Below are 57,671 nucleotides of genomic sequence, written 5' to 3' on the forward strand. Positions count from 1 at the left end.
TCAGGCCGACGATACGCCCGCTTGGAATGCTGAAACTGGCATTGTCGAGGGCGACCGTGGTCTTGTAGGCCTTGCGCAGGCCTCGGGCGGTGATGACCGACTCACTTGCAGTGCTATTCATCAGACTTTCCCCTGGGGCAGCAATTCGTCGAGGCTCAGGCCCAGGCGCTGGATGCGCTCCAGAACCGCGGGCCATTCTTCGTTGAGGAAACGGTCGCGCTCGCTGCTGCGCAGCTGCGTGGCCGCCTGCTCGGTCATGAACATGCCCAGGCCGCGGCGCTTCTCGACCAGGCCTTCGTCGGCCAGTTCCTGGTAAGCGCGCGAAACGGTGATGGGATTGAGTTGATAGTCGGCGGCCACCTGGCGCACCGAAGGCAGGGCATCGCCCGGCTTGAGGATTCCGTCGAGCATCATGGCGATCACGCGCTCCTTCAACTGACGGTAGATGGGAGCGCCGTCGCTCCACTGGATGTCGCTCATATTCAGCTCCGTGGGGTCAGCGGCTGGGCGAACGAGAAATACGGCATGGACAGCGCGCTGTGCAGCCGACGCGGGGGAGGGGGGGATGAGGGGGCGTTCCCTGCCGGGGAGAGCGTTGCGTCCTGCGTACTTTCAGCAGCGGCAGAAGCAGGGGCGGTGGGCGTGGCCCACCAGGCCAGCACGAGCAGGGTCGAAACAGCGACGGCCGCGGGCGCGGTGAGGTTGCGACGGATCCGGACGTTCATGGCTTCCCCCTGTCTCAGGTGACTGGTGTTGTATGCAACTATAACACCGGCACGCCTACGTGCAACCCCTTGCCGCCCCCAACTGATGGCAGGGGTGGTCAGATTGCTGAAATATCCCTTTATTTGATTGATTTAAAAGGGAAATAAAACTGCCGCAGGGGTCTTTCCGGGGCCGCCTTCCATTCAGTGATGTCCATGCTATGTCATCGCTGCGCCATCGATGGCGCCCGGGCAGCGCATCCGCCACGCAGCGCAAAGCCCGTGTGGGCCTGTGCCATCAGGGGGGGCCGGAGCCCGGTGCTATAGTTCGGCCGATTCCCGGCCAGCGCTGGCCGGGCCTTGTGAATGGCTACCGCGGACCGCCTCTGATGCCCCTGCCGACCGTTTCCCCGTGCCGCCTGCGCGGCCTGTCCCTGCTGGCCCTGATGGTGGCCGGTGCCGCCGGTTCCGCCAGTGCGCTGGCGGCCGACCTGCTCGATCTGGAATACCGGCCGTTGGCCAGCAAGCAGCAGGTGAATCTGCAGCAGCGCTATCACGGGCAGGTGCTGCTGGTGGTCAACACCGCCAGCAAGTGTGGCTACACGCCGCAGTACGAAGGGCTGGAGGCGCTGCAGAAGCGCTATGCCGGCCGCGGTTTCGCGGTGCTGGGCTTCCCTTCCAATGACTTCAAGGGCCAGGAACCGGGTGACGAGAAGCAGATCCAGGACTTCTGCACCCTGACCTATGGCGTCAAGTTCCCGATGTTCGAGAAGGTGCATGTGGTCGGTACCCAGGCCACGCCGCTTTACCAGCGCTTGACCGCAGCGACCGGCGTTGCGCCGGCCTGGAACTTCCACAAATACCTCGTGGGCCGCGATGGCAAGGTCATTGCCCAGTTCGCCAGCAAGGTGACGCCGGACGATCCGCAGCTGACCGCGGCCATCGACAAGGCGCTGGCGGCAGCCGCCACGCAGTGATATCCGGCACGCATGCCTCGACATCGACGGCATGCGTGCGACAATGCTTCTTTTCGCGCCGACGTCGGCGCCCAGACACTTCCAGGAATGCAGCGAATGAAGATGGGAATGCGCGGCGCCGCGGCGTCGGTTCTGATTCTGGCGATGGGCACTTCGGGTGTCGCTCTGTCGCAACAACCGGCTGCCCCCGCAGCCGCCAAGGAGACCGCAACCTTGAATTCCCCCAAGCAGAAACTCGGCTATGCCATCGGCCTGGACGTGGCCAAGTCGTTCACCCCGATCGCCGAAGAGATCGATGTGGCCGCCCTGCGCACCGCCGTTGAGCGCTCGTTCGAGGGCCTGCAGCCGCAGATCACCCAGGAACAGGCCAAGGCCACCGATGCCGCCCTGCGCCAGGTCGTGATGGCCCGCAGTGGCCAGCAGGTGCCGGGCGTGGCACCGGGTTCGCAGCCGCCGAAGGTCGACCGCGTCAAGGTGTCGCAGATGATCGGCTCCTACTCGGTGGGCCCGTCGCTGGCGCAGCTGAAGGACGATATCGATGTCGCCTCGCTGTTTGACGCGATCAGCACCGGCCTGACCAAGGGCCAGCCGAAGATGACGGAAGCTGACGCGACCGCCACCATCCAGGCCTTCATGGGTGCCAAGCAGGCTGAAATGCAGGCCAAGGCCGCCCAGGCTGCGCAGACCAACCGCACGGAGGGCAACGCATTCCTGGCCAAGAACAAGACCCAGCCGGGCGTGGTGACCACCTCGTCGGGCCTGCAGTACCAGGTGATCCGCCCGGGTAGCGGCGAGCGTCCTCTGCCGAGCAGCAAGGTGCGCGTGAACTACGAAGGCAAGCTGCTCAACGGCACCGTGTTCGACAGTTCCTACGGCCGCCAGCCCGCCGAGTTCGGCCTGGACCAGGTGATCAAGGGCTGGACCGAAGGCGTCGCGCTGATGCCGGTCGGTTCGAAGTACCGCTTCTGGATCCCGGGCGAACTGGCCTACGGCGAGAACGGCACCCCGGGCGGCCCGATCGGCCCGAACGCGACTCTGACGTTCGACGTCGAGCTGCTGGGCGTTCTCCCGTAAGTCATTCAGGAGCGAATACGGATATGCGCGTTGCGATTTTTGGTACCGGTTACGTTGGACTGGTGACCGGTACCTGCCTGGCCGACGCAGGCCACCAGGTGGTCTGCGTGGACATCGATCAGGCCAAGGTCGATGGCCTCAACCAGGGCATCATCCCGATCTATGAGCCGGGCCTTGAGCCGATGGTGAAGGCCAACCATGCCGCCTCGCGGCTGGCGTTCACCACCGATGCGGCGGCCGCCATCGAGCATGGCCAGGTGGTGTTCATCGCCGTTGGCACGCCCCCGGACGAGGATGGCAGCGCCGATCTGCAGTACGTGCTGGCCGTGGCCCGCACCATCGGCCGGCACATGAGCGTGCCGACCGTGGTGGTCAACAAGTCGACGGTGCCGGTCGGCACCGCTGACAAGGTGCGTGCAGCCATCGCTGAAGAGCTGGCCGCGCGGGGCGCGGACATCGCCTTCGACGTGGTGTCCAACCCGGAATTCCTGAAGGAAGGCGACGCAGTCGCCGACTGCATGCGCCCGGACCGCATCATCATCGGTGCGACCAGCGAGGAGTCGGTGGCGGTGATGCGTCGCCTGTACGCGCCGTTCAACCGCAACCACGACCGTGTGGTGGAAATGGACGTGCGCTCGGCCGAGCTGACCAAGTACGCCGCCAACGCGATGCTGGCGACCAAGATTTCGTTCATGAATGAAATCGCCAACATCGCCGAACGCGTGGGTGCCGACGTCGAGCAGGTCCGCCAGGGCATCGGCTCGGACCCGCGCATCGGCTGGCACTTCATCTATCCGGGCGCCGGCTACGGTGGCTCGTGCTTCCCGAAGGACGTGCAGGCACTGGCCCGTACCGCCCAGCAGTATGGCCTGGAGCCGAAGCTGCTCAATGCGGTTGAAGCGGTCAACGATGCACAGAAGGGCCACCTGTTCGCCCTCATCCAGCGCCATTACGACAAGGGCGAGGACGAAGGCGTGCGCGGCAAGACGTTCGCCGTATGGGGCCTGGCCTTCAAGCCGAACACCGACGACATGCGTGAGGCCTCCAGCCGTCGCCTGCTGGCCCAGCTCTGGGAAGGCGGTGCCACGGTGCGTGCCTACGACCCGGAAGCGATGCATGAATCGCAGCGCATCTTCGGTGAGCGCGACGACCTCACGTTCTGCAGCACGGCAGGCGAAGCACTGCAGGGCGCCGATGCACTGGTGGTGGTCACCGAGTGGAAGCAGTTCCGCAGCCCCGACTTCCAGAAGCTGCGCGAGCAGTTGAAGGACGCAGTGGTGTTCGACGGCCGCAACCTGTATGAGCCGGGCGAAGTGGAAGCTGCAGGTCTTGCGTACTACGGCATTGGCCGGGGGCGCTCGTTGCATGTCTGATATGCCCACTGAACGCGAGCAGGCGCTGGAAGCGCGCCTGGTCGAGCTGGAAATGCGCGTGTCCTTCCAGGAACAGGCGCTGGCCGAATTGAGCGATGCGCTGGCTGATGCCCGCATGCAGGGCATGCGCAACGCCGATGTGCTGCGCGTGCTGCTGGAAGACCTGGGCAAGGTCCGCAACGCACTGAATTCTTCTGATCCGGCGAGCGAACCGCCGCCGCCGCACTACTGATCCGAATCCTATGAGCGATACCCTCCGCGACCAGCTGATGGGCCTGGGCTTCAAGCCCGCGCCCAAGCCCGAGCGCAAGAATGATGGCCCCCGTCGTGATGGCCGCCCGCAGGGCAAGGGTGGCAACGGCAATGGAAAGCCGCAGGGCGCAGGCAAGGGCGAACACAAGCCCGGCGAGCGTCGCGGGCACGGTCATGGTGGCGCGGGCAATCCCGGCGGGCATGCGCGCGGTGGCCAGGGACAGCAGGGCCCGCGCAAGCCGCGCAGCGCCGAAGAGATGGACCTGGCCAAGGCCTATGCCATCCGCGCGCAGCGGGAGAAGGAAGAGCGCATCGAGACCGAGCGCCTGAAGCAGGAAGAAGCACGCGTTCGCCGTGAGGCGAAGGCCAAGCTGGAAGAACTGCTGAAGGACAAGAGCCTCAACGCCGAGGCGGCGGACATCGCCCGCCACTTCCCGTACGGCGGCAAGATCAAGCGCATCTACGTGACCGCCGAACAGCTGACCGCGCTCAATGCCGGTGAGCTGGGCGTGGTGCAGCTCAATGGCCGCTATCTGCTGGTAACCGCCGACGTGCTGGCGCAGTCCGAAGCGGTGTTCGCCGCCTCGGTGGCGCTGAAGGTCGATCCGGATGCGCCGACCGAGGAAGATCCGTACGCGGACCCGCAGTACCAGGTGCCGGACGACCTGGTCTGGTAAAGGCGCAACCACTGCGGACGGCACTGTCTCTGCGGTCGGGAGAAAGGGATGACCGCTGATCCAAGCCGTGGCTACGTGCCGCACATTGACGGCCTGCGCGCGATTGCCGTACTGGCCGTCATCGTGTTCCACCTTGACCCGGCCTGGTTGCCAGGCGGGTTCACCGGCGTAGACGTGTTCTTCGTCATTTCCGGGTTTGTGGTCAGCGCGTCGGTGCACCGGCTGCCGCCGTTGTCGCTGTGGCAGTCGATGCTGCGCTTCTATTCGCGCCGCATCCGTCGCATCGCACCTGCGCTGATCAGCTGCCTGCTGTTGACCGCCGTCGCCAGCGTACTGTTCATTCCCGAGTCCTGGCTCAGCGAGGCCAGTGACAAGACCGGGCTGATGGCATTCTTCGGCTTCAGCAACTGGGTACTGGCGCTGATCGGCAACGATTATTTCGCGCCCAAGGCCGAATTCAATCCCTACACCCATACCTGGTCGCTGGGCGTGGAGGAGCAGTTCTACCTGCTGTTCCCGCTGCTGTTCCTGGCCTGGGCGCGCGGCGCGCGCGGGCGTTGGATGAGCCTGGGATTGTTTACCGTGGTCAGCGCGGCGTCGCTGCTGCATGCGGCGGTGCTGGGCCTGCGCGAGGCACCCCCATCGTGGGCGTTCTACGCCACCACTACGCGGCTGTGGCAACTGGGTGTTGGCGTACTGTTGTTCCAGTTGCTGCACGTGCGCGCATCACTCGATCAAGTGACGGGGGCGGCATTGAAGCGCGCTGCGCCCGTGTTCTCGCTGCTCGCGGTGGTGGCGTTGGCTTTGCTGTGTTGGGCGTTGTGGAGCGCACGGGCCGGCCGTTCGCCGTGGCCTGATGGCCTGCTGCCGACCTTTGCATCGGCAGGCCTGCTATGGGCGCTGCATCATCATCCGCAGGCCTGGGTGGCACGCCTGTTGGCCAGCAGGCCGATGCGCACCATTGGCCTGCTGTCGTACTCACTGTATCTGTGGCACTGGCCGGTGTTCGTGCTGATGCGCTGGACCGTGGGCCTGCAGACGCCCCTGCAGATGACCGCTGCGATGGCGCTGGTGCTGCTGCTGTCGTGGGTGTCGTGGCGCTGGGTAGAACAACCGTTCCGGGGGCCATGGGCGCAGCGTCTGCGCCCGGGTCGCTGGGTGCTGGCAGGTGCGGCTGTGCTGCTGGTCGCGGCCGGCACCCAGACGGTGCTGTACCTGCAGGCACCGTGGATATCACTGAGCACGGTCAGCCGGCATCCGGCCGACTGGTATCCCAACGGCAAGAGCGTGGCAGGCGACTATCCCGATTGTGCACTGGTGACGGGCAAGCAGCGCTTCGCGGGCGGCAGCATGCGCACCTATGCCCGTGGGGCCTGCAACCGGCCGCTGCCGGCCGGTACGTCGAAGCGGGTGTTCGTTGCCGGCGATTCGCATGCGATGGCCTACATCGAACTACTGCAGCGACTGGCGCTTGAGACCGGTTCGGAGGTCGTCCTCTATGGCCGTGGTGGATGCCCGCAGGTGAGCCTGCAGAAGTGGCGGGGTGCGGGCGCGGGCTGTGGCGATTTCGATGCGGCGGTGCTCGCCGACATCACGCGGCGTGCGCAGCCGGGTGATGCCGTGGTGCTGGTGTCGCTGCGCATACCGCGCTTGTCCGATCAGTTCGTGTTGTTCGATGCGCAGGCGCAGCTGGCGGGCGAGCTGACCCCGGAAGCCACGGCGGGGCGTGAGGCCGAGGTGGTGGAGGCGATCGCCCAATGGCGGCCGTTGGCAGAGCGTGGTGTACGCATCGTGCTGGAGGCGCCCAAACCGGTGCTGCCGGCGCCGCCGTATCGATGCTCGGATCGCTTCAATTCACGCAACGAGGTCTGCCGCAATGGTCTGGACAGCATGCGCGAGGCGATGGAAACGTTGCGGGCACCGATGCTGGGCAGCCTGCAGCAGGTGGTCGATGGCCTGCCAGGCGGTGTGCTGTGGGATCCGATGCCGGTGCTGTGCGATGACGTGCTGTGCCGGGCGCAGCGCGATGGCCGGCCGCTGTTCTTCGATGGCGACCACCTCAGCGCGCATGGCAACCGTGTGCTTCTGCCATCGCTGCAGCAGGTACTGCTGCAGCAGTAGGACTGGCGCCGTCGTCAGGCCTCGGAGCGGTTCCGGCGTGTGCGGATCAGTGGCATGCTCAGTGCGAAGAAGCACAGCAATGCGCCGACCAGGGCAAACCCGCTCCCCGCCAGGAATGCGGTGCGGCCATCGTCGATCTTCCACAGCTGGCCGGCAATGAGCGCGCCCAGCACGCCGCCGGCACCGGACGAGAAACCGTACAGCAGGCCCTGGCCATGGCCGTTGAGGCGGCCCGGGAAATAGGTCGCCAGCATCTGCATGGCTGCGGCGAAGAAAGCAGCAAAGCCGAGCGCATGCGCGGTCTGGGCCAGCAGCATCACCGGCAGGTTCTCCGGGAACAGCGCGGTAACCGCCCAGCGCAGGCAGGAACTGACCAGCGCGATCAGCAGCATCCAGCTGGCGTCGTAGCGACGGAAGAAACGGCCGATGGTGAAGAACACGCCGACCTCGAACACCACGCCGATGGTCCACAGCAGGCCGAGCGTGGATGTGCGGTAGCCGTGATGGTCCATGTAGACCGAGAAGAACGTGTAGTACGGTCCGAACGAAAGCTGCTCCATGAAGGCAGCGAGGAAGAACGCGAGTACCGGAGGGCGGCGCACGATCTGCCAGAAGCCGCTGGCGTCGCCTTCGGTCCGGCCGATGCCGCGCGCGTAGTGATTGCTGAAGGCGGAAGCGACCAGCAGGACGAACAGCGGCAGCATCATCCACGGCAGCAGCCCGGCGCGGCTGGAGGTGCCGTCACCTTCGATCAGCCAGCCGAACAGGGTCACGATGGCGATGAAGCCCAGTGAGCCCCAGACCCGGATCAGGCCGTAGCGATGGCTGTCGCTGCCGAGATGGGTGAGAGTGATCGACTCGAACTGTGGCATTACCGCGTTGTAGAAGAAGCAGAACACCACCATTGCCGGATACATCCACGGCTGCGGCAGAGGAAGCAGGAACGCGGCGAAGCTGATCAGGGTCAGCAGGCAGCCGATACGCAGCAGGCGGATCGGCCTTGGCGAGGCCGCTGCCAGCGAGGTCCAGGTGCTGGGCGCAACCACGCGCGTTGCATACCACAGCCCCATCATCACGCTGATCGCGGTCACGCTCATGCCGCGCGCAGTGAGGAACAGGCTCCAGTACGGAGTGAACGCACCGAGCGCTGCGTAATAGAACAGGTAGAAGCTGGAGAGGCGGGCAACGGGGACAGTCATCGCGGAATGATGAAGCAAAAAGGGGGCGGAGGGGATCAAGTCGTTTGGGGCACAAACGACTTAATCTCCTCCGCCCCCCTTCTGTGTCATTCGGGATCGTAGTCGAGGTTGGAGGCCAGCCAGCGCTCGGCCTGGGCGCGGTCCACGCCCTTGCGGCGTGCGTAGTCGCCGACCTGTTCGCGGCTGAGCCGGCCGACCACGAAATACTGGCTCTGCGGGTGGCTGAAGTAGTAACCCGATACCGCTGCGGTGGGCAGCATCGCGAAGCTCTCGGTCAACGCCATGCCGGCGTTCGCTTCGGCTTGCAGCAGGTCGAACAGGCAGCGCTTTTCGCTGTGCTCCGGGCAGGCGGGATAGCCCGGCGCGGGGCGGATACCGCGATACTGTTCGTCGATCAGTGCCTCGTTGTCCAGCGTCTCGGCGTGGTCGTAGCCCCAGAATTCCGTGCGTACGCGCTGGTGCAGCCGCTCGGCCAACGCTTCGGCGAAGCGGTCGGCGAGGGCCTTGAGCAGGATCGCGTTGTAATCGTCATGGTCGGCCTCGAAGCGCGCCACGTGGGCGTCGATGCCGATGCCGGCGGTCACCGCGAAGGCGCCGATCCAGTCCTGCTGGCCACTGTCGGCCGGCGCGATGAAATCGGCCAGGCAGAAATCGGGGCGCTCGGCCGGCTTGTCCACCTGCTGGCGCAGGAAGTGCAGCGTGGTCTCGCCCTGCGGGTGCTGCACGCGCACGTCGTCGCCGACGCTGTTGGCCGGCCACAGGCCGAACACGGCCTTGGCGGTCAGCCACTTTTCGCCGACGATGCGCTCGAGCATCGCGCGGGCATCCTTGTACAGATCGCTGGCCTGAGTGCCGACGATCTCGTCGGTGAGGATGGCCGGGAACTTGCCGGCCAGCTCCCAGGCCTGGAAGAACGGCGTCCAGTCGATGTAGTCGACCAGTTCGGCCAGCGGGTAGTCGTCGAATACGTGCAGGCCGGGCTGGTTCGGTGCCGGCGGCGTGTAGCTGTCCCATCCTCCCTGGAATTTCTGCCCGCGTGCATGTTCCAGCGTGACCAGGCGCTTGGCATCGCCGCGATTGCGGTGGCGCGCGCGGATCTCGGCATAGTCGGCCTCGTTGGCGGCAACGAAGGCTTCACGCAGGTCACGCGAGATCAGCGACTGGGCCACGCCGACCGCGCGCGAGGCATCTTTCACCCACACCGTGGGCGCCTTGTAATGCGGGTCGATCTTCAGCGCGGTATGCGCACGCGAGGTAGTGGCGCCACCGATCAGCAGCGGCAGCTCGAAGCCCTGGCGCTGCATCTCGCGGGCGACGTGGCTCATCTCCTCCAGCGACGGAGTGATCAGCCCGGACAGACCGATCAGGTCGGCGTTGTGTTCACGGGCGGCATCGAGGATCTTCTGTGCCGGCACCATCACGCCAAGGTCGACTACTTCAAAGTTGTTGCAGGCCAGGACCACGCCGACGATGTTCTTGCCGATGTCATGCACATCGCCCTTCACCGTGGCCATGATGATCTTGCCGTTGCTCTTGGCGGTGTCGCCGCTGCGCGCCTTTTCCGCTTCGATGTACGGCAGCAGGTAGGCCACCGCCTTCTTCATCACGCGCGCGGACTTCACCACCTGCGGCAGGAACATCTTGCCGGCGCCGAACAGGTCGCCGACCACGTTCATGCCGTCCATCAGCGGGCCTTCGATCACATCCAGCGGGCGGCTGGAGGCCTGGCGGGCCAGTTCGGTGTCCTCTTCCACATAGGCGTCCAGGCCATGCACCAGCGCGTGCGTCAGGCGCTGCGCCACCGGCTTCTCGCGCCAGGCCAGGTCCTCGGTCTTTGCCGCGCCCTTCTTGCCCTTGTAGCGCTCGGCGATTTCCAGCAGGCGCTCAGTGGCGTCGCTGCGGCGGTTGAGGATCACGTCCTCCACGCGCTCGCGCAGTTCCGGCTCCAGCTCGTCGTAGATCGGCATGGCGCCGGCGTTGACGATGCCCATGTCCATGCCGGCGGCGATGGCGTGGTACAGGAACACCGAGTGGATGGCCTGGCGTACCGTTTCGTTGCCACGGAACGAGAACGACACGTTGGAGACACCGCCGGACACATGGCAGTGCGGCAGCGTCTGCTTGATGATGCGGGTGGCTTCGATGAAGTCCACTGCATAGTTGTCGTGCTCTTCGATGCCGGTGGCGACGGCGAAGATGTTCGGGTCGAAGATGATGTCCTGCGGCGGGAAACCGATCTCGTCGACGAGGATGCGGTAGGCGCGGGTGCATATCTCGACCTTGCGCGCGCAGGTATCGGCCTGCCCGCTTTCATCGAAGGCCATCACCACCGCGGCGGCGCCATAGCGCAGGACCTTGCGTGCGTGTTCGCGGAACAGTGCCTCGCCTTCCTTCAGCGAGATCGAGTTGACCACGCTCTTGCCCTGCAGGCATTTCAGGCCGGCCTCGATCACGCTCCACTTGGAGGAGTCGACCATCACCGGGATACGCGCGATGTCCGGCTCGGACATGATCAGGTTGAGGTAGCGGGTCATCGCCGCTTCCGAATCGATCAGGCCCTCGTCCATGTTGACGTCGAGGATCTGCGCGCCGCTGGCCACTTGCTGGCGGGCCACGTCCACCGCTTCTTCGTAGCGGCCTTCCTTGACCAGCTTGCGGAACTGCGCGCTGCCGGTGACGTTGGTGCGTTCGCCGACGTTGATGAACAGCAGATCCGGGGTAATGACCAGCGGTTCCAGGCCGGACAGGCGGGTGTAGGGCGAGGTGCTCATGCGGCCTGCTGCTCCTGGTAACCGGGCAGGGCGCGCGGCGGCAGCCCTGCCACGGCCTCGGCAATTGCACGGATATGGTCCGGGGTGGAACCGCAGCAGCCGCCGACCAGGTTCAGCAGGCCATCTTCGGCGAAGCCTCGCAGGGTACTGGCCATGTCCTCCGGCGTTTCGTCGTACTCGCCGAAGGCATTGGGCAGGCCGGCATTGGGGTGTGCGCTGACATAACAGCCGGCGACCTGTGCAAGGGTTTCCACGTGCGGGCGCATGGCATCGGCACCCAGCGCGCAGTTCAGTCCGATCGACAGCGGTCGTGCATGCGCCAGCGAGGCATGGAAGGCTTCCGCTGTCTGCCCGGACAGGGTGCGTCCGGACGCGTCGGTGATGGTGCCGGAGATCATCACCGGCAAGCGAGCGCCACGCGCATCAAAAGCCTCTTCCAGCGCATACAGCGCCGCCTTGGCGTTGAGCGTGTCGAAGATGGTCTCGACCATGAGGGTGTCGGCACCGCCGTCGATCAGGCCCTCGATCGCTTCGCGGTAGGTGTCGCGCAGCTCGTCGAAGCTGGTGTTGCGGAAGCCCGGATCATTGACGTCGGGACTGATCGAGGCGGTGCGGCTGGTGGGGCCGATCACCCCGATCACGAAGCGGGGCTTGCCCGGCGTGGTCGCAGCCACTGCATCACAGCAGGTTCGCGCAACTGCGGCACCGGCCTTGTTCAATTCGTACACCAGGTGTTCGAGGTGGTAGTCGGCCTGGCTGACCGACGTGGCGTTGAAGGTGTTGGTCTCGACCAGATCCGCGCCCGCTTCCAGGTAGGCGGTGTGGATGTCGGCGACGATCTGCGGCCGGGTCAGCAGCAGCAGATCGTTGTTGCCCTTCAGGTCATGGCCTTCCGGTGTTGCGTGATCGCAGCCGGGGCCATGCAGATGGTCGTAGCCATCGGCGAAGCGCTCGCCACGGTAATCGTCTTCCTGCAGGCCATGGCGCTGGATCATCGTACCCATCGCGCCGTCGATGATCAGGATCCGCTCGCGCAGGGCGTCGAGCAGGGCGTTGGCACGATCAGGATGCAACCAGGGCAGGGCAGGCATGGCGGTCTCGGCTCAGGGCTTGTTGGCGATCAGTGAAATCACTTCAAAGTGCGGCGGACGCTTTTCGCGGGTAACCGTCTCCAGGCTGGACACCTGCAGGCCGGCCTTGTCGACGAACCTGCGCAGTTCCTTGTCACTGAAACCGAGGTTGACGTGGCCGTAAGCCTCCACTGCTGCCTTGTGCTCGTGGCGGGCGAGGCTGCACAGCAGCAGGCGGCCACCGGGGCGCAGCACGCGTGCGGCTTCGGTCACCGCCTGCGCCGGTTTGCTGGCGTAGGTCAGCGCATGCATCAGCACCACCAGGTCGAAGCTGCCGTCCTTGAACGGCAGGGCATGCATGTCGCCCTCGCGCACTTCCACATTGGGCAGGCGGCGCAGGCGCTCGCTGGCGGCGGCGACCACGCGTGCGCTGGTGTCGATACAGATGTAGCGCTTGGCATGCGGGGCGACGAGTTCGGCCAGCACGCCATCACCGGAGGCAATGTCCAGCACGTCGCCGGTTTCCAGCAGTGGCAGCGCGGTGCGCGCAAGGGCCTCCCAGGTCCGGCCTGGAGAATAGTGGCGCTCCATGTCGCCGGCCACGCTGTCGGCCCAGTTCTGGTCGGAGGCGCGGTGGGCCAGCACGGCGGCGACGCGTTCGGCGTCCTGGCGAAGCAGCGGGTCGTCGCTTCCATTGCTCAAGGCATGCCACAATGCACGCTGCGCCGGGTCCAGCTGGGCCTCGTCGAAGCGGTAATAGGCCGACACGCCGGCACGGCGGTCGCGAACCAGGCCGGCTTCCTTCAGGCGCGCCAGATGGGTGGACACCCGCGGCTGTGCCAGCCGGGTGATCGCCGACAGTTCGGCCACGGTCAGTTCCTCCTGCTCCAGCAGCGCCAGCAGGCGCACGCGGGTCGCATCGGCGAACACCTTCAGGCGGGTCGACCAGTCTTCAAGATCCATAAATATCTACCTATCGCGATATAGAGATATATTCGCTGAGAAGGCCTGCTGCGGTCAAGTCGCTGGCGTACGGAAGCAGCCGGGCCCCGGTACAATCGGGGCACCTGGGCACGCCGTGCGCGGCCCATAACATCATGTACCCGGGAGGGTGTTGTGGATTTCAGCTTTACTGAAGAGCAGTTGATGTTGCAGGACGTTGCGCGGCGCATCGCGCAGGAAAAGATCGCCCCGAGCGCGGAGCACCATGACCGCACCGGCGAGTTCCCGCTGGACAACATCCGCCTGCTGGGCGAGAACGGCCTGATGGGCATCGAAGTGCCGACCGAATACGGTGGCGCGGGCATGGACCCGGTTGCGTACGTGCTGGCAATGGTGGAGGTCGCTGCCGCCGACGCTGCCCACTCGACCATCATGTCGGTCAACAACTCGCTGTTCTGCAATGGCATCCTCACTCACGGTACCGAAGCGCAGAAGCAGACCTACGTGCGTGCGATCGCCGAGGGCGAGGCCATCGGCGCGTTTGCGCTGACCGAGCCGCAGTCCGGTTCGGACGCCACGGCCATGCGCTGCCGCGCCGTGAAGCAGGCCGACGGCACCTTCATCATCAACGGCAAGAAGAGCTGGATCACCTCCGGCCCGGTGGCCAAGTACATCGTGCTGTTCGCGATGAGCGAGCCGGACAAGGGCGCGCGTGGTATCACCGCCTTCATCATCGATACCGACAAGGCGGGTTTCGGCCGCGGCAAGACCGAGCCGAAGCTGGGCATCCGTGCTTCGGCCACCTGCGAGATCGAGTTCAACGATTACGTGGCGCAGGCCGAAGACGTGCTGGGCCAGGAAGGCGAGGGCTTCAAGATCGCCATGAGCGTGCTTGATGCTGGCCGCATCGGCATCGCCTCGCAGGCCATCGGCATCGCCCGTGCCGCCTATGAAGCGACCCTGGAATACGTGAAGGAGCGCAAGGCGTTCGGCGCGGCCATCGGTACCTTCCAGATGACCCAGGCCAAGATCGCCGACATGAAGTGCAAGCTGGACGCAGCGCTGCTGCTGACCCTGCGCGCCGCATGGGTGAAGGGCCAGGGCAAGCGTTTCAGCACCGAAGCCGCGGTGGCCAAGCTGACCGCTTCGGAAGCCGCGATGTGGATCACCCACCAGGCGGTGCAGATCCATGGCGGCATGGGTTATTCGAAGGAAATGCCGCTGGAGCGCTACTTCCGTGATGCCAAGATCACCGAGATCTACGAAGGCACCTCGGAAATCCAGCGCTTGGTGATCGCCCGCAACGAGACCGGACTGCGCTGAGTGGCAAGGGCCGCGCCGCTGCAACGGCGGCGCGGCCGGTAGATCCACGCCATGTGTGGATCTACACGGTCTTCCTGGCTGGGCGATACCCGATCTGTTCCAATACAGGTCGTTTATTACGCGGTCTGCAAAGATGATCTATCGAGGTTGGGGATTCATGACGCTGGTGACGCCGATCGCAGCCATCCTGCTGCTGGCGTACTTCTTCCCGCATGAAGGCTCCAAGGGCAACACTCCACTGCCCCAGGTGCTGCTGGGTGCAGGCATCGGCGCAGCGGTGAACGTACTGCTGGGCCTGTGGTTCAATCGTGTGCCCAGGCAGAAGGGCGAGGCCGCACCCCATCACTTCTTCTTCCTGCCGATGCAATGGCCTGCGCTGGCTCTCGTGGTGGTGTGCGTGGTGATTGCGCTGCTGCGCTGAGACGTGGCCCGAACGGCGCCAACCAAGGTTGGCGGCTACCGGGCATGCCGCAGCTCTGGTGATTGCCAGCCGTCGGGCATGTCGTTGCCCTGGTAGATGCCAACCTTGGTTGGGATGCATTCAAAAGCAGAGAAAAGGCCCCGGATCGCTCCGGGGCCTTTCTCGTTTCAGCTCACCACCGGATCAACGATCCGGGCGGTGTGCAGCATCCGCATCACGCTGGCGTTCCATGAACTCCTTGGACGGTTCATCCAGCTTGTCGCCCAGCATGCGGCGCACGACCACGAAGAACACCGGGATCATCAACAGGCCGAGCAGGGTGGCGAACAGCATGCCGCCGATCACGCCGGTACCGATGGCGTGGCGGGAGTTGGCGCCGGCGCCGGTGGAGATCGCCATCGGGATCACGCCCATGATGAACGCGAACGAGGTCATCAGGATCGGTCGGAAACGCAGGCGTGCCGCCTCGATGGTGGCATCACGCAGGGTCTTGCCAGCTGCGCGCTGCTCCACCGCGAACTCGACGATCAGGATCGCGTTCTTCGCCGCCAGGCCGATCACGGTGATCAGGCCGATCTTGAAGAACAGGTCGTTCGGCAGGCCACGCAGCATGGACAGGCCGAGGGCGCCGAGCACGCCCAGCGGCACTACCAGCAGCACCGCCACCGGGATCGACCAGCTTTCATACAACGCGGCCAGGCACAGGAACACCACTACGATCGACAGCACCAGCAGCAGCGTCGCCGCGTTGCCGGCCAGGATTTCCTGGTAGGACATGCCGGACCAGTCGTAGCCGAAACCGGCCGGCAGGTCGTCGTTGACGATCGCCTCCATGGTCTGCATCGCTTCACCCGAGCTGGTGCCCGGTGCCTGCGAACCGACGATGTTGATCGCCGAGTAGCCGTTGTAGCGGCTCAGCGACGGCGGTGCCGACACCCATTCGGACTTGACCACCGTGTTGAGCGGGATCATCGCGTTGGTACCGTCGGCATTGGTGGTGAGGCTGGACGGGCTGTAGAAGCTCTTCAGCGACTCCTGGCCGGTGCGGTACGGGCCATCGGCCTGCATGGTCACGCGCTTGATGCGGCCTTCATAGAAGAAGTCATTGACGTACACCGGGGCCAGCATCAGCTGGATGGTGCTGTACACGTCCGACACCGACATGCCCATCGACTGCGCTTGCACGCGATCCACGTGCAGCTGCAGCTGCGGCGCGTTTTCCAGGCCGTTCGGGCGCACACCGACCAGGTGGTCCGGTTTCTGCGCGGCCTGGCCGAGCAGGATGTTGCGGGCCTGGGTCAGCTGCTCGTAACCGGCACCGCTACGGTCCTGCAGCCACATGTCGAAGCCACCGAACTGGCCAAGGCCCTGCACGGTGGGCAGGTTGACCACGAAGATCTGCGCTTCCTTGATGCCATAGAACGCGCCGTTCATGTTCTGGATGAACTCCGGCGCGGTGAACTTGCGTTCCTCCCACGGCTTCAGGCGGATGAAGCCCATGCCCACGTTCTCGCCGGAACCGACGAAGCTGAAACCGGCCACCTGCAGCATGCCTTCATAGCCATCCTGCTTTTCCAGGATGCCACGCATCTGCGCGAACACTTCGTTGGTCTGGCCCTTGGTCGAGCCCGGCGGCAGCTGCACGATCGCCAGCGCATAGCCCTGGTCTTCTTCCGGCAGGAAGCTGCCCGGCATGCGGGTGAACAGGAAACCGCACAGAGCGGTCAGCACCACGAACAGGATCATCCAGCGCGGCGCATGGCGCACCGCCGAGGTGATGTGGCCCACGTAGGTGTGGCTGATCTTGTCGTAGTACTTGTTGAAGGTGCGGTAGATGATGTTCGGGTTGTCGTTGTGCGTCGGCTTGAGGAAAGTCGCGCACAGCGCTGGGGTGAAGCCCAGGGCCAGGAACGCCGAGAACGCCATCGAGATGGCGATGGTCAGGGCGAACTGCTTGTAGATCTCACCGGCGGCGCCGCCCTGCAGGGCGGACGGGATGAACACCGCAGCCAGCACGACGGTGATCGCCACCACCGCGCCGGTGATCTGGGTCATCGCCTTCTGCGTGGCCGGCTTCGGCGCCAGGCCTTCCTCGGTCATGATGCGTTCGACGTTCTCGATCACCACGATCGCGTCATCGACCACGATGCCGATCGCCAGCACCATCGCGAACAGGGTCAGCTGGTTGATCGTGAAGCCGATCATCCACATGCCCAGGAAGGTACCGAGCAGGGCCACCGGGATGACCAGGGTCGGGATCAGGGTGGCGCGGAAGTTCTGCAGGAAGATCAGCATCACCAGGAACACCAGGAACACCGCCTCGAACAGCGTCTTGACCACTTCCTGGATCGAGATCTTGACGAAGGTGGTGCTGTCGTACGGCGAGAACCAGGTGACGCCGGCCGGGAAGCTGGGCTGCAGTTTGTCCATCTTGGCGCGCACCGCATCGGCCACGTTCAGGGCATTGGCGCCCGGCAGCAGCTGGATGGCGAAGGCGCCGGTCGGCTTGCCGTTGTACTGGGTGTCGAAGCCGTAGTTGTTGGCACCGAAGGCAACGCGGGCGATGTCCTTCAGCAGCACGCGCGAACCGTCAGCATTGGCGCGCAGGATGATGTTCTCGAACTCCTGCGGCGAACTGAAGCGGCCTTCGGCCGAGACCGTGGCGGTGAAGTGCTGGCCTTCCGGCGACGGGTCCGAACCCAGCGCACCGGCGGCGAACTGCACGTTCTGCGCGCGCACCGCCGCCAGCACCTGGCTGGCCGACAGACCATAACCCTGCATCTTTTCCGGGTTCAGCCAGATGTTCATGGCGTACTCGGAACCGAACTGCTGCGTGCTGCCGACGCCGGGGATACGCGAGACCTGGTCGAGCACACGCGAACCGACGATGTCGTTCAGGGCGTCACGGTTGATGGCGGGGGTATCGGACTGCAGCGCCACCACCATCAGGAAGCCGGCGTTGGCCTTGGCCACCACCACGCCCTGCTGGGTGACTTCCGAGGGCAGGCGTGGCGTGGCCAGCGAGACCTTGTTCTGCACCTGCACCTGGGCGATGTCCGGATCGGTACCGGTCTCGAAGGTCAGGGTGATCTGTGCACGGCCGTTGGAGGCGGACGAGGAGCTGAAGTACAGCAGGTGATCGATACCGGTCAGCTGCTGCTCGATCACCTGGGTGACCGACTTCTCCGTGGTGTCGGCACTGGCACCCGGGTAGGTGGCCGAGACGGTGACCTGCGGCGGGGCGATGTTGGGATAGGACTCCACGCCCAGGTTGAGGATCGCGATCACGCCGCTGAGCGAGATCAGGATCGCAACCACCCAGGCGAAGACTGGATGTTCGATGAAAAATTTAGGCATGACGGAAGGTTCCCGTTACTGCTTGTTCGAATCGGTGGCTGCCGGCTTGGCCGCATCGGCCTGCTCGGGCTTGGCCGCGTCGGCCGGTGCCTTGCCTGCGGCCGGTGCCGCGCCCGCCGGAGCGGCGCCGCCTGCGGCAGGCTTGCCGTTGGCGTCCTGCCCCGGGGTCCACGGCTTGGCGACTGCCGGTGCGCCTTCCTTGACCTTCTGCACGCCGGCCACGATCACCTTGTCACCGGCGGCCAGGCCGTCGCTGACCAGCCAGTTGCCGTTCTGCGCACCGTCGGTCTTCACGTTCTTGCGGATGACCTTGCCGTCGGCACCGACCACCATCACGTAGCCGCCGGTGGTGTCACGCAGCAGTGCCTGCTGCGGCACCAGGTAGGCGTTGTTGCGCTCGCCCAGGTTGGCCTGGAAGCTGACGAAGGCACCCGGCAGCAGGATCTGCTGCGGGTTCGGCAGCAGCGCACGCAGCGACACCGCGCCGGTGGCCGGGTCGACCGTGGTCGAAGAGAAGTCCAGCGTGCCCGGCTCGCTGTAAGTGGTGCCGTCGGCCAGCTTGACGTTGACCGTGGCCTTGCCGTCACCCGACAGCGCCAGCGCGCCCTTGGCCTGCTGCGCACGCAGCTGGGTCAGCTCATCCACGCTCAGCGAGAAGTTCACGTACAGCGGGTCGAGCTGGTCGACGGTGGTCAGCAGGGTCACATCGCCCTGGCCGACCAGTGCGCCCTCGGTGACCTGCTGCTTGTTGGCCACGCCACTGATCGGTGCGGTCACTTCGGTATAGCCCAGGCTGATGCGCGAGGAGGTCACCGCCGCTTCGGCCTGCTTGACCGCGGCCAGCGCGGTGCGTTCGGCCGATTCGGCGTTGTCCAGGTCGGACTTGGAGACGAACTGCTGCGGCGCCAGCGAACGGGCGCGGTCGGCGGCCACCTTGGCATTGGCGTAGGTGGCGCGGGCCGAAGCCAGCTGGGCCTCGGAGGCATTGAGCGAGGCACGCAGCGGCGCCGGGTCGATCAGGAACAGGGGTTGCCCCTGCTTGACCTGGGAGCCTTCCTGGTAGACGCGCTTGAGCAGTACGCCCGGCACGCGCGCACGCACGTCGGCGCTGCGGAACGGCGACAGGCGGCCGACCAGCTCACGCTGCAGCGGCAGGGTCTGCGGCTTGGCGTCGATCACGCCCACCTCCGGCGGCGGGGGCGTCTGCTGTTCCGGCTTCTTGCAGGCAGCCAGCGCGACAGCAACGGCGCACGTCAAGGCAAGGGTGCGGAGTGGGGCGGTCATCAGGAGGAACTCCGGGGTTGGTTTGAAGACGGGGCCGGCGACGGCTGAGGCGCGAAGGCGCGCAGGAAGCTGTCGACGGAGAACTCTGCCCAGCGCCGACGCAGCTGCGCGTCATCACGATGGGGGGTATGGAAGCGCTGTTTGTCGAAATCCTGACCGGCGATCATGCTCAGCAGCAGTTCGGCCATGAAGTGCGGGTCGTCATGCCGGAGCTGGCCTCGCATGCAAACGGTTTCAATCCATTCAGAAAGATGAAGCGTCAGCGCGCCGGCACCATGCCGGTACAGCGTACGCGCCTCTTCGGGAAACTGGGATGCATCGGCGGCGATCAGCCGACAGGCCTGGCCCACGTGCGGTTGGTTGAAGTGCTCCAGAAAGTCGGTGGCGAACTGGAGCAGGCTGGCACGCAGGTCGTCAGTGCGGAGTGCACGAACCATGGCGCCGGTGGCGTGGCCGACGTGGCGCTGCATCACCCGGCGCAGCAGTTCCTGCTTGCTGCCGTAACGCGAGTACAGGGTCTGCTTGGAGCAGCCGGCGTGCTGGGCCACCGCATCCATGCTCATCTGCATGCCCTGCTGGGCCAGCAGCTCGCGCACGGCATCGAACACGCGCTCATCGCGTGCGTCGAGGGCAACGGGGAGGTAGGCCGGATTCACGCGGTGGACTATACCGTCCAGTTCAGGATTGTGGAATCGAATCGGTGTCGCCGCGTGTGTCTTCCGGTAACACGCTTTGCCGATCCTGTCGGCAGTGCTGAAGCGGGCGCCAGCACCATACCGGTGCGAACTGAATAGGCGTCTAAACCGCAGCAAACCCGAATCTGGTTATTCCGTCCTGCAGCAAGGCCTTTTCGTGCGGTAGGGCTACAATTTCATTTTCCCAACTGAGCAAGCGCATCGCTCTGCCATGAAACCGCAAAAAACCGCAGCCAAGACCGTGAAAAACAAGACCAAACCAGCAGAAGCGGAGGTCGCAGTGACCGCTGGTTTCTCCCTGGAGCCGGTGTACACGGCCTTGCGCAAGCGCTACCCCGCGGCCGCACAGGCCGAAGCAGTGGCATTTGCCACTGACTTCTACAAGCGCATGGAGTCGGACGAGTTCCCGCACCACAGCGCTGAAGAGTGGGCCGCTCTCGCGGCTGAGACGCTGGAATTCGCCCGTGCCCGCAAGGCCGGCAAGGCCAACGTCCGCGTGTTCAATCCGACCGCGAAGGCCAACGGTTGGGAGTCGCCGCACACCGTGCTGCAGATCGTCAACGACGACATGCCGTTCCTGGTCGACACCGTCACCATGTCGCTGGCCGAACAGGGCGTGGGTGTCCACGTGCTGGGCCACCCGGTGCTGCGTTTCACCCGCGACAAGGCCGGCAAGCTGGTCAAGGTCGGCGAAGGCGATGCCGAGTCGGTGATGCTGCTGGAGATCGACCGCCAGCCGGCCGACGCCATGGCGGCCATCGAGCAGGCCATCAACAAGGCGCTGGACGAAGTGCGTGCGATCGTGCGCGACTGGCAGCCGATGAAGGACAAGGCGCTGGCACTGGCCGACGACCTGGGCAGCCGCCAGCTGCCGGTTGACGATGCGTCGCGCAAGGAAGCACAGGAATTCCTGCGCTGGGCCGCCGACAACCACTTCACCTTCTTCGGCTACCGCGAGTACCGCGTCGAGAAGCAGGGCAAGGAAGAGGTGCTGGCGCCGCTGAACGACACCGGCCTGGGCCTGATGCGCGGCAAGGACAAGTCCGCCGCCCGTCCGGTCAAGACGCTGGCCGCGCAGGGCCTGAACACCACGTCCGGGCTGAAGGACGCGCTGATCCTGACCAAGACCAATGCCCGTTCGCGCGTGCACCGCGCCGGTTACATGGACTACATCGGCGTGCTGGAATTCGACGCCAAGGGCAAGATCATCGGCGAGCAGCGCTTCCTTGGCCTGTTCACCTCCAGCGCGTACAACCGTCGCCCGTGGGAAATCCCGCTGGTGCGCCAGCGCCACGAGCACGTGATGAAGCAGTCCGGCCTGGCTCCGGCCAGCCACAGCGGCAAGGCCCTGCGCCACATCCTGGAAACCCTGCCGCGCGAAGAACTGTTCCAGTCCAGCGAGGACGAACTGTTCCGCACCGCGATGGGCGTGCTGGGCCTGCAGGAGCGCGTGCGCAGCCGCCTGTTCCTGCGCCGCGACAAGTACAGCCGTTTCATCTCCGCGCTGGTCTACCTGCCGCGCGAGCGCTTCAACACCGACGTGCGCCTGCGCATCGAAGCGATGCTGAAGGACGCGCTGCACGGCGAGTACGTGGACAGCTCGGTGGTGCTGGGCGAATCGCCGCTGGCCCAGGTGCACCTGATCGTGCGCCCGAAGCCTGGCGAAATGCTCGACGTCGATACCGCCGAACTGGAGCAGAAGCTGGCCCAGGTGCTGCGCAACTGGCAGGACGACCTGCGTGAAGCGCTGGTGTCCCGCCATGGCGAGACCGAAGGCCTGCGCATCGCCGCCCGCATCGGCAAGGCGCTGCCGGCCGGCTACATCGAAGACAACAGCACCGCGGTTGCCGCCAACGATGTCAGCCAGCTCGACGCCCTGACCGGCCCGGACGACCTGCGCCTGAGCCTGCAGGCCGTGCCGCGCGAAAGCGGCGATGGCCTGCGCCTGAAGCTGTATCGCCAGCTGGACGACATTCCGCTGTCGGATGCGCTGCCGATGATGGAAAACATGGGCCTGCGCGTGATCGCCGAGCGTCCGTACCGCCTGTCGGTCGACAACGCGCCGGTGTACGTGCAGGACTTCGAGGTGGAATCGACCGCCGGCGCGATCGATGCCGCCAGCGTCGATGAAGCCTTCGGCGAGACCTTCGCCCGCGTCTGGCACGGCGATGCCGAGAACGATGGCTTCAACCGCCTGGTGCTGGCTGCCGGCCTGCATTGGCGCCAGGTCGCCATGCTGCGTGGCTACTGCAAGTACCTGCTGCAGACCGGCGTGCCGTTCTCGCAGGCCTACGTGGAAGGCACCTTCGCGCGCTACCCGCTGCTGGCCCGCCTGCTGGTCGAGCTGTTCGAAGCGCGCTTCGATCCGGCCACCGGCCACGAGAGCAAGGACGACATCGCTGCCGGCCAGGCCCAGCTGAAGGCCCACTTCGATGTGCTGGCTGCTGGCGACGACGCCACCCTGAAGGTGCTCAAGACCGTGGTCGACGCCCGCAAGGGTGACCGCGACGCACAGATGCAGGCTGCGCGCGATGCGCTGCTGAAGCTGATGGACCGCGTGTCCAGCCTGGACGAGGACCGCATCCTGCGCTCGTTCATGGGTGTGATCGACGCGACCCTGCGTACCAGCTACTACCAGACCGATGCCAACGGCCAGCACGGCCACGTCATCAGCTTCAAGTTCGATTCGGCGCTGGTGCCGGACCTGCCGAAGCCGCGCCCGTACCGCGAAATCTTCGTCTACGGCCCGCGCGTGGAAGGTACCCACCTGCGCTTCGGCGCCGTGGCCCGTGGTGGCCTGCGCTGGTCGGATCGTCGCGAAGACTTCCGTACCGAAGTGCTGGGCCTGGTCAAGGCGCAGATGGTCAAGAACACCGTCATCGTGCCGGTCGGCGCGAAGGGTGGCTTCTTCGCCAAGATGCCGCCGGTGAATGGCGATCGCGATGCGATCTTCGCCAACGGCGTGGCCTGCTACAAGCTGTTCATCCAGGGCCTGCTGGACATCACCGACAACATCGTCAACAACAAGATCGTGCCGCCGGTGGATGTCGTGCGCCACGACATGGACGATCCGTACCTGGTGGTGGCCGCCGACAAGGGCACCGCGACCTTCTCCGACATCGCCAACGGCCTGGCCATCGCGCACGGCTTCTGGATGGGCGATGCGTTCGCCTCCGGTGGTTCGGTCGGTTACGACCACAAGGGCATGGGCATCACCGCACGTGGTGCGTGGGAGTCGGTCAAGCGCCACTTCCGTGCGCTGGGCCGTGACAGCCAGAGCCAGGACTTCACCGCGGTCGGCGTCGGCGACATGTCCGGCGACGTGTTCGGCAACGGCATGCTGCTGTCGCGCCACATCCGCCTGGTCGCCGCGTTCGACCACCGCCACATCTTCCTGGACCCGAACCCGGATGCGGCCACCACGTTCGTCGAACGTGAGCGCCTGTTCACCGTGCCGCGTTCGAGCTGGGCGGACTACGACGCCAAGCTGATCAGCAAGGGCGGCGGCGTCTATCCGCGCAGCCTGAAGTCGATCGAGATCACCCCGCAGGTGCGCGAAGCGCTGGGCCTGGACGACAACGTCAAGGCGCTGTCGCCGAACGATCTGATGAGCGCGATCCTGAAGGCGCCGGTCGACCTGCTGTGGAACGGTGGCATCGGTACCTACGTCAAGGCCGCCAGCGAGCAGCACAGCGATGTCGGCGACCGCGCCAACAACGCGCTGCGCGTGAACGGTGGCGAGCTGCGCTGCAAGGTGGTGGGCGAGGGCGGCAACCTGGGCATGACCCAGCTGGGCCGCATCGAAGCCGCGCAGGCTGGCGTGCTGCTCAACACCGACTTCATCGACAACTCGGCCGGTGTCGACACCTCCGACCATGAAGTCAACATCAAGATCCTGCTCAATGATGTGGTGCGGGCCAAGAAGCTGACCGTCGAGCAGCGCAACAAGCTGCTGGCCTCGATGACCGATGAAGTCGCAGAGCTGGTGCTCAACGACAACTACCGCCAGAACCAGGCGCTGAGCCTGATGGAGCGGATGGCGGTCAAGCGCCTGGGTTCCAAGCAGCACTTCATCCGTACCCTGGAACAGCAGGGGCTGCTCGACCGCCAGATCGAGTTCCTGCCGTCCGACGCCGAGCTGTCCCAGCGCAAGGCACGTGGCCAGGGCCTGACCCGTCCGGAACTGTCGGTGCTGCTGTCCTACTCCAAGCTGGTGGCGTTCGCCCAGCTGCTGGATTCGGACATCCCGGAAGATCCGTACCTGTCCAAGGAACTGCAGCGCTACTTCCCGACCCCGCTGCAGAAGAAGTACGCCGACGCGATGGAGCGTCACCGCCTGAAGCGCGAAATCATCGCCACGGCCGTGACCAACCAGACCATCAACCGCATGGGCGCTACCTTCCTGATGCGCATGCAGGAAGACACCGGCCGTTCCATCGCCGAGGTCGCCAAGGCCTACACCATCAGCCGCGAAACGCTGGATGCACGCGCGCTGTGGGCGCAGATCGATGCCCTCGACGGCAAGGTGCCGGAGTCGGTGCAGATCGATGCGCTGGAAGTGATCTGGAAGCTGCAGCGCTCGTTCGTGCGCTGGCTGCTGTCGCGCCCGGGTGCGATGCCGGGCATCACCGAAGCGGTCAACCGCTACCAGGGTCCGTTCAACGACATCCGCGTTGCTTCGGGTGTGCTGCCGGATTCGCAGCGTCCGACCTACGAAGCCCTGGTGGCCGAGTGGAAGGAGAAGGGCCTGCCGTCCGCACTGGCGCAGCAGCTGGCCGAACTGCACTTCCTGGAGCCGGCGTTCGACATCATCGAACTGGCCCGCACCCGCAAGCTGAAGCCGGTGGACGTGTCCAAGGTCCACTTCCGCCTGGGCGATGCCCTGCAGCTGCCGTGGCTGTTCGAGCAGGTCGACGCGCTGGAGGTCAACGGTCGTTGGCACGCCGTGGCACGTGGCGTGCTGCGTGACGAACTGGCGGCCAACCACCGCAACCTGGCTGGCCAGGTGCTGGGCACCAAGGGTGGCAGTGCTGAAGCCAAGGTCGCTGCCTGGATGGGCCGTGACGACAACAGCCTGCGCTTTACCCTGGCGATGCTGGCCGAACTGGCCGAGCAGAAGACCCTGGACTACCCGACCGTTTCGGTCGCGGTGCAGCGCCTGGGCCAGCTGGCTGCCCACGGCGCGTAACTGAAGTAGTGCCAGGCCACGCCTGGCATGTGTGAACCGGAACGGCCCCGCGAAAGCGGGGCCGTTCTGTTTCCGCCTGTTTTTCTGCGATCACTGACCCGACGCCGGCCATCGATCTGTCATCCGCCCCGCGAGGTCCAACCCCCGGCGCTCGGTTATGCTCTCCCTCATGCCTTCCCCCCGGATCCACCGATGAGCGACACCCCCCGCATCGCTTTCCTGGCCAGTACCACCGAGCCCGCGCAGATGGCCCGCGCGGCCATGGTGTCGCGCTATGGCGACTACACGCCCGAGCAGGCCGATGTACTGTGCCCACTGGGCGGCGATGGCTTCATGCTGCAGACCCTGCACCGGCATGGACACCTGGGCAAGCCGGTGTTCGGCATGAAACTGGGCACGGTCGGCTTCCTGATGAACCAGTATCGCGGCGACGGAGACGTGCAGGCGCGCATCGCCCGTGCCGAGCCGGCCAACCTGCGTCCGCTGGAGATGGTGGCATTGACCGAATCGGGCACCAGCACCGGCTCGCTGGCCTACAACGACGTCTCGCTGCTGCGCCAGACCCGGCAGGCGGCGCATATCGGCATCGACCTCAACGGCCAGGAACGCGTGGCCGAACTGATCGGTGACGGCGTACTGGTCGCCACCCCGGCTGGCAGTACCGCCTACAACTATTCCGCGCACGGCCCGGTGCTGCCGCTGGGCTCGCATACCATCGCCCTGACGCCGCTGGCCCCGTATCGGCCGCGACGCTGGCGCGGGGCGATCCTCAAAGCCGACACCGAAGTGCGTTTCCGCGTACTGGACCCGTACAAGCGCCCGATCAGCGTGACCGCCGATTCGCACGAGACCCGCGACGTGGTCGAGGTGACCATCCGCGAGTCGAAGGACCGCCGCGTGACCCTGCTGTTCGACCCGGAGCACAATCTGGAAGACCGGATCCTGAGCGAACAGTTCGTTTTTTGAGGACAATAGGCGGCCGGCCTTGCCGACCGCTTGAAGGACCCCCACCGATGGGCGACAACTCCCCCCGTTTGCTGACCGTCGCGGTGACCTCGCGCGCGCTGTTCGACCTCGAGGAAAGCCACGCGTTGTTCGAGAGCGATGGCGTGGCGGCCTATGCCGAGTTCCAGCGTCAGCACGAAGACGACATCCTCGGCCCGGGTGTGGCGTTCCCGGTGGTGCGCAAGCTGCTGGCGTTGAACCAGGGCGCCAGCCCGGAGAACCCGCGGGTCGAGGTCATCCTGCTGTCGCGGAACTCGGCCGATACCGGCCTGCGCATTTTCAACTCGATCCAGCACTACGGCCTTGGCATCATCCGCGCGACGTTCACCGCCGGCGAGCCGACCTGGCCCTACGTGAAGCCGTTCGGAACCGACCTGTTCCTGTCGGCCAACCCGGAATCAGTGCGCAGCGCGCTGCGCCATGGCATCGCCGCGGCCACCATCCTGCCCAAGCCGCCCGGCGAAACCGCCGCGGCGGCAGCCGATCAGATCGACATCACCCGCCCGGCCGGGCAGCTGCGCATCGCCTTCGACGGTGATGCGGTGATCTTCGGTGATGAGAGCGAGCGAATTTCGCGCGAGCAGGGCGTGGAAGCCTTTGGCCGCCACGAGCGCGAACGGGCCCGTGAACCGCTCAGTGGCGGCCCTTTCCGCGGCTTCCTGTCGGCGCTGCACACGCTGCAGGAAGTGTTCCCGGCCGGCGAGAGTGCGCCGATCCGTACCGCACTGGTGACCGCGCGTTCGGCACCGGCGCATGAGCGGGTGATCCGCACCCTGCGCGAGTGGGGCGTGCGCCTGGATGAGGCGCTGTTCCTCGGCGGCCGCCACAAGGGCCCGTTCCTGCAGGCGTTCGGCGCCGACATCTTCTTCGACGATTCGCAGCACAACATCGACAGCGCCCGCGAGCATGTGGCCGCCGGCCACGTACCGCACGGCGTCGCCAACGAAGGCTGAAGCCATGCCGGGTAGGTGCCGACCTCGGTTGGCACTGCCATGCATCGGCGCCCACCAAGGTGGGCATCTACCAGAGCCGCATGCCCCGGTAGTTGCCAACCTAGGTCGGCATCGCCCTCAGGCCCCGGGTACGATCAAGGGCTGCCCGACATCCCCAGCTGCAGGTCCACCACCTTCCAGCGCAGGCCCTGCGGCTCCAGCACGACCTTCATCGGCGCCTGGCCGGGGCCGCGATCGACATCGATCACGAAGCGGTCCAGCGCTTCGAAATGATGCTCGGCATTCTTCAGCGGTCGCGCCGGCTCGGTCGGGCCGAAGGCATCGCCGCCCTGCAGTTCATTGCGGCCGCGCTTCCATAGCACGTGGCCCTGCAGCATCGCGCCGATACCGGTCGGGGTCACCATGGTGTCCACCGCGGCACCGCCTAGCTGGTCGCCCAACCCATACAGCAGGGCACCGAAGGGACTGGCCGCCACATCCGGGCCGGCCTGGCGCACCAGGTAGTCGTTGAGCTGCGCCCGCAGGCTGCTGCGCACGCGCGGGAAATCCACATAGCGCTCCAGGCGTGCGGTGTCGCGCTGTTCAATGGCCTGGGACAGCCCGCGCACGGTCATGTAGGGGCCACCGAACCACCAGGCGGCCAAGGCCAGGACCAGCAACACAACGAGTACAGTGAGTTTCTTCATGCCGCACAGACTGCCGCAACCACAGCGGCATGGGGTGAAGACTCAATGACTGGGTGATCCGCGGCCATCACCGAAGGCGTTCACCAGCTGCTGGCGTTCGGCTGCGGTCAATGCCTCAAGCCGCGTCGCCAGCACTTCGTCCAGGCTGACGGTGCGGGTGGTGCCGAGGATGCCGCTGGCCACGCCGGGATGGCCCAGGGCGTAGGCAAACGCGGTCTGGGCGGGGCGCTGGCTGCGGATGGTAGCGATGGCGTGGCGCATCCGGCGTGCACTGTGCATCAGTGCGCGGCTGCTTGGCTTGAGCCAGGCTCTGGCCAGGTACCAAGCGTCGGCCGGGCGCGGCAGGCGGGCGCGTGACGGCAGCAGATGGCCCTGCGCCAGCACGGTGCCGGCGAGCACGCCGATGCCCGCCGCGTGCAACTGGTCTATCAGCGGTTCACGGTCCTGCTGCAGGGCGTTGTAGTCCAGAAGCACCACATCGAACAGCATGGGATGGTCGATCATCCAGCACAGGGTCGACGCCGTGTGCGTATTGATGCCGGTGTGCCGGATCAGCCCGCGTTCGCGCAGTCGCTGCAGTGCGGCCAGCAGGTCATCGTTGATGTCGTGCTGGCTGGCACCGTGCAGCTGGTAGATATCGAGGTAATCCAGGCCGAGGTTGCGCAGCGAGGCTTCGCAGCTGGCGGTGATGGCGGCGGGCGAGAAATTGCGCTGCTCGGCGCCGCTGATGCCGGCCTGGCCGGTCAGCGTGCCGCCCTTGCTGGAGATCACCAGCGACTCGCGCGGGTATCGCTTCAGCAACGGGCGCAGGATGCGGCCCAGCCGCGGCTCGGCGTGGAAACCGGAGTAGTTGTGACCGGTGTCCAACAGGTTGACGCCCTGTGCCAGTGCATGCTCGACCACGTGCGCGGCCGACTGTTCCGGGAACCGGCGATGCCCCCAGAAGCCGGAACAGCCCAGGCCCACCGGCGAAACCGCCAGCCCGGTGCGGCCCAGCGTGCGGCGTTGGTGCGCCAACGGCATCAGAATTCCAGGTCCAGCGCCGCGCACAGATAGTCGACGAACGGGCCCAGCCCTGCCAGATCCCTGCCGAGCGTGGACAGCAGGCGAGGGCCGGTCATGGTGGCGTCGTCCAGCGAGCGCCACATCACCCAGTTGCGATGCTTGAGGTCGTCGATGAACTCGAAATCGGCCGGGAAGCCGCGCGGTGGACGCACCAGTTTTTCGCTCTCCTCGAAGTCGAAGCGCTTGCGCAGCGCGGGAGCATGCGCGGCCGCCTTCCAGCTGCCCGGGTTGTCGAGGATGAAGTGGCGCACGCGGCGCTGGGTCTCCGGTTCTGGATGCCACAGGCCGGCGCCAACGAAGCTCTCGCCCGGTTGCAGGTGCACGTAGAACGAAGGCGCGGCCACTTCGCGGCGGCGCTCATGGAACAGGCGCGCACCCTGCCAGGTTTTGTACGGGGATTTGTCGTTGGAGAAGCGCGCGTCGCGGTGGATGCGGAACAGCGAGCCACCGACGCCACGGGTATCGGCGCGGAAGTGGTCGCTGACCTCGGCCAGCGCCGGCTGCAGGTCACCCAGCAGGCGCAGGAACGGCTGCCGCACGTGTTCTTCATACTGCTGGCGGTGATCGTTGAACCATGCCTTTTCGTTATGCCGCGCCAGGCTGCGCAGGAACTTGAAGCTGGCGTCCGAGAAATAGGTACTCACAAGGTCTCCTGCAGCTGCTGGCCCCAGTCGCGCAGCGATTGCAGCAGGGCCTGGCGCCGCGCATCGTCGGGCGCTTCGGCGGCCAGTGCATCGAGCTGCTGCTGGTACTGGGGCAGATTGAGTTCGCCCAGGCCGCCGTCTCCGAGCAGGCGCTGGCGGCGGTAATCCTGCCAGCGCTGGCGTTCAGGCGGCGCGAGGCTGTCGGGATGATTGCGCGCGCGGTAGCGGAACAGCAGTTCGGGCAGGCGCGGGTCGCGGAAGCGGCCTTCCAGCCCGGCCAGCTGTTCCGGCGCTGTGGTGCGGGCCAGCGCCAGCAGCGGCTTGTCGCCATTGCCGAGGAAGCCGTCGTACAGCGAGGCATCGACGTCGGCCACGGTGGCCGCACGGGGCTGGTTGTAGACTTGGCGCGCCTTCTCGGCCAGCTGCGGGGCGAACGCGCGCAGGCGCTCGACCTTGGCCTCGATCGCGGCCACGTCCAGGCCGAGTCGCGCGTGGTCATCGGCGCGCAGGTGGTTCCAGGCGATCAGTGCTGGCACCTTGTTCAGATGCACTTCCTTCAGTGGCACCCGCGCCGCGCCTTCGGGCAGTTCGCTGGCGCGCATGTACAGGCGCTGTGCGATCACCTCGGCCGGCAGTGCCAGCAGGTCGTCGATGTCGCCATCCAGGTCGAACACGATCACGCGGTTGCTGATGGTGGGATGCACGGCCAAGGGCAGCACCGGCGCCGCGCACAGGCGACTGGCGGGGTAGCGCATGGAAATGTGCAGCACGGGTTTCATCGCGGTCACGTCCAGCAGGCTGCCGACGAAGCGCTTGTCGCGCAGCTTCAGCGCGTACTCCCACAGCCGCGGCTGCGACTGCTTGAACAGGCGTGCCATGCCGATGGTGGCGCGCACGTCGGACAGCGCTTCGTGCGCGTCGCCTTCGCGCACGTTGTTGGCCTCGGCCAGGTGCTCGAGCTTGAACGAGGTGGCGCCGTCCTCGCGCAGCGGCCACTGGATGCCGTCCGGACGCATCGCGCGCATGAGTCGCAGCATGTCCAGCAGGTCCCAGCGCGAATTGCCGTTGCGCCACTCGCGTTCGTAGGGGTCATGGAAGTTACGGAACAGGCCGTAGCGGACGAACTCATCGTCGAAGCGCAGGGTGTTGTAGCCCAATGCGCAGGTGCCGGGACGCGACAGCTGCTCGTTGATACGGTCGAAGGCTTCGGCCTCGCTGATGCCCTCGGCCAGGGCCTGCTGCGGGGTGATGCCGGTGACCAGGGTGGCCATCGGCGAGGGCAGCAGGTCGTCGGCCGGGCGCACGAAGAAACTGACCGGGGTATCGATCTCGTTGAGGTCGGCGTCGGTACGGATGGCGGCGTACTGGGAGATGCGCGTGCGTCGCGGGTCCTGGCCGAAGGTTTCCAGATCGTAGAACAGGAAGCTGTCAGCCATCAGTGCGCGCCCTCCAGGATCGGCAGCTGCGCGTGGATCTGCGCTTCCAGTGCCGTCCAGTCGATGTTGTCCAGTGAGTGGTGACCTGCAGTGGCCGCCGCCAGCATCTCGCGCTGCAGTTCGGTGCGGCGCAGCGCCTCGGCGTAGGGTGTGTGCAGGAAAGTGACCATCGTGTAATGCGGTACGAAGCGGGTCGGCCAGCGCCGCTGCAGTTCCTGCTCCAGGTCGCGCTGCAGAAGGAACGCAGGATCGGCCACGCGGTCGCGCATCTCCAGGTAGTTCTCCAGCGCCATCTGCTGGATGGCACGTGCATTCGGCTTGCGCTCGGCTTCGAAGGCTTCGAACGCGCCTTCCAGGTCGTCCGCTTCCATCAGATGACGGGCCAGAGACACGCAGTCCTCGAATGCGCAGTTCATGCCCTGGCCGTGGAACGGCACCATCGCATGCGCAGCATCGCCGATCAGTACGGCGCGGCCCTGCTGATGCCATCGGTCCAGGGTGAGCGTGCCGAGCAGGCCCGGCGGGTGTTGTTCCCAGTCCGCGCGCAGGTTCGGGATCAACGGCAAGGTGTCGGCGAACTCCCGCGCGAACAGCGCCTCGGCCTGTACGCCGGTGTTGACCGTGGCGAAGCTGGGCTCGCCCTGGTTGGGCAGGAACAGGGTGACGGTGAAGGTGCCTTCGTGGTTGGGCAGGGCGATGCACATGTAGTGGCCGCGCGGCCAGATGTGCAGTGCGTTGCGCTCGATGCGGAAGTTGCCATCTGCGGCCGGCGGGATCTCCAGCTCCTTGTAGGAGTGGTCGAGGAAGGCGATGTCCTCGCCCAGCGGCGCACGGCGGTTCATCGCCGCGCGCAGCGCCGAGCCGGCGCCGTCCGCACCGATCAGGGTGTCGAAGCGGATGTCGTGCGGGCTGTCGTCGCGATCATCGATGAAGCGCGCGTAGCCGGCATCGAAATCGACGGTGTGCAGGCGGCGATGGAAGTGCACGGTGGCGCCGGCCTGTTCGGCCAGTTCCAGCAGCGTGGTGTTCAGGTCGCTGCGGTGGATCGACCAGATCACTTCGCTGTCATCACGGCCATAGCGCTGCAGCTGCGGTTCGCCTTCGCGCGGGTGCACCATGCGGCCGCGCATCATCACCGCGCGCGCCATCACCTCGTCTTCCACGCCGGCCTGGCGCAGCGCATTGCGCCCACGCTCGGCCAGCGCCAGGTTGATCGAGCGGCCGCTCTCGTAGTCGGCCACGCGCGGATCGCCGCGGCGCTCGTACAGGGTGATGCGCCAGCCCTGGCGTGACAGCAGGATGGCCAGCAGGGACCCGGCAAGGCCGGCACCGATAATGCTCAACGAGCGGGAAGCGTGTGCGATCAACGAACTGTCCAGCAGTAGGGGAAGGGACCGGCTTAGAGGCCGGCCCAGGCTTCCACTTCCTCGACGAAGTGGTGCACGTCCAGGTAGCGGTTGTAGAGCGGGGTGGGCGAAATACGGATCACGTCGGGTTCGCGCCAATCGCCGAGCACGCCGATGCCGCGCAGGTGTTCGAACAGTGCGCGGCCACGTTCGCGGCCCCCGATCACGCGCAGCGACAACTGGCAGCCGCGACGCTGCGGGTCGGCCGGGGTGATGATGTCCAGCACCTGCGGCAGGCGCGCGCGTACGAGTGCTTCGAGCATGCCGGTGAGTGCCAGCGATTTGCTGCGCAGCGCCTCCATGCCGGCACGCTCGAACAGCTCCAGCGAGGCACGCAGCGGTGCCAGGCCGAGGATCGGCGGGTTGCTCAGCTGCCAGCCTTCGGCGCCGATGGCCGGGGTGAACTGTGGTGCCATCTGGAAGCGGGTGGACTCTTCATGGCCCCACCAGCCGGCGAAACGCGGAAGGCTGGTGTCACGATGGTGGCGCTCGTGCACGAAGGCGCCGGCAACCGCGCCAGGGCCGCTGTTGAGGTACTTGTAGTGGCACCACACGGCGAAGTCGGGTGCGATGTCATGCAGGCGCAGCGGCAGGTTGCCGACCGAGTGCGCCAGGTCGAAGCCGATGCGTGCGCCCTGCAGGCGGGCAGCACGGGTGATCGCATCGAGGTCGAAAGCCTGGCCGGTGCGGTACTGCACGCCCGGCCACAGCACCAACGCCAGGCGCGGGCCGTGTTCGGCAATGGCGTGCTCGATCGCGGCCAGTGAGATCGTGCCGTTGGCTTCGTCCGGCTGCACTTCCACCAGGCACTCGGCCGGGTCGAAACCATGGAAGCGGATCTGTGCTTCCACCGCATGACGGTCGGTCGGGAATGCACCGGCCTCCATCAGGATCACCGGGCGCTCGGCCGTTGGCCGGTAGAAGCTGACCATCATCAGGTGCAGGTTCACGCTCAGCGTGTTCATCGCCACCACTTCGCTGGGCAATGCTCCGACCACGCGGGCCAGCTGCGCGCTCACCAGACGGTGGTAGGACAGCCACTGCGTCGGGCCGGTGAAGTGGCCTTCCACGGCCAGCTCGCCCCACTGCTTCATCACTTCCTGCACGGCCGCCTGTGCGCCACGCGGCTGCAGCCCCAGCGAGTTGCCGACGAAGTAGGTCTGCTCGCCGCCACCATGGCGCGGAATCAGGAATTCATTGCGCAGCGGGCGCAGCGGATCGGCGGCGTCCAGGGCGATGGCGTGGGTGCGGCTGAGCAGGTCGGACATGGTCGGGCAACAGGCTGCAACGGGACCGCCAGTGTAGCGCCTGGGGCATGGCCCGGTTGCAGCCGGCCCGGCACCATCGCCGTGTGATCCGGTAGTCGCCAACCGTGGTTGGCGCACGTACAAGAAAGCGTCCACCAAGGTGGGCATCTACCATAGCGGGAGCGAGCAAGCGCCCACCACGGTGGGCAACGACCGTTCGATGGCTCAGCCCGCCGCAGGCACCGGCAGCGGATCCACGTGCCCGCACTGGCTGCAGGTACGCAGCTCCAGGCTGGCGTGGTAACGCGCGAACACCTTGGGCAGATCGGTTTCGATGTTCTGCAGCGGGAAGTACTCTTCGTGCAGCTTGTGGTTGCAGTGTTCGCAATGCCAGATCACACCGTCCATCTCATGCGGCAGGCGCTTGCGCTCGACCACCAGGCCGATGCCACCGGGCGGACGCCGCGGCGAGTGCGGCACCTTTGCCGGCAGCAGGAAGATCTCGCCGGCGCGGATCGGAATGTCGCGCACCGCGCCGTCTTCCTGCACCTTCAGCACCATCTCGCCTTCGAGCTGGTAGAACCACTCCGGGCCTTCGTCGTAGTGGAAGTCGGTACGCGAGTTCGGCCCGCCCACCACCATCACGATGAAGTCGCCGTTGTCGATCATCTTGTTGCCCACCGGTGGCTTCAGCAGGTGGCGGTTTTCTTCGATCCAGGCGTGCAGGTTGATCGGCGAAGCGAGCATGGTGGTCATCCGTAAGGGATCAGTCGCGCTTGCCCTTGCGCGGAATGTAGGACAGGGCCTTTTCATACGCCGGCTGCAGCTCTTCCTGCGAACCGACGTCGATGCCCATCTCGCGCACGCGTCCGTCCTTCAGACTGTAGACCCAGCCATGCACCATCAGCTTCTGGCCGCGGGCCCAGGCGTCCTGCACGATGGTCGAGCGGCACAGGTTGGCAACCTGCTCGATCACGTTCAGTTCGCACAGGCGAGCGTGCTTGAGCTCATCGGTCTCGATCGCATCGAGGATGCCGGTGTGCTTCTGCATCACGTCGCCCACATGGCGCAGCCAGTTGTCGGCCAGGCCGACGCGGGTGTTGTGCAGGCAGGCATGCACACCGCCGCAGCCGTAGTGGCCGACGATCAGGATGTGCTTCACCTTCAGCTGGTCCACCGCGTACTGCACCACGCTCAGGCAGTTCAGGTCGGTGTGGGCGACCACGTTGGCGACGTTGCGGTGCACGAACACTTCACCCGGGGCCATGCCGATGATCTGGTTGGCCGGCACGCGCGAATCGGAGCAGCCGATCCACAGGTATTCCGGGTGCTGCTGCTTGGCCAGCTGGTGGAAGAACTCGGGGTCTTCCTTCTCGATGCGGTCGGCCCAGTCGCGGTTGTTCTGCAGCAGCTTGTGGATGTCTTTCATGTACGGGTCCCTGGCGTCGGGTGGGGGCGCGCCGCAGCCATCCGGCTGCGTCGTCGCGGGAATCTGGAGCGTTCAGTCGCTGCGGGCGGCCTGTTCGCGGTGCCAGCGCATCCACTGCGCCAACTCGGTGGAAGAGGGGGTGCCGAGCTGTTCCAGTTCGGCGATCACGGCGCGCTGGTTGGCGTCGGGATGGTTCTGGCTCAGCTTGAGCTTGAGCTGCACCTGCTCGACCTGGAAACGGAAGCCGACGATGGCGCGCAGCTCCGGGCCGTGTTCGGCACGCGTGGCATCGAACTGCCAGGCCTGGCCGACACTGGCTTCGAAACGGTCGCTGATCGTACCGACCAGTTCGGCCAGCGCATCAGTGTCGTCGAAGGTCTGCAGCTGGCCACGCAGTTCGGCGGCGGCGTAGTTCCAGGTCGGCACCCGCGCCGCAGGTTCCTTGTCCGGGTACCAGCTGGCCGAGACATAGCCGTGTGGGCCGTCGACCAGCACCTTGGCCGCGCCGCTGTGGCGCGACTGCGGGTTGGCGCGGGCCCAGTGGCCGCGCAGTTCGATCTGTTCGCCGTCACGCCGGTACAGTACCGGCATCCGGGTCAGCTCCGGCAGGCCATCGCTGCCGGGGGTGAGCACGGTGACGAATGGATCGCGCGCCAGCAGGCGGTCCAGCCAGAGCAGGTCGGTCTCGGCGAAGGCGCGCGGGGTGAACATGCTGGGTTCAGGCGCGCCCGCCCAGCGACTGGATCATGCGGCCACGCAGGCCCTCGTCGCTGTCGGCCTGCGGCGGCTGCACTTCGTGCAGGCTGAAGCCGCGCACCAGCGCGTCTTCTTCGTCCAGGCCGTCGTACTCGACGAACTCGGCGTCGAACAGCTGCGAACGGGCGGTGTCTTCGCTGTCATAGCTCAGCGTGTTGCCATCGCTGTCGAGCACTTCGGCGGTGCCGGCCGGGCGCACGCGCAGGCGCGCCCAGATCAGGGTGTTGCCGAGGCTGGCCAGCCACCAGCTGTCGCGCGAGGCGGTGATGTCATTCATGGGTGTGTTACCAGAGCGAGGCCAGCCAGAGCAGGGCGGCCATGCCCAGTCCGGCCAGCAGGGTCAGCAGCGATACCCAGGCCGGCGTCGCCAGCCCGGACAGCGAGCGGTCCGGCTGCTTGCGATAGTCGCGGCGCAGCAGCCAGGCCAGGGCATCGGGCTTGAGGAAGGCGCCGCTGCCGAAGCGCTCGGCGAGCGCCGGATGGCGGTCGCGCACATGCACCAGGGTCAGCGGCCAGAAGATCACGAAGGCACTGAACCCGGCCACTGCAACGCCGACGAAACAGAGGGCGAAGAACAGGGTCATGGGAGCCGTACCTCCGTGGTCGTGTGGGGCTTAGAAGTCCGCGCTGCCGGGGGCGCGCGGGTAGGGGATCGCATCGCGGATGTTGGACAGCCCGCAGACGTAGACCACCAGGCGCTCGAAGCCCAGGCCGAAGCCGGCGTGCGGCACCGAACCATAGCGGCGGAAATCGCGGTACCAGCTGTAGTGCTCGCGATCCAGGCCGAACTGGGCCATGCGCGCATCCAGCACGTCCAGGCGCTCTTCGCGCTGGCTGCCGCCGATGATCTCGCCGATGCCCGGGGCCAGCACGTCCATCGCGGCGACGGTCTTGCCGTCGTCGTTCAGGCGCATGTAGAAGGCCTTGATGTGCTCCGGATAGTTGGTCACCACCACCGGGCGGCCGACGTGTTCCTCGGTCAGCCAGCGCTCGTGCTCGGTCTGCAGGTCCAGGCCCCATTCGACCGGGAAGTCGAACTTCCTGCCGGACTTCTGCAGCAGGGTGACCGCATCGGTGTAGTCGATGCGCTCGAACGGCGCGTTGATGAAGTCTTCCAGCTTGGTGATCGCGTTCTTGTCCACGCGCTCGGCGATGAAGGCCAGGTCGTCGCTGCGCTCGTTCAGCACCGCGCGGAACAGGTACTTCAGGAACTCTTCGGCCAGGCGTGCGTCTTCGGCCAGGTCGGCGAAGGCGATTTCCGGCTCGATCATCCAGAATTCCGCCAGGTGGCGGGTGGTGTGGCTGTTCTCGGCGCGGAAGGTCGGGCCGAAGGTGTAGACCTTGCTCAGCGCCAGGCAGTAGGCCTCGACGTTCAGCTGGCCGGACACGGTCAGGAAGGTTTCCTTGCCGAAGAAGTCGCGGCTGAAATCGATCGCACCCTTCTCGTCACGCGGCAGATTCACCATGTCCAGGGTGGACACGCGGAACATCTGGCCGGCGCCTTCGGCGTCGGAGGTGGTGATGATCGGGGTGCTGATCCAGTTGAAGCCGTTCTCGTGGAAGAAGCGGTGCACGGCCTGGGCCAGGCAGTTGCGGATGCGGGTGACCGCACCGAACAGGTTGGTGCGCGGGCGCAGGTGTGCCACTTCGCGCAGGAACTCCGGCGACATCGGCTTGGGCTGGATCGGGTAGGTGAGCGGGTCTTCGACCCAGCCGACCACTTCCAGTGCGCTGGCCTGGATCTCGAACGACTGGCCCTTGCCCTGCGACTTCACCAGGGTGCCGGTGGCGATGACCGAGCAGCCGCTGGTCAGGCGCTTGATCTCGTCGAAGTTGGCCAGGCCGTCGCCGGCCACGACCTGGATCGGGGCGAAGCAGGAGCCGTCGCTCACATTCACGAAAGCCAGATTCGCTGAACCGCGCACCGTGCGCACCCATCCGCGTACCGTGACTTCGCCGCCTTCCGGGATCTTCCCGGCAAGCGCATGTTCAACGCTGACCACCGTCATGACTTGAATCCTCTGCTGATCGACTCGATCTGTGAACACGGGAGTTTACCGGTTGCAGCGTTCTGCTTGCGAGGCATTTTTCGCGGCAATGGCTCCTTATAATGTCCCCGTACCTCTGGAGTAGCCCCATGGCCGTCAGCCTGACCCCCATTGCCTTCGAGCGCGTGCAGCGCTTCGTCGCCCAGACCCCCGGCGCGCTGGGCCTGCGTTTCGGCGTGACCAAGACCGGTTGCTCCGGCTGGGGTCACATCACCGACCTGGCCCGCGACGAGCGCGAGGGCGATACCGTGTTCGACCAGGACGGCGTGAAGATCTACGTCGACGCCAAGAGCCTGGCGCTGGTGGACGGCACCGTGATCGACTTCGGCAAGCACGGCCTGAGCGAGACGTTCACGTTCAGCAACCCCAATGCCACCGCCGAGTGTGGCTGCGGCGAGAGCTTCACCACCGACGCCGACAAGGCCTGACGGCCGGCCGCCGGGCATGGCCCGGCGCTACCCGCCTGGTGGGTGCCGACCTTGATCGGCACCGGGGCAGGGCACCCCGGTTCAGCATGTCGGGTACCCCCGGTTGCCCATCCTCCCCATCTGCGCCATAATGCGCGGCTTCCTGCCTACCCGGCGGGAACCCTTGCCCCACCGCGGTCTCAACGGCGGGGGGCTGTCCGGCCGCAAGGCCACATCCGAAAGGTAGAAAAAACATGAGTCGTCATTACGAAATCGTGTTCATGGTCCACCCGGACCAGAGCGAGCAGGTCCCGGCCATGATCGAGCGCTACAAGTCGCTGGTCGAGAACGGCAACGGCACCATCCACCGTCTGGAAGACTGGGGCCGCCGCCAGCTGGCGTACCCGATCCAGAACCTGGTGAAGGCCCACTACGTGCTGATGAACATCGAAGCCGACCAGGCCGTTCTGAACGAACTGACCGAGAGCTTCCGCTTCAACGACGCCGTGCTGCGCAACCTGGTCATCAAGCGTGACGAGGCTGACACCGAGCAGTCGCTGATCATGAAGAGCAAGGACGAGAAGGGTGACAAGCCGGAGCGCGGTGAGCGCCGTCGTCGTGACGACGAAGAAGGCGAGTCCACCACCACCGCTGACAACGAAGCCGGCGACGACGCCGCTTCTGCCGCCTAAGGAGCCTTCCCATGTCCAAGTTCTTCCGTCGCCGCAAGTTCTGCAAGTTCACGGCTGAAGGTGTGAAGGAGATCGACTACAAGGATCTCAACACCCTGCGCCAGTACCTGACCGAGAACGGCAAGATCGTGCCGAGCCGCGTCACCGGTACCAAGTCGAAGTACCAGCGCCAGCTGGCGACCGCCGTCAAGCGCGCTCGCTTCCTGGCCCTGATCCCGTACACCGACAACCACGACGTCTGATGCCCGGCGGGGCGGCCCGGTGCCGCCCCCGCTGTGCCAGCTATTCGGACAGCCTTTGTTGCGGGGCATCGCCTCGCTAACGAATAACTCATCTGGAGCAATACCATGCAGCTGATCCTCCTGCAGAAAGTCACCAACCTCGGCAACCTGGGCGACCTGGTCGACGTGAAGCCGGGCTACGGCCGTAACTTCCTCGTGCCGCAGGGCAAGGCCGTGCCGGCCACCGAGAGCAACAAGGCCGAGTTCGAAGCCAAGCGCGCCGAGTACGAAGCCAAGGCCCAGGCCATCCACGCCGAAGCTGACGCCCGCAAGGCCAAGCTGGACGGCGCGAGCGTGACCATCCCGGCCAACGCTTCGACCGAAGGCAAGCTGTACGGCTCGGTCGGCGCCCGCGAAATCGCCGATGCCTTCACCGCTGCCGGCCTGCCGGTCAGCAAGAGCGAAGTCATCCTGGGCGAAGGCGCCTTCCGCAACATCGGCGAGTACGACGTGCTGATCCACCTGCACGCCGACGTCGAGACCACCGTCAAGGTTGTCGTCGTCGCCGAAGCCTGATCCCACGCCGCAAGGCCTGGCATCACCGCAGAACGGGCGCCCGCAAGGGTGCCCGTTTTGTTTTATGGCTCCGTTTCGTGGTGTCGGGCCACCTCTGGCCGACGGGGTGGGGCTGGACAATGTTCCACGCCCATTCGTAGAACACGGCCACATCGGTATACTCAGGGCGTCACACCCGTTCCACGGGCATCGATCCCAACAGGATCAATGGCTTGGAGGGTAAACGCAGGCCGCTTGCCGGCCCCAGTCCGGAACCCCTATGCGTCTTTCCACGATCAAGCTGTCCGGCTTCAAGTCGTTCGTCGATCCGACCACCCTGCACCTGCCGACCAACATGACCGGCGTGGTGGGGCCCAATGGTTGCGGCAAGTCGAACATCATCGACGCCGTGCGCTGGGTCATGGGCGAGAGCTCGGCCAGCCGCCTGCGTGGCGACTCGCTGACCGACGTGATCTTCTCCGGGTCCAACGCGCGCAAGCCGGTCTCGCAGGCCACGGTCGAGCTGATCTTCGACAACTCCGACCACACGATCTCGGGCGAGTACGCCTCGTTCAACGAAATCTCGGTCAAGCGCACGGTCAGCCGCGACGGCACCAGCAATTACTACCTCAACGGCACCAAGTGCCGCCGCCGCGACATCACCGATCTGTTCCTCGGCACCGGCCTGGGCCCGCGCAGCTACTCGATCATCGAGCAGGGCATGATCAGCCAGATCATCGAGGCACGCCCGGAAGACCTGCGCGTCTACCTGGAAGAGGCGGCCGGCATCTCCAAATACAAGGAGCGCCGCAAGGAGACCGAGACCCGCATCCGCCACACCCGCGAGAACCTGGACCGGCTGGGCGACCTGCGCGACGAGATCAGCAAGCAGCTGGAGCACCTCAAGCGCCAGGCCAAGCAGGCCGAGCAGTACCAGGCGCTGCAGGAAGAGCGCCGGGTCAAGGATGCCGAATGGAAGGCGCTGGAATTCCGTGGCCTCGACGGGCGCCTGTCGAAGCTGCGCGAAGGGCTGTCGCAGGAAGAAACCAGGTTGCAACAGCTGATCGCTGACCAGCGTGATGCCGAGGCCCGCATCGAGACCTCGCGCGCGCGGCGCGAAGAGGCCGCCGATGCGCTCAACACCGCGCAGGCGGCGGTCTACCAGGTCGGCAGCACGCTGGCGCGCCTGGAACAGCAGATCCAGCACCAGCGCGAGCTGTCGCAGCGCCTGCACAAGGCGCGCGATGAAACCCAGCAGGCGCTGGCTGAACTGGGCCAGCACATCAGCGGCGACGAGGCCAAACTGAGGGTGCTGCGCGAGGCGGTGGAGGCCGCCACTCCGCAGCTGGAAGCACTGCAGGAAGAAAACGAGATCAAGCAGGAAAGCCTGCGTGAGGCTGAAGAGCGGCTGGCCAGCTGGCAGCAGCGCTGGGAACAGCACACCTCGCAGAGTTCGGAAGCCTCGCGCGCCGGCGATGTCGAGCGCACGCGCGTGGACTACCTGGACAAGCAGATCCTCGACGCCGACCGGCGTCGCGAGGCCCTGGCCGCCGAACGCGCAGGCCTGGACGTGGACGCGCTGGAAGAAGCCTTCGAGCAGCTGCACCTGCAGCACGACACGCAGAAGGCCGCACTGGATGAAATGAGTGAAGACGTCGAGCTGCGCAAGCAGGGCGTGACGGCCGTGCAGGAGCAGCAGCGCAATGGCCAGAACGAACTGGCTGAACTGCGCAAGCAGGCCAACGGCCTGCGCGGTCGCCTGGCTTCGCTGGAAACCCTGCAGCAGGCCGCGCTGGGCCAGGAGCAGGGCGCTGCCGTGGCCTGGCTGAAGGCGCGTGGGCTGGACTCGGCGGCACGTGTCGGCGAACGCCTGGATGTCGATGCCGGTTGGGAAAACGCGGTGGAAAGCGCGCTGGGCCAGTTGATCGAAGGCGTGCTGGTCGATGACCCGGCCAGCCTGGTCGACGCGCTGGGCGAACTGGGCGAGGGCCACATTGCACTGGTCGCCAACGATGGCGCGGACCTGAAGGTCGCGCCGACCTCGCTGGCTGCACGCGTGCGTGGCCCGGCAGCGATCCGGCGCCTGCTGGCGCACCTGCACGGTGCCAGGGATCTGGCCGAAGCCAAGGCGCTGCAGGCCAGCCTTCCGGAAGGCGATTCGATCATCACCCAAAGTGGCGAGCGCCTGGGTCAGGGCTGGCTGCGCGTATCGCGTTCCGGTGCGGCCCAGCAGGGCGCGCTGCTGCGCGAACGTGAGATCAACGAACTGCGTGAGCAGATCGAGCAGCTGCAGGACCGCGAGGCCGAGCTGGAGGAACAGCTGGCAGGCTTCCGTGAGCAGTTGCAGGCCGCCGAACAGCAGCGCGAAGACGCGCAGCGTGCGCTGTACCAGGCCCATCGCGCGGTCTCTGAACTGGCCGGCCAGCTGCAGGGCCAGCAGGGCAAGGTGGAGGCCGCGCGCACGCGCATCGACCGCATCGAAGGTGAGCTGAAGCAGCTGCAGGACACGCTGGAAGCCAACAACGAGCAGGCGCGTGAGGCGCGCTCGCGGTTGGAGAACGCGGTCAGCAGCATGGGCGACCTGGAATCGACCCGGCAGCGGCTGGAGGGCGAGCGCCGCCAGCTGACCGAGGCCCGCGACCTGGCCCGCGACGCTGCACGTGCGGTGCGCGAGCGGTCGCACTCGCTGGCCCTGACCCTGGAATCGCAGCGGGCACAGCTGGCCTCGTTGAGCCAGGCGTTGGAGCGCATGGGTACCCAGCGCGGGCAGTTGGATTCGCGCCTGGGCGAACTGCATTCGCAGCTGGATGAGGGCGATTCGCCGGTCGAAGCGCTGCAGGCCGAACATCAGAATGCACTGGAAGAGCGCGTGCGCGCCGACCGCGTGCTGACCGAGGCGCGCACGTTGCTGGACGGCATCGATGCCGAACTGCGCAACTACGAACAGACCCGCCACCAGCGCGACGAACAGGCGCTGGCCCAGCGCGAACGCATTTCGCAGCGCAAGCTGGACCAGCAGGCGCTGGTGCTCAGCGCGGAGACCCTGCAGGGGGCGGTGGAGAAGGCCGGTTTCGTACTGCAGGACGTGCTCAATGCGCTGCCCGAGGATGCCCGCCTGGGCGACTGGGAGCAGGCCGTGCACCAGATCGATGGCCGCATGCGCCGGCTGGAGCCGGTCAATCTGGCCGCCATCCACGAGTACGGTGAGGCGTCGCAGCGCTCGGACTACCTGGATTCGCAGCACACCGACCTGACCACGGCGCTGGAAACCCTGGAAGATGCGATCCGCAAGATCGACCGCGAGACCCGTGGCCGCTTCAAGGACACTTTCGACCGCGTCAACGCCGGCGTGCAGGCGCTGTACCCGCGCCTGTTCGGCGGTGGCCACGCCTACCTGGAGCTGACCGGTGAAGACCTGCTCGACACAGGTGTGACCATCATGGCGCGTCCGCCGGGCAAGCGCGTGTCCAGCATCTCGCTGCTGTCCGGCGGCGAAAAGGCGATGACTGCGGTGGCGCTGGTGTTCGCCATCTTCCAGCTGAATCCAGCACCGTTCTGCCTGCTGGACGAGGTGGATGCGCCGCTGGACGAAGCCAACGTCGGCCGCCTGGCCAACATGGTCAAGGAAATGAGCGAAAAGGTGCAGTTCCTGTTCGTCAGCCACAACAAGGCGACGATGGAGGCCGCGCACCAGTTGTCGGGCGTGACCATGCGCGAGCCGGGCGTCAGCCGCCTGGTCAGCGTGGACCTGGAAGAAGCCGCGCGATTGGCGGGCGCGGCCTGACGTGCCATCCTAGTTACCTGAATGAACTAGCCGGAGAACCTATCGAATGTCCGACACGGCACTGTTGCGCATCGGCATCCTGGCCGCCGGCCTGCTGTTGATCGCCGCGATCTTCCTGTTTGGCCGTCCGAAGAAGAAGCCCCAGGGCCGCCGCGTGGAAAGCGCGGAACCGAACAGCGGCGAGCGCCGCGAGCCGGTGCTGGGCGAAGACGGCGTCACCGTGGCCGATGGCCGCGTCGAACCGGGCATGGGCACGGAAGGTGAGCAGGCCGAACTCGGCCTGGGCGAAACCGATCCGGGCGCCAGCGACCTCGGCAAGCGCGCCACCCAGGACTTCGACAAGATCGTCTCGCTGTTCGTGGCCGCTCGGGCCGGCGAACAGCTGCGTGGCGAAGACATCGTGGTGGCGGCCGAAAAGACCGGCCTGGTGTTCGGCCACATGAACGTGTTCCACCGCCTGGTGGAAGGCCACCCCGAGCGCGGCCCGATCTTCTCGATGGCCAGCATCATGAAGCCGGGCAGCTTCGACATGGCCAATATCCGTGCCATGGAGACCCCGGCCATCGCCTTCTTCCTGACCCTGCCGGCGCCGCTGACCGCGCTGGATGCCTGGGAGAAAATGCTGCCGACCGTGCAGCGCATGGCCGAGCTGCTGGATGGCGTTGTGCTGGATGACAGCCGCAACGCCCTGGGGCGCCAGCGCATCGCGCACATCCGTGACGAGCTGCGCGCCTATGACCGTCAGCACCAGGCTCCGCCGTTGACCAAGACCCCGCGCTGGTAAGCGCCATGGCGTGCCGACCAACGGTCGGCACCCACCCCGACCAACGGTTGGCACCCACAACAGTAGATCCGCGCCATGCGTGGATGGGGCGAACCAAGGTTCGCCCCCACCAACAGGGTCAGGCCGGTACGCCGGCCACCTTCGCGAACGCATTGCGGAACGCGGCCATCTCCTCTTCGGTGCCGACGGTCACGCGCACGCGCTGTGGCCAGATCGGCCAGCTTCGCCCGATCACCACGCCGTTGTCGGCCATTGCCTTGGCGAACGCGCTGCCATCGCGCTGGACGTCGACCACGAAGCAGTTCGCTTCCGACCGCACGCAGCTGAAACCACGCTTGCCCAGCCACGCGATGGTGGCCTGCCGCACCTTGGCATTCTGCAGGCGGCGCTGAGGAATCAACTGCGGATCGCGCAGGCTGGCCAGTGCAGCGGCCAGTGCCGGCACGGGCAGCGGGTTGTCGCCCAGGCTGGCCAGTTCGCGCAGGCGGTCGGGATGCGCGGCCGCCACGCCCAGTCGCAGGCCGGCCATGCCATAAAGCTTGGAGAACGTGCGCAACACGATCAGGTCGTCGCGCTGCGCCACCTGCGCAATCAGGCTCGGCTGCTCGCTGTACTGCAGGTAGGCCTCGTCCAGCAGCACGCGGGTGGAGGCGGGCTTGTGGGCCAGCAGCCAGGCAAGCTCATCCGGTGGGCTGATCGAGCCGGTCGGGTTGTTCGGGTTGCACACATACAGCAGTCCGGTCGGGCGTGCATGCGCGGCGGCAACCATTGCACGCAGGTCATGTGCGCCGTCGTCGCGCAGCGGCACTTTCTGCACGTGCGCACCGTGTGCGGCGGCGACCTCGCCCAGCGTCTCGAAGGTCGGGTCGGCGACTACCAGTCCCGCCAGCGGGCCGGTCCATAGCACGGCGGCACGGTTCAGCGGTTCGCTGGAACCCGGATACAACCGCACGTGATCAGCCGGAATGCGTGCCTGTTCGATGAAGGCGTCGCGCACCTGTCCGGCCAGTGCGAAACGGTAGCGGCCGCAACCGGCGATGCTGTCGCGTGCCGCCTGCTGGGCTGCGGGCGAGGGACCGTAGGGGCATTCGTTGAAATTCAGCAGCACCGCACCTTCGGCGGGGGCGGGGGCGGCGGCTGTCGCGGGTTGGGCATGGCCGAGCTGCGGCAGCCCGCTGCCGGCGACGGCGAGGCCAGCACCGGCCAGTTGCAGGAAGCGTCGACGGGAAGCGAGCGGGGGCACGGGCAGGATTCCGAAGGGCAGACCGTCGCACGCTAGCGCCGGTGAGGGTGGGCGGCAAGCTGCATTTGCAGCGTCGAGCCGTGCTCGACTACAGACGTGCCAACCAAGGTTGGCACCTACCGGAGCGGGGAGAAGGTTGGCACCTACCGGAACGAGGGAGACGGTTGGCACCTGCCAGAGCGGAGGGGGGGGGCAGTCGAGCATGGCTCGACGCTACAGAAGCGGGGCCGTTACCGGGCCTGACGGCCGGGCGCGGTAGAATTCCCGGCCATCCCAGAACCACCGGATCCCGATGAGCCCCAGCCCAGCCGAACGCGCCGAAGACCTCCGCCGGCAGATCGCCCAGGCCAACCGCGCCTACCACGAGCTGGACGCGCCGGAGATCCCTGACGTCGACTACGACCGGATGGTGCGCGAGCTGGAAGCGCTGGAGCGCGAGCACCCGGAACTGGCCCGTGCCGACAGCCCGACCCAGCAGGTCGGTGCGCGGCCCTCCGGCCGTTTCCCGGAGGTGCGCCACGCGGTACCGATGTTGTCGCTGTCCAATGCCTTCAGCGATGAAGAAGTGGCCGATTTCGTGCGCCGCATCGATGAGCGCCTGGGTCGTCGCAGCCTGCGGTTCTCGGCCGAGCCGAAGATGGACGGCCTGGCGATCAGCCTGCGCTACGAAGAGGGTCATTTCGTGCTCGGCGCGACCCGTGGCGATGGCAGTACCGGCGAGGACGTGACCGCCAACCTGCGCGAGATCGGTGACATTCCCAAGCGCCTGCACGGCAAGGACTGGCCAGATGTGCTGGAGGTACGCGGCGAGGTCTACATGGCGCGCGCCGATTTCGAGGCCTACAACGAACGTGCACGCCAGCACGGTGGCAAGGTGCTGGCCAATCCGCGCAACGCCGCGGCCGGCTCGCTGCGCCAGCTCGATCCGAAGATCAGTGCGCAGCGCAGGCTGAGTTTCTTCGCCTACGGCACCGGCGAAGTGCAGGGCGGCGAACTGCCGGACACCCATTCGGGCACCCTGGCCCAGCTCGGTACCTGGGGCTTCCCGGTCAGTGAGCTGTGCAAGGTGGTGGACGGCACCGACGGCCTGCTCGGCTACTACCGCGACATCGGTGAGCGCCGCGATGGCCTGCCGTTCGATATCGATGGCGTGGTCTACAAGCTCGATGACCGTGCGGGTCAGCAGGCGATGGGCTTCGTTTCGCGCGCGCCGCGCTGGGCCATCGCGCACAAGTTCCCGGCGCAGGAGCAGAGCACCACGGTGGAGGCGATCGAGATCCAGATCGGCCGTACCGGTGCGGCCACACCGGTCGCGCGCCTGGCGCCGGTGGCTGTGGCCGGCGTGATCGTGTCCAACGCCACGCTGCACAACGCCGACCAGATCGCACGCCTGGATGTGCGCGTCGGCGACAGCGTGATCGTGCGCCGTGCTGGCGATGTCATTCCCGAAGTGGTCAGCGTCATCCTCGACCGCCGCCCGCAGGGCACCGCGCCGTGGCAGATGCCGACGCGCTGCCCGGTCTGTGGCTCGGAGATCGTGCGTGAGGAGGGGGCAGCGGCGTGGCGTTGTTCGGGCGAACTGTCCTGCCCGGCGCAGCGCAAGGAAGCCATCGCCCATTTCGCCTCGCGCCGCGCGATGGACATCGATGGCCTGGGTGACAAGTACATCGAAACCCTGGTCGACGCCGGCATCGTCAAGAGCGTGGCCGACCTGTACCGCCTCAGCCGTGACCAGCTGCTGCACCTGAAACTGGTACTGGACGCCGAGGATCCGTCAGCACTGGCCGCTGCGCTGAAGCTGCACCTGCCCGCCGAGGGCAGTGGTGCGGTGCTCAATGCGGTGCTGAAGCTGGACGGCAACGATCCGGGCTGGCGTGCGCGGGCGCTGGTGCAGCCGGCTAGCTTCGAATGGAACACGAAGAAGATCGCCACCAAGTGGGCCGACAACCTGATCGCGGCGATCGACGCCAGTCGTGATGCCACGCTGGAGCGCCTGCTGTTCGCGCTCGGCATCGAGCATGTGGGCGAAAGCACGGCCAAGGCGCTGGCGCAGTGGTTCGGTGACCTGGAGCTGATCCGCCATCTGCCGTGGCCGTTGTTCAAGCGTGTGCCGGACATCGGTGGCGAAGTGGCGCGCTCGCTCGGCCATTTCTTCGAGCAGCAGGGCAACCAGCAGGCCATCGATGACCTGTTGCAGGTTGGCCAGGTGCGCATCAGCGATGTGCACGCGCCCAGTGCCAAGCTGCGCGAGGGCCTGGATCTGGCGCAGCTGTTGGTCGAGTCGGAGATCCCCGGCATTACCCGCCTGCGCGCGGAAAAGCTGGTGGCTGCGCTGCCTGGCGCGCAGGCGGTGCTCGACGCCGAGCATGGCCAGTTCGTCAACGCCGGCCTACCGGACGACACTGCGCGCGGTCTAGCGGAGTGGCTGGACGCCGAAGGCCATGGCGCGATGCTGTTGGCCGCCGAGAAGGCGATGCAGCAGATCCTGGCCAAGGCGCCGGCGCTGGCCGAGATCGTTGCGGGCCCGCTGGACGGGCAGACCGTGGTGCTCACCGGCACCCTGGCGCAGCTCACCCGCGATGCCGCCAAGGAGCGCCTGGAGGCGCTGGGCGCCAAGGTCTCCGGCAGCGTCTCGAAGAAGACCAGCTTTGTGGTGGCCGGTACAGAGGCAGGCTCCAAGCTGGACAAGGCACAGTCGCTGGGCGTGCCGGTGTGGGACGAAGACCGCCTGCTGGCCTATCTTGCCGAACACGAATGATGACCCCGCCGGGTGCCCCTGCGCCCGGCATGAAACACAAAGGAACACCGATGCAGACCGCCCCGCTGGATTTCCGCCTGGCTACCCGAGCTGACGAAGAGCTGCTGATCGCGTTGATGCGCGAGTTCTACGCCGAAGACAGGATCGACTTCGATGACGCGCGCGTGCGTCGCGGTGTGGATGCGCTGCTGGCTGACCCGCGCAATGGCGAAGTACTGCTGTGGCTGGACGAGGCGGGCGAGGTGGTCGGCTACGCAGTGATCGCGATGGGCTTCAGCCTGGAGCAGGGCGGCCACTTCATGCTGCTGGACGAGCTGTACCTGAGCCATCGCGCGCGCGGTCGTGGCCGCGGCAAGCAGGCGCTGGCCATCTGCGAACAGCGCGCACGGGGTCGTGGCGTCAGTCGCCTGCGCCTGGAAGTGAACCACCACAACGAACTGGCCCGGCGCCTGTACCTGGCCAGCGGCTACATCGATGACACCCGCGATCTGCTGACTCTGCCGCTGGACCACCCGCGCCCGGAGGGCATCCTGTGAGCGAGGCCCTGCTGCGCATGCTGCAGCAGCGCGCCGCGCTCAATGCGCTGGTGCGCCGCTTCTTCGCCGAGCGCGACGTGCTGGAGGTGGAGACGCCGATCCTGTCGGTGGCCGGCAACACCGAGCCGAATATCGACAGCTTCCATACCGATTTCACCGGCCATGTCGATGCCGGCGGACGCCGCCGCTGGCTGCGCACCTCGCCGGAGTATCCGCTCAAGCGCCTGCTGGCGGCGGGCGTGGGTGACTGTTACGAACTGGGCCGGGTGTTCCGCAATGGCGAGGCGGGCGGCCGCCACAATCCGGAGTTCACCATGCTGGAGTGGTACCGGGTCGGTTGGGACCACCATCGCCTGGTGCAGGAAACCGCCGAGCTGGTTGGCCAGGCGCTGGCTCTGGTCGGGCGCAGTGCGACGCTGCGTGTGCTCAGCTACCGCGAGCTGTTCCAGCAGCATGTGGGCGTGGATCCGTTCGATGCTGATGAGGCCGCGCTGCGTGCCGCGCTGGGCGAGGTGCACATCGACCCGGTCGGGCTGACCCGCGATGACTGGCTGGACCTGTTGATGACCCATCGCATCCAGCCGCACTTCGATGACACAGTGATGACCGTGGTCCATGACTGGCCCGCCAGCCAGGCCGCACTGGCACGCATCCGTGCAGGCACGCCGCCGCTGGCGGAGCGTTTCGAGCTGTACCTGGGGGCAGTGGAACTGGCCAACGGCTATCACGAACTGAACGACGCCCACGAGCAGCGTGCGCGTTTCCAGCGCGACCTGCAGCGCCGCCATGAGCGCGGCCAGGTGCAGCCGGCACTGGACGAAGCATTGCTGGCCGCATTGCCCTCGATGCCTGCCTGCGCCGGCGTGGCGGTGGGTGTTGATCGGTTGCTGATGGCGATGAACCGCACGCCGCGTATCGCCGATGTGCTGGCCTACGACTTCGCCCACGCGTGAGCGCGGTGCGCACGTTCCTGAACATCGAAGACTGAACGGAATTCCGCGTTTCTGCGCTTGCTTCGGTAAGCGGGATGATGCTCTTATCACGGCAGATGCCGGACACTGGCACGCAGTTCATCCATTCCTGCTGGGGAAGGCTTTGGTCAAGTGGTTTGCGGTTGTCGCTGCACCGGTGTACTCCATCGCGCTCTGGGGTGCCTGGCTGCCGTCATCGGCGTCGGCCCAGCAGGCGGGCTATGACGGCGAAGTGGTGACCTGCGAATCGCGCGACATGGGCTGGGTGCATTGCGATATCGACGTCAGCAATGGCATCGACCTTGTGCGCCAGCTGTCCAGCAACAGCTGCATCCGTGGCAGCGAGTGGGGCACCGACCGCAGTGGCGTGTGGGTCACCCTGGGCTGCCGGGCCGAGTTCCGTGCGCGTCGAGCGCAAGGTGCAGCGCCTGCGGCAACGGAAGGCAAGCGCCTGGTCCGCCGTGTGGTGCGCTGCGAATCCAATGGCCGCCCGCAGAGTTGCCCGGTGCGCCTGGACGGGGCGCCGGTGCGCCTGCTGCGCCAGCTCTCGGTGCTGCCGTGCCGCGAAGGGCAGGGCTGGGGCTACAAGCGCAATGAAGTCTGGACCAGCCGTGGTTGCCAGGGCGATTTCGAAGTGGCGGACGAGGACGGCCGTTTTGTCGACGTGCCGCGCCGCCTGACCTGCGAGTCGAAGTCGAAGAAGCGCCGCTTCTGTGGCGCGAGCATTTCGGTCGGCGCCGTCGTCACCGAACAGTTGTCCAGCACCCCGTGCGAGGAAGGTAACACCTGGGGCTGGAACCGCAACGGGATCTGGGTGGACGGCGGCTGCCGCGCCGAATTCTCGGTGAATTGAGCCGGGGCAGGCTCCAACCGCGCGGGGCGTGGCCCTACAATGGGCCCATGAACACTGCCTCCGACATCGACTACGCCCGTTATGACCACATCCGCCCGATCCTCTGGACCGGCGATGCCCTGCAACTGCTGGACCAGCGCAAGCTGCCGTTCGTGGTCGAGCACGTGGTCTGCCATGACAGTGACGAGGTTGCCGCCGCCATCCACGCGCTGACCGTGCGTGGCGCGCCGGCCATCGGCATTGCCGCGGCCTGGGGCGTGGTGCTGGCCGCACGTGACGTGCAGGCCGCTGATGGCGCGCATGCGCTGCAGCAGCTGGAGCCGGCGCTGCAGCGCTTGAACGCGTCGCGCCCGACCGCTGTCAACCTGGCCTGGGCGCTGGCGCGCATGCGCCGCTGCCTGAATGCCGCCGGTGCCGACTGGAAGGCTCTGCTGGCAGCGGAGGCGCAGGCCATCGCCGAGGAAGACCTGGCCGCCAACCGCCACATGGGTGCGCTGGGCGCCGGCCTGATCGAGGCCGGTAGCGGCGTGCTGACCCATTGCAACACCGGCTCGCTGGCCACCGCCGGCTTCGGTACCGCGTTGGGCGTGATCCGTGCCGGCATGGCCCAGCACCGCATTGCCCGCGTGTTCGCCGGCGAGACCCGGCCGTGGCTGCAGGGCGCGCGCCTGACGGTGTGGGAGCTGCAGCAGGATGGCATCGACGCCACCCTGATTGCCGATTCGGCCGCCTCGCACCTGATGAAGACCGGTGCTGTGCAGTGGGTGATCGTGGGTGCGGACCGCATCTGCGCCAATGGCGATACCGCCAACAAGATCGGTACCTACCAGCTGGCCATTGCCGCGCGCCACCACGGCGTGAAGTTCATGGTCGTGGCGCCGTCCTCGACGGTGGACATGGAAACTGTGGACGGCAGCCAGATCGAGATCGAGCAGCGCGATCCGGGCGAGCTGTACGGCGTGGGCGGTACCCGCACCGTGGCCGAGGGCATCGCCGCCTGGAACCCGGTGTTCGACGTCACTCCGGGCGAGCTGATCGATGCCATCGTGACCGAGCGCGGCGTGATCCTGAACCCGACCGCCGACAACATGCGCGCCGCCTTCGGCGGCTGAGGCGGGCAGGGTCGCGGATGTCTGTAGAGCCGAGCCCACGCTCGGCTCAGCCAGCGAATCCGCCGCAGCCGAGCATGGGCTCGGCTCTACAGGGGCGGTATGGGGCCCTAAGTTCCTGATTTGTGCCGGTAAAATCCCCGTAAAGGGAGGCGGAAAACGGCCTGTTGTGGTAGTATCCACAGGTTGAATCGAGGTTCCGGCACGACCCCCTCCCGCAGAGGGCTGCGCCGGACTGGACCGCTACCAGACAACGGAACCCGAATGGCAGAAACCGCCAAGGAAATCATCCAGGTCAACCTGGAAGACGAGATGCGCAAGAGCTACCTCGATTACGCCATGAGCGTGATCGTGGGCCGCGCGCTCCCGGATGCGCGCGACGGCCTCAAGCCGGTGCATCGCCGCGTGCTGTTCGCGATGAATGAACTGAACGCGCACAGCAACAAGCCCTACTTCAAGTCGGCGCGTATCGTCGGTGACGTCATCGGTAAGTACCACCCGCATGGCGATCAGTCGGTGTACGACACGCTGGTGCGCCTGGCACAGCCGTTCTCGCTGCGCTACATGCTGGTCGATGGCCAGGGTAACTTCGGCTCCATCGACGGCGACTCCGCCGCAGCGATGCGATACACCGAAGCGCGCATGTCGCGCCTCGCGCATGAGCTGATGGCCGACATCGACAAGGAAACCGTCGATTTCCAGCCCAACTACGACGAAAAGGAACTGGAGCCGACGGTCATGCCGACCCGGTTCCCGAACCTGCTGGTCAATGGTTCGGCCGGTATCGCGGTGGGCATGGCGACCAACATCCCGCCGCACAATCTGAGCGAATCGATCAACGCCTGCATCGCGCTGATCGACAACCCGGAAATTGACGTCGACGGCCTGATGGAATACATCCCGGGTCCGGATTTCCCGACCGCCGGCATCATCAATGGCACCGCCGGCATCGTCGCCGGCTACCGCACCGGCCGTGGCCGCGTGCGCATCCGTGCCAAGGCCGATATCGAAGTGGCCGACAACGGCCGCGAATCGATCATCGTCACCGAGATTCCTTACCAGGTGAACAAGGCGCGTCTGATCGAGAAGATCGCCGAGCTGGTCAAGGAAAAGAAGATCGAAGGCATCAGCGAGCTGCGCGATGAGTCCGACAAGGACGGCATGCGCATCTACATCGAGATCAAGCGCGGTGAATCTGCCGAGGTTGTGCTGAACAACCTGTACCAGCAGACGCAGATGGAATCGGTGTTCGGCATCAACATGGTGGCGCTGGTCGATGGCCGCCCGCAGTTGATGAACCTCAAGCAGATGCTGGAGGCGTTCGTCCGCCACCGTCGCGAAGTGGTCACCCGCCGCACCGTGTTCGAGCTGCGCAAGGCGCGTGCCCGTGCCCACGTGCTGGAAGGCCTGACCGTCGCGCTGGCCAACATCGACGAGATGATCGAACTGATCAAGACCTCGCCGAACCCGAACGAAGCACGCGAGCGCATGCTGGCGCGCGTGTGGGAGCCGGGCCTGGTCGGTGCGATGCTGGGCGCCGCCGGTGCCGAAGCCTCGCGTCCGGAAGACCTGCCCAAGGGCGTGGGCCTGATCGAGGGCGGCTACCAGCTGACCGAGATCCAGGCCACCCAGATCCTGGAAATGCGCCTGCACCGCCTGACCGGGCTGGAGCAGGACCGCCTGACCGACGAGTACAAGCAGCTGCTGGAAGTGATCGCCGGGCTGATCCACATCCTGGAAGACCCCGACCGCCTGCTGCAGGTGATCCGCGAAGAGCTGGTCAGCGTCAAGGCCGAGTTCGGCGACGAGCGTCGTACCGAGATCCGCCACAGCGAAGAAGACCTGGACATCCTCGACCTGATCGCGCCGGAAGACGTGGTGGTCACCGTGTCGCACGCCGGTTACGTGAAGCGCCAGCCGGTGAGCGTGTACCGCGCGCAGCGCCGTGGCGGCCGTGGCCGTAGTGCGGCGGCGACCAAGGAAGAGGATTTCATCGAACAGCTGTGGCTGGTCAACACGCATGACACGCTGCTGACCTTCACCAGTTCGGGCAAGGTGTTCTGGCTGCCGGTCTACCAGCTGCCCGAAGCCGGTTCCAACGCTCGTGGCCGTCCGATCATCAACTGGATTCCGCTGGAACCGGGCGAACGCGTGCAGGCCGTGCTGCCGGTGCGCGAGTACGCCGATGGCCAGTTCGTGTTTTTCGCCACGAAGAACGGTACGGTCAAGAAGACCCCGCTGGGCGAGTTCGCCTTCCGTCTGGCCCGCGGCAAGATCGCGATCAACCTCGACGAGGGCGACGCGCTGGTTGGCGTCGGCCTGACCGACGGCGAGCGCGACATCCTGCTGTTCGCCTCCAACGGCAAGACCGTGCGCTTCGGCGAGGACAAGGTCCGCTCGATGGGCCGTACCGCGACCGGCGTGCGTGGCATCAAGATGCCGGCCGGCGAGGAAGTGGTCAGCCTGATCGTGGCCGAAAGTGCCGGTGGCATCGAGGACGAGAACGAGGACGACAACGGTGTCGAAGAAGCCGCCGCCAATGGCGATGCGGTGATCGACGGCGCTGACGACACCAGCGTGCAGTACATCCTCACCGCCACAGAGAACGGCTATGGCAAGCGCACCCCGCTGCCGGACTACCCGCGCAAGGGCCGTGGTACGCAGGGCGTGATCGGCATCCAGACCACCGAGCGCAACGGCAAGCTGGTCGCCGCGGTGCTGATGGGCTCCAGCGACGAAGTCCTGCTGATCTCCGATGGCGGCACCCTGGTGCGTACGCGTGGCTCGGAAATCAGCCGCGTCGGCCGCAACACCCAGGGCGTCACCCTGATCCGCCTGTCCAAGGACGAGAAGCTGCAGGCGGTGGAGCGCATGGATGCCTCCATCGAAGAGGACGAGGACGAGGTGGCGGCTGCCGCCCCGGCCACGACCGACGGCGCCCCGGCTGCGGCCAGCAGCGAGGACGCCGCGCAGGAGTGATCCTGCCGCGAGCCTGAAGTACCCGACGACGCCGGCCCTGTGCCGGCGTCGTCGTATCCGGACGCCACACATACGCGCGCGCTTCACGCCGGCGGTGGGATAAGGGCGCATGCTGCCCCCGGAGATCGACGATGTCCGTCACGCCGCCGTCCGATCCTGCTCCTGTCCGAACCCCGCGCCATCCGCTGGTGACCGTGCTGTCGCTGTTGCTGGTCGTGCTCGGCCTGGTCATCGGCGGGCTCGGCGCATGGCTGCTCAGCCTTGGCGGCTCGGCGTACTACGCCATCGCCGGGCTCGGCCTGCTGGCCAGCGGCCTCCTGCTGTTCGGCAACCGTCGCAGCGGCGCGCTGCTGTACGCGCTGGTGTTCATCGGCACACTGCTGTGGACCTGGTGGGAGTCGGGCAGCGACTACTGGCGTTGGGTGCCGCGCCTGGGCCTCATTACGGCCCTGGGCATCGTGGTGGCGCTGCTCGCACCGACCCTGCGCGAACCGGTGTCCAAGCGCCTGTCGCGCAGCGTGGCGGGCGTGCTGATGCTGGTGTTCGTAGCTGCCTTCGGCCTGGCCTTTGCGCCGCATGGTGAAGTGGACGGGCACCTGCCGTTCCCGGAAGGCGCGGTCAGCGCCGGACTGGAACCTACGCGCGATACCACGGGCCTGCAGCCGGCTGACCAGCCCGCCGAGGGCGACTGGCCGGCGTGGGGCCGCAGCAATGCGGCCACCCGCTATTCGCCGCTGCAGCAGATCACCCCGGCCAATGTGGCCACGCTGCAGCCGGCCTGGCAGTTCCGTACCGGCGATATGCCGAGGAAGCGCTGGGGCGCGGAAACCACGCCGCTGAAGATTGGCGGTCGCCTGTACCTGTGCACCGCGCGCAACCGCCTGATCGCACTCGACGCCGCCAGCGGCAAGGAGCTGTGGCGGTTCGATCCAAGGGTGAAGGATGCTTCGATTCCCTATACCGCTGCCTGTCGCGGTGTGAGCTATTACGAGCAGCCCAGCACGCCGACCGTTGCTGATGCGGCATTGGCCGATGTCGCCGCTGATCTGGCGCTGCCGGAACCGCCGCCCAGCATCACCCGCAGTGTTGCACCGGGCAGTCGTCCGGCATGCTGGGCGCGCATCATCGAAGGCACGCTGGATGGGCGCATCATCGCGGTGGATGCGGACAGTGGCCGCCCGTGCGCGAATTTCGGCAACAACGGCCAGGTCGACATCACCCTGGGCATGGGCGAAGTGCCGCCGGGCTATGTGTCGATCACCTCGCCGCCGGCCATCGTGCGCGGCGTGATCGTGACCGGTCATCAGGTGCTCGACGGACAGCGCCGCGATGCGCCCTCGGGCGTGATCCAGGCCTACGATGCCATCACCGGCAAGCTGCGCTGGGCATGGGACATGGACCAGCCCGAGCGCAGCGGCTTGCCGCCGCGCGAGCAGACCTATACGCGCGGCACACCCAACATGTGGACCACCGCCACCGGTGATGAAGCACTGGGGCTGGTCTACCTGCCGCTGGGCAATTCTGCGGGAGACTATTGGAGTGGCTCGCGCACGGAGAGCCAGAACCGCTATGCAACCTCGCTGGTGGCGATCGACGTGGCCACCGGCAAGCCGGTCTGGCATTTCCAGGCGGTGCGCAAGGATGTGTGGGACTACGACCTGGGTTCGCAGGCCAGCCTGATCGACTACCCGACGGCGGCGGGCAAGGTGCCGGCGATCCTGTTGCCGACCAAGCAGGGCGACCTCTATATCCTCGATCGCCGCAACGGCCAGCTGCTGACCGCCGCCGAAGAGCGCAAGGTGCCGGTCGGCGGCGTCGAACCCGAGCAGCGTTCACCCACCCAGCTGTTTTCGCTGTACCACACGCTGCGCCGCGAACATGACCTGACCGAGCGCGACATGTGGGGCATCACCCCGATCGACCAGCTGGTCTGCCGCATCCAGTTCCGCAAGGCGTACTACGAAGGCTTCTACACGCCGCCGAGCAGCGAGCGCCATTCCATCGAGTACCCTGGCTACAACGGCGGCTCGGACTGGGGCAGCGTGTCCATCGATACGCGCCGCGGCGTGATCGTCGCCAACTACAACGACATGCCCAACTACAACCGGCTGGTGCCACGCGCCGAGGCCGACCGGCTGGGCTGGCTGCCACGCGAGAAGATCCGGTTCGACAAGGGCGGTGCAGAAGGCGCGGGCGACCCGCAGGTGGGCACGCCGTATGGCATCCAGGTCAACGCTGGTTGGCGGCTGCCGTTCACCGGCCTGCTGTGCAAGCAGCCGCCCTATGGCGGTATCCGTGCCATCGACCTGCGTACCGGCAAGCTGCTGTGGGACCGTCCATTCGGCAGTGCGCGCGGCAACGGACCGTTCGGCATCCGTTCCGGCCTGCCGATCGAGATCGGCACGCCGAACAATGGTGGTTCGGTGATCACCGCCAGCGGCCTGATCTTCATCGCCGCTGCCACCGATGACCTGCTGCGTGCCATCGACCTGAAGACCGGCAAGGAACTGTGGCATGCCAAGCTGCCCGCGGGCGGCCAGGCCAACCCGATGGTGTACGAGCAGGGCGGGCGCCAGTACGTAGTGATCATGGCCGGTGGCCACCATTTCATGGAAACCCCAAACGGCGATTATGTGATGGCGTTTGCGTTGCCCAGGTAACCGCAATGGGGGCGAT

The 57,671-nt window shown here is 66.4% G+C and carries 46 protein-coding genes (1 of these 46 cut by a window edge); 24 read left to right on the forward strand and 22 right to left on the reverse strand.

All coding sequences use genetic code 11. The features are described 5' to 3' along the window. Positions 1 to 121, reverse strand: the start of a protein-coding gene (locus AC5QAH_RS02085; protein WP_495232048.1) for an ABC transporter ATP-binding protein. 755 nt of this gene lie to the left of the window's left edge; the window shows 121 of its 876 coding nt (coding positions 1-121); it begins with the start codon at positions 119 to 121; its stop codon lies beyond the left edge, outside the window. Continuing rightward, positions 121 to 480, reverse strand: a complete 360-nt coding sequence (locus tag AC5QAH_RS02090; RefSeq protein WP_006453095.1) for a GntR family transcriptional regulator — start codon at positions 478 to 480, stop codon at positions 121 to 123. The genes AC5QAH_RS02085 and AC5QAH_RS02090 overlap by 1 nt, the downstream gene beginning before the upstream one ends. A gap of 613 nt (positions 481 to 1,093) precedes the next feature. Between AC5QAH_RS02090 and AC5QAH_RS02095 the strand changes: the two genes are divergently transcribed. The 6 genes from AC5QAH_RS02095 (at position 1,094) to AC5QAH_RS02120 (ending at position 7,178) form a co-directional block, all read left to right on the forward strand. Then, the gene (locus AC5QAH_RS02095; RefSeq protein WP_329766282.1) at positions 1,094 to 1,681 is read left to right on the forward strand and encodes a glutathione peroxidase; all 588 of its coding nucleotides are present in this window, start codon (positions 1,094 to 1,096) and stop codon (positions 1,679 to 1,681) included. A 96-nt stretch (positions 1,682 to 1,777) separates the two neighbouring features. Then, a complete protein-coding gene (locus tag AC5QAH_RS02100) occupies positions 1,778 to 2,755 on the forward strand; it encodes an FKBP-type peptidyl-prolyl cis-trans isomerase (RefSeq protein ID WP_010480420.1) in 978 nt (325 codons plus the stop codon). Between the two features lie 23 nt (positions 2,756 to 2,778). Next, positions 2,779 to 4,128 carry a UDP-glucose dehydrogenase family protein gene (locus tag AC5QAH_RS02105; RefSeq protein WP_010480421.1) on the forward strand — a complete coding sequence of 450 codons (1,350 nt, stop codon included), beginning with the start codon at positions 2,779 to 2,781 and terminating at the stop codon, positions 4,126 to 4,128. After that, complete coding sequence (locus AC5QAH_RS02110) at positions 4,121 to 4,360, forward strand: SlyX family protein (protein ID WP_019337356.1); 240 nt, start codon at positions 4,121 to 4,123, stop codon at positions 4,358 to 4,360. Before AC5QAH_RS02105 ends, AC5QAH_RS02110 begins: the two co-directional genes overlap by 8 nt. A 10-nt stretch (positions 4,361 to 4,370) precedes the next feature. Next, positions 4,371 to 5,057 (forward strand): DUF2058 domain-containing protein, encoded by a 687-nt coding sequence (locus tag AC5QAH_RS02115; RefSeq protein WP_329839243.1) that lies wholly within the window; start codon positions 4,371 to 4,373, stop codon positions 5,055 to 5,057. Positions 5,058 to 5,105: 48 nt separating this feature from the next. Further along, a complete protein-coding gene (locus tag AC5QAH_RS02120; protein ID WP_495232049.1) occupies positions 5,106 to 7,178 on the forward strand; it encodes an acyltransferase family protein in 2,073 nt (690 codons plus the stop codon). Between the two features lie 14 nt (positions 7,179 to 7,192). Here the strand turns inward: AC5QAH_RS02120 and AC5QAH_RS02125 are convergent, their stop codons facing one another. The 4 genes from AC5QAH_RS02125 to AC5QAH_RS02140 form a co-directional block, all read right to left on the reverse strand. Then, on the reverse strand, positions 7,193 to 8,377 hold the full coding sequence (locus AC5QAH_RS02125) for an MFS transporter (protein WP_053443277.1): 1,185 nt from the start codon (positions 8,375 to 8,377) through the stop codon (positions 7,193 to 7,195). Positions 8,378 to 8,463: 86 nt separating this feature from the next. Continuing rightward, complete coding sequence (gene metH / locus AC5QAH_RS02130) at positions 8,464 to 11,148, reverse strand: methionine synthase (protein WP_495232050.1); 2,685 nt, start codon at positions 11,146 to 11,148, stop codon at positions 8,464 to 8,466. Then, the gene (locus AC5QAH_RS02135; protein WP_049412933.1) at positions 11,145 to 12,239 is read right to left on the reverse strand and encodes a homocysteine S-methyltransferase family protein; all 1,095 of its coding nucleotides are present in this window, start codon (positions 12,237 to 12,239) and stop codon (positions 11,145 to 11,147) included. Before AC5QAH_RS02135 ends, metH begins: the two co-directional genes overlap by 4 nt. Before the next feature lie 12 nt (positions 12,240 to 12,251). Then, complete coding sequence (locus tag AC5QAH_RS02140) at positions 12,252 to 13,181, reverse strand: ArsR/SmtB family transcription factor (RefSeq protein WP_010480432.1); 930 nt, start codon at positions 13,179 to 13,181, stop codon at positions 12,252 to 12,254. A gap of 153 nt (positions 13,182 to 13,334) precedes the next feature. Between AC5QAH_RS02140 and AC5QAH_RS02145 the strand changes: the two genes are divergently transcribed. Both AC5QAH_RS02145 and AC5QAH_RS02150 read left to right on the forward strand, forming a co-directional pair. Then, the gene (locus tag AC5QAH_RS02145) at positions 13,335 to 14,483 is read left to right on the forward strand and encodes an acyl-CoA dehydrogenase family protein (protein WP_413409519.1); all 1,149 of its coding nucleotides are present in this window, start codon (positions 13,335 to 13,337) and stop codon (positions 14,481 to 14,483) included. 157 nt (positions 14,484 to 14,640) lie between these two features. Further along, entirely contained in the window at positions 14,641 to 14,904 is a 264-nt protein-coding gene (locus tag AC5QAH_RS02150; protein ID WP_260362443.1) for a hypothetical protein, read from the forward strand. A 183-nt stretch (positions 14,905 to 15,087) separates the two neighbouring features. Here AC5QAH_RS02150 and AC5QAH_RS02155 read toward each other — a convergent pair whose 3' ends face one another. The 3 genes from AC5QAH_RS02155 to AC5QAH_RS02165 are packed head-to-tail and all read right to left on the reverse strand — an operon-like array spanning position 15,088 to position 20,201. Further along, complete coding sequence (locus AC5QAH_RS02155) at positions 15,088 to 18,261, reverse strand: multidrug efflux RND transporter permease subunit (RefSeq protein WP_495232051.1); 3,174 nt, start codon at positions 18,259 to 18,261, stop codon at positions 15,088 to 15,090. 15 nt (positions 18,262 to 18,276) lie between these two features. Then, positions 18,277 to 19,545, reverse strand: coding sequence for an efflux RND transporter periplasmic adaptor subunit (locus AC5QAH_RS02160; protein ID WP_010480436.1), 1,269 nt, complete (start codon positions 19,543 to 19,545; stop codon positions 18,277 to 18,279). After that, entirely contained in the window at positions 19,545 to 20,201 is a 657-nt protein-coding gene (locus AC5QAH_RS02165; RefSeq protein WP_235650700.1) for a TetR/AcrR family transcriptional regulator, read from the reverse strand. Before AC5QAH_RS02165 ends, AC5QAH_RS02160 begins: the two co-directional genes overlap by 1 nt. A 250-nt stretch (positions 20,202 to 20,451) precedes the next feature. Between AC5QAH_RS02165 and AC5QAH_RS02170 the strand changes: the two genes are divergently transcribed. The 3 genes from AC5QAH_RS02170 to AC5QAH_RS02180 all read left to right on the forward strand — a co-directional run bounded on the left by AC5QAH_RS02170 (position 20,452) and on the right by AC5QAH_RS02180 (position 27,386). Further along, positions 20,452 to 25,428 carry an NAD-glutamate dehydrogenase gene (locus AC5QAH_RS02170; protein ID WP_049455473.1) on the forward strand — a complete coding sequence of 1,659 codons (4,977 nt, stop codon included), beginning with the start codon at positions 20,452 to 20,454 and terminating at the stop codon, positions 25,426 to 25,428. 192 nt (positions 25,429 to 25,620) lie between these two features. Further along, positions 25,621 to 26,394 carry an NAD kinase gene (locus AC5QAH_RS02175; protein WP_159360360.1) on the forward strand — a complete coding sequence of 258 codons (774 nt, stop codon included), beginning with the start codon at positions 25,621 to 25,623 and terminating at the stop codon, positions 26,392 to 26,394. Between the two features lie 47 nt (positions 26,395 to 26,441). Beyond that, positions 26,442 to 27,386, forward strand: a complete 945-nt coding sequence (locus AC5QAH_RS02180) for a 5'-nucleotidase (RefSeq protein WP_010480444.1) — start codon at positions 26,442 to 26,444, stop codon at positions 27,384 to 27,386. Between the two features lie 134 nt (positions 27,387 to 27,520). On the opposite strand, the gene AC5QAH_RS02185 is transcribed toward AC5QAH_RS02180, so the two are convergent. The 12 genes from AC5QAH_RS02185 to asnS all read right to left on the reverse strand — a co-directional run bounded on the left by AC5QAH_RS02185 (position 27,521) and on the right by asnS (position 38,064). Beyond that, the gene (locus tag AC5QAH_RS02185) at positions 27,521 to 28,072 is read right to left on the reverse strand and encodes a DUF2939 domain-containing protein (protein WP_019337347.1); all 552 of its coding nucleotides are present in this window, start codon (positions 28,070 to 28,072) and stop codon (positions 27,521 to 27,523) included. Between the two features lie 42 nt (positions 28,073 to 28,114). Beyond that, a complete protein-coding gene (locus tag AC5QAH_RS02190) occupies positions 28,115 to 29,095 on the reverse strand; it encodes an aldo/keto reductase (protein WP_019337346.1) in 981 nt (326 codons plus the stop codon). Then, positions 29,095 to 29,781 carry a DUF2461 domain-containing protein gene (locus tag AC5QAH_RS02195; RefSeq protein ID WP_312718438.1) on the reverse strand — a complete coding sequence of 229 codons (687 nt, stop codon included), beginning with the start codon at positions 29,779 to 29,781 and terminating at the stop codon, positions 29,095 to 29,097. The genes AC5QAH_RS02190 and AC5QAH_RS02195 overlap by 1 nt, the downstream gene beginning before the upstream one ends. After that, a complete protein-coding gene (gene sbcB, locus AC5QAH_RS02200; RefSeq protein WP_099560596.1) occupies positions 29,778 to 31,217 on the reverse strand; it encodes an exodeoxyribonuclease I in 1,440 nt (479 codons plus the stop codon). Before sbcB ends, AC5QAH_RS02195 begins: the two co-directional genes overlap by 4 nt. Next, a complete protein-coding gene (locus AC5QAH_RS02205) occupies positions 31,217 to 32,584 on the reverse strand; it encodes an FAD-dependent oxidoreductase (protein ID WP_126560829.1) in 1,368 nt (455 codons plus the stop codon). The genes sbcB and AC5QAH_RS02205 overlap by 1 nt, the downstream gene beginning before the upstream one ends. Positions 32,585 to 32,616: 32 nt before the next feature. Continuing rightward, the gene (kynU, locus tag AC5QAH_RS02210) at positions 32,617 to 33,891 is read right to left on the reverse strand and encodes a kynureninase (protein WP_043398461.1); all 1,275 of its coding nucleotides are present in this window, start codon (positions 33,889 to 33,891) and stop codon (positions 32,617 to 32,619) included. Between the two features lie 204 nt (positions 33,892 to 34,095). Continuing rightward, entirely contained in the window at positions 34,096 to 34,617 is a 522-nt protein-coding gene (locus tag AC5QAH_RS02215; protein WP_029379697.1) for a 3-hydroxyanthranilate 3,4-dioxygenase, read from the reverse strand. 19 nt (positions 34,618 to 34,636) lie between these two features. Then, positions 34,637 to 35,299 carry a carbonate dehydratase gene (gene can / locus AC5QAH_RS02220; protein WP_010480460.1) on the reverse strand — a complete coding sequence of 221 codons (663 nt, stop codon included), beginning with the start codon at positions 35,297 to 35,299 and terminating at the stop codon, positions 34,637 to 34,639. Between the two features lie 72 nt (positions 35,300 to 35,371). Then, complete coding sequence (locus tag AC5QAH_RS02225; protein ID WP_043398467.1) at positions 35,372 to 36,010, reverse strand: FMN-binding negative transcriptional regulator; 639 nt, start codon at positions 36,008 to 36,010, stop codon at positions 35,372 to 35,374. 7 nt (positions 36,011 to 36,017) lie between these two features. Beyond that, positions 36,018 to 36,332: a hypothetical protein gene (locus AC5QAH_RS02230; RefSeq protein WP_006453002.1), complete on the reverse strand. Its 315-nt coding sequence runs from the start codon at positions 36,330 to 36,332 to the stop codon at positions 36,018 to 36,020. A 7-nt stretch (positions 36,333 to 36,339) separates the two neighbouring features. Next, complete coding sequence (locus AC5QAH_RS02235; RefSeq protein ID WP_043398470.1) at positions 36,340 to 36,639, reverse strand: hypothetical protein; 300 nt, start codon at positions 36,637 to 36,639, stop codon at positions 36,340 to 36,342. 30 nt (positions 36,640 to 36,669) lie between these two features. Continuing rightward, positions 36,670 to 38,064 (reverse strand): asparagine--tRNA ligase, encoded by a 1,395-nt coding sequence (asnS, locus tag AC5QAH_RS02240; protein WP_049482475.1) that lies wholly within the window; start codon positions 38,062 to 38,064, stop codon positions 36,670 to 36,672. 128 nt (positions 38,065 to 38,192) lie between these two features. Between asnS and AC5QAH_RS02245 the strand changes: the two genes are divergently transcribed. The 6 genes from AC5QAH_RS02245 (at position 38,193) to zipA (ending at position 44,546) form a co-directional block, all read left to right on the forward strand. After that, positions 38,193 to 38,531 carry a HesB/IscA family protein gene (locus tag AC5QAH_RS02245; protein ID WP_006376495.1) on the forward strand — a complete coding sequence of 113 codons (339 nt, stop codon included), beginning with the start codon at positions 38,193 to 38,195 and terminating at the stop codon, positions 38,529 to 38,531. Positions 38,532 to 38,764: 233 nt separating this feature from the next. After that, a complete protein-coding gene (gene rpsF, locus AC5QAH_RS02250) occupies positions 38,765 to 39,202 on the forward strand; it encodes a 30S ribosomal protein S6 (protein WP_006452997.1) in 438 nt (145 codons plus the stop codon). Positions 39,203 to 39,213: 11 nt separating this feature from the next. Next, entirely contained in the window at positions 39,214 to 39,444 is a 231-nt protein-coding gene (rpsR, locus tag AC5QAH_RS02255) for a 30S ribosomal protein S18 (protein ID WP_002804494.1), read from the forward strand. Between the two features lie 105 nt (positions 39,445 to 39,549). Then, positions 39,550 to 39,999 carry a 50S ribosomal protein L9 gene (rplI, locus tag AC5QAH_RS02260; RefSeq protein ID WP_043398478.1) on the forward strand — a complete coding sequence of 150 codons (450 nt, stop codon included), beginning with the start codon at positions 39,550 to 39,552 and terminating at the stop codon, positions 39,997 to 39,999. A 259-nt stretch (positions 40,000 to 40,258) separates the two neighbouring features. Continuing rightward, positions 40,259 to 43,762, forward strand: coding sequence for a chromosome segregation protein SMC (gene smc / locus AC5QAH_RS02265; protein ID WP_010480475.1), 3,504 nt, complete (start codon positions 40,259 to 40,261; stop codon positions 43,760 to 43,762). A gap of 46 nt (positions 43,763 to 43,808) precedes the next feature. Then, positions 43,809 to 44,546: a cell division protein ZipA gene (zipA, locus tag AC5QAH_RS02270; RefSeq protein WP_010480476.1), complete on the forward strand. Its 738-nt coding sequence runs from the start codon at positions 43,809 to 43,811 to the stop codon at positions 44,544 to 44,546. Positions 44,547 to 44,664: 118 nt separating this feature from the next. Here the strand turns inward: zipA and AC5QAH_RS02275 are convergent, their stop codons facing one another. After that, a complete protein-coding gene (locus AC5QAH_RS02275; protein ID WP_423165613.1) occupies positions 44,665 to 45,795 on the reverse strand; it encodes a pyridoxal phosphate-dependent aminotransferase in 1,131 nt (376 codons plus the stop codon). 286 nt (positions 45,796 to 46,081) lie between these two features. Here AC5QAH_RS02275 and ligA point away from each other — a divergent pair, with 286 nt between their 5' ends. The 7 genes from ligA to AC5QAH_RS02310 all read left to right on the forward strand — a co-directional run bounded on the left by ligA (position 46,082) and on the right by AC5QAH_RS02310 (position 57,655). Continuing rightward, positions 46,082 to 48,547: an NAD-dependent DNA ligase LigA gene (gene ligA / locus AC5QAH_RS02280; protein ID WP_043398485.1), complete on the forward strand. Its 2,466-nt coding sequence runs from the start codon at positions 46,082 to 46,084 to the stop codon at positions 48,545 to 48,547. Between the two features lie 50 nt (positions 48,548 to 48,597). After that, positions 48,598 to 49,083, forward strand: a complete 486-nt coding sequence (locus tag AC5QAH_RS02285) for a GNAT family N-acetyltransferase (protein WP_010480482.1) — start codon at positions 48,598 to 48,600, stop codon at positions 49,081 to 49,083. A 17-nt stretch (positions 49,084 to 49,100) separates the two neighbouring features. Next, on the forward strand, positions 49,101 to 50,036 hold the full coding sequence (gene epmA / locus AC5QAH_RS02290) for an EF-P lysine aminoacylase EpmA (protein ID WP_049482649.1): 936 nt from the start codon (positions 49,101 to 49,103) through the stop codon (positions 50,034 to 50,036). Positions 50,037 to 50,178: 142 nt separating this feature from the next. Next, positions 50,179 to 50,907, forward strand: coding sequence for a DUF3011 domain-containing protein (locus AC5QAH_RS02295; RefSeq protein WP_010480486.1), 729 nt, complete (start codon positions 50,179 to 50,181; stop codon positions 50,905 to 50,907). 47 nt (positions 50,908 to 50,954) lie between these two features. Further along, on the forward strand, positions 50,955 to 52,019 hold the full coding sequence (gene mtnA / locus AC5QAH_RS02300) for an S-methyl-5-thioribose-1-phosphate isomerase (protein ID WP_159360355.1): 1,065 nt from the start codon (positions 50,955 to 50,957) through the stop codon (positions 52,017 to 52,019). 261 nt (positions 52,020 to 52,280) lie between these two features. After that, positions 52,281 to 54,995, forward strand: a complete 2,715-nt coding sequence (gene gyrA / locus AC5QAH_RS02305; protein WP_197598169.1) for a DNA gyrase subunit A — start codon at positions 52,281 to 52,283, stop codon at positions 54,993 to 54,995. A 131-nt stretch (positions 54,996 to 55,126) separates the two neighbouring features. After that, positions 55,127 to 57,655: a membrane-bound PQQ-dependent dehydrogenase, glucose/quinate/shikimate family gene (locus AC5QAH_RS02310; protein ID WP_197598168.1), complete on the forward strand. Its 2,529-nt coding sequence runs from the start codon at positions 55,127 to 55,129 to the stop codon at positions 57,653 to 57,655. Positions 57,656 to 57,671 lie beyond the last annotated feature (16 nt).

It is taken from the genome of Stenotrophomonas sp. YJH_SMC_43 (assembly GCF_059372535.1).

Coding starts and splice junctions, on each gene's coding strand:
- AC5QAH_RS02090 (WP_006453095.1), bottom strand. CDS start 480: ATGAGCGACATCCAGTGGAGCGACGGCGCTCCCATCTACCGTCAGTTG.
- AC5QAH_RS02095 (WP_329766282.1), top strand. CDS start 1,094: ATGCCCCTGCCGACCGTTTCCCCGTGCCGCCTGCGCGGCCTGTCCCTG.
- AC5QAH_RS02100 (WP_010480420.1), top strand. CDS start 1,778: ATGAAGATGGGAATGCGCGGCGCCGCGGCGTCGGTTCTGATTCTGGCG.
- AC5QAH_RS02105 (WP_010480421.1), top strand. CDS start 2,779: ATGCGCGTTGCGATTTTTGGTACCGGTTACGTTGGACTGGTGACCGGT.
- AC5QAH_RS02110 (WP_019337356.1), top strand. CDS start 4,121: ATGTCTGATATGCCCACTGAACGCGAGCAGGCGCTGGAAGCGCGCCTG.
- AC5QAH_RS02115 (WP_329839243.1), top strand. CDS start 4,371: ATGAGCGATACCCTCCGCGACCAGCTGATGGGCCTGGGCTTCAAGCCC.
- AC5QAH_RS02120 (WP_495232049.1), top strand. CDS start 5,106: ATGACCGCTGATCCAAGCCGTGGCTACGTGCCGCACATTGACGGCCTG.
- AC5QAH_RS02125 (WP_053443277.1), bottom strand. CDS start 8,377: ATGACTGTCCCCGTTGCCCGCCTCTCCAGCTTCTACCTGTTCTATTAC.
- metH (WP_495232050.1), bottom strand. CDS start 11,148: ATGAGCACCTCGCCCTACACCCGCCTGTCCGGCCTGGAACCGCTGGTC.
- AC5QAH_RS02135 (WP_049412933.1), bottom strand. CDS start 12,239: ATGCCTGCCCTGCCCTGGTTGCATCCTGATCGTGCCAACGCCCTGCTC.
- AC5QAH_RS02140 (WP_010480432.1), bottom strand. CDS start 13,181: ATGGATCTTGAAGACTGGTCGACCCGCCTGAAGGTGTTCGCCGATGCG.
- AC5QAH_RS02150 (WP_260362443.1), top strand. CDS start 14,641: ATGACGCTGGTGACGCCGATCGCAGCCATCCTGCTGCTGGCGTACTTC.
- AC5QAH_RS02155 (WP_495232051.1), bottom strand. CDS start 18,261: ATGCCTAAATTTTTCATCGAACATCCAGTCTTCGCCTGGGTGGTTGCG.
- AC5QAH_RS02160 (WP_010480436.1), bottom strand. CDS start 19,545: ATGACCGCCCCACTCCGCACCCTTGCCTTGACGTGCGCCGTTGCTGTC.
- AC5QAH_RS02170 (WP_049455473.1), top strand. CDS start 20,452: ATGAAACCGCAAAAAACCGCAGCCAAGACCGTGAAAAACAAGACCAAA.
- AC5QAH_RS02175 (WP_159360360.1), top strand. CDS start 25,621: ATGAGCGACACCCCCCGCATCGCTTTCCTGGCCAGTACCACCGAGCCC.
- AC5QAH_RS02180 (WP_010480444.1), top strand. CDS start 26,442: ATGGGCGACAACTCCCCCCGTTTGCTGACCGTCGCGGTGACCTCGCGC.
- AC5QAH_RS02185 (WP_019337347.1), bottom strand. CDS start 28,072: ATGAAGAAACTCACTGTACTCGTTGTGTTGCTGGTCCTGGCCTTGGCC.
- AC5QAH_RS02190 (WP_019337346.1), bottom strand. CDS start 29,095: ATGCCGTTGGCGCACCAACGCCGCACGCTGGGCCGCACCGGGCTGGCG.
- sbcB (WP_099560596.1), bottom strand. CDS start 31,217: ATGGCTGACAGCTTCCTGTTCTACGATCTGGAAACCTTCGGCCAGGAC.
- kynU (WP_043398461.1), bottom strand. CDS start 33,891: ATGTCCGACCTGCTCAGCCGCACCCACGCCATCGCCCTGGACGCCGCC.
- AC5QAH_RS02215 (WP_029379697.1), bottom strand. CDS start 34,617: ATGCTCGCTTCGCCGATCAACCTGCACGCCTGGATCGAAGAAAACCGC.
- can (WP_010480460.1), bottom strand. CDS start 35,299: ATGAAAGACATCCACAAGCTGCTGCAGAACAACCGCGACTGGGCCGAC.
- AC5QAH_RS02225 (WP_043398467.1), bottom strand. CDS start 36,010: ATGTTCACCCCGCGCGCCTTCGCCGAGACCGACCTGCTCTGGCTGGAC.
- AC5QAH_RS02230 (WP_006453002.1), bottom strand. CDS start 36,332: ATGAATGACATCACCGCCTCGCGCGACAGCTGGTGGCTGGCCAGCCTC.
- AC5QAH_RS02235 (WP_043398470.1), bottom strand. CDS start 36,639: ATGACCCTGTTCTTCGCCCTCTGTTTCGTCGGCGTTGCAGTGGCCGGG.
- asnS (WP_049482475.1), bottom strand. CDS start 38,064: ATGACGGTGGTCAGCGTTGAACATGCGCTTGCCGGGAAGATCCCGGAA.
- AC5QAH_RS02245 (WP_006376495.1), top strand. CDS start 38,193: ATGGCCGTCAGCCTGACCCCCATTGCCTTCGAGCGCGTGCAGCGCTTC.
- rpsF (WP_006452997.1), top strand. CDS start 38,765: ATGAGTCGTCATTACGAAATCGTGTTCATGGTCCACCCGGACCAGAGC.
- rpsR (WP_002804494.1), top strand. CDS start 39,214: ATGTCCAAGTTCTTCCGTCGCCGCAAGTTCTGCAAGTTCACGGCTGAA.
- rplI (WP_043398478.1), top strand. CDS start 39,550: ATGCAGCTGATCCTCCTGCAGAAAGTCACCAACCTCGGCAACCTGGGC.
- smc (WP_010480475.1), top strand. CDS start 40,259: ATGCGTCTTTCCACGATCAAGCTGTCCGGCTTCAAGTCGTTCGTCGAT.
- zipA (WP_010480476.1), top strand. CDS start 43,809: ATGTCCGACACGGCACTGTTGCGCATCGGCATCCTGGCCGCCGGCCTG.
- ligA (WP_043398485.1), top strand. CDS start 46,082: ATGAGCCCCAGCCCAGCCGAACGCGCCGAAGACCTCCGCCGGCAGATC.
- AC5QAH_RS02285 (WP_010480482.1), top strand. CDS start 48,598: ATGCAGACCGCCCCGCTGGATTTCCGCCTGGCTACCCGAGCTGACGAA.
- epmA (WP_049482649.1), top strand. CDS start 49,101: ATGCTGCAGCAGCGCGCCGCGCTCAATGCGCTGGTGCGCCGCTTCTTC.
- mtnA (WP_159360355.1), top strand. CDS start 50,955: ATGAACACTGCCTCCGACATCGACTACGCCCGTTATGACCACATCCGC.
- gyrA (WP_197598169.1), top strand. CDS start 52,281: ATGGCAGAAACCGCCAAGGAAATCATCCAGGTCAACCTGGAAGACGAG.
- AC5QAH_RS02310 (WP_197598168.1), top strand. CDS start 55,127: ATGTCCGTCACGCCGCCGTCCGATCCTGCTCCTGTCCGAACCCCGCGC.